Source organism: Pseudomonas sp. P2S-1 (genome assembly GCF_057197725.1).
In genome coordinates this window covers 5,257,538-5,300,000 of sequence record NZ_CM170068.1, presented here as the reverse complement: position 1 = coordinate 5,300,000, position 42,463 = coordinate 5,257,538, and the positions used below count along the sequence as shown (strand labels likewise).

Sequence of the window (42,463 nt, the reverse complement as noted above, 5' to 3'; positions counted from 1 at the left end):
GTCACCCACGCACACCGCCACCGAGATCGCCATGCAACGCTCGCCGCAGGAACCGTAGGCCGCGCCCATCAGTGCGCTGACCGCGTTGTCCAGGTCCGCATCCGGCATCAGTACCGCATGGTTCTTGGCGCCGCCCAGTGCCTGGACGCGCTTGCCGCGCTTGGTGCCTTCGGCATAGATGTATTCGGCGATCGGCGTCGAACCGACGAAGCTCAGCGCCTTCACTTCCGGCGCCTCGATCAGCGCGTCCACCGCTTCCTTGTCACCATGCACCACGTTCAGCACGCCTTTCGGCAGACCGGCTTCCTGCAGCAGTTGGGCGATCAGCAGGGTCGAGCTCGGATCGCGCTCGGACGGCTTGAGGATGAAGCAGTTGCCGCAGGCGATGGCCAGCGGATACATCCACAGCGGCACCATGGCCGGGAAGTTGAACGGAGTGATACCGGCGACCACGCCCAGGGGCTGGAAGTCGGACCAGGCATCGATGTTCGGGCCGACGTTGCGGCTGTATTCGCCCTTCAGCACTTCAGGGGCAGCACAGGCGAACTCGACGTTCTCGATCCCGCGCTTCAGTTCACCGGCAGCATCTTCCAGGGTCTTGCCGTGCTCTTCGCTGATCAGTTGGGAGATGCGCGCTTCGTTCTGCTCCAGCAGTTGCTTGAAACGGAACATCACCTGGGCACGCTTGGCCGGTGGCGTGTTGCGCCAGGCCGGGAATGCGGCCTTGGCCGAATCGATCGCCTGCTGCACGGTGGCGCGGCTGGCCAGGGCCACCTTGTGGATCGCCTGGCCGGTGGACGGGTTGAAAACATCGGCGGTGCGCTCGTTCGGGGAAACCAGCTCGCCATTGATCAGATGTGCAACGGTGCTCATGCATTAACTCCGGTATTCAGGTTCGGGCGGGCCAGGCGGCCCGCCCCGGGAAGAGGAATCGATCAGTCGATGGCGTTCAGCGCTTCGCCCACCGCATCGAACAGGCGGTCCAGTTCCTGCGGCTGGGTATTGAAGGTCGGGCCGAACTGCAGGGTGTCGCCGCCGTAGCGCACATAGAAGCCGGCTTGCCACAGCTTCATCGCTGCTTCGTAAGGACGGACGATCGCATCACCGTCGCGCGCGGCGATCTGGATCGCGCCGGCCAGGCCGTAGTTGCGGATGTCGATGACGTTCCTGGTGCCCTTGATGCCGTGCAGCACGTTCTCGAAGTGCGGCGCCAGTTCGGCGGCGGACTGCACGAGGTTTTCCTTCTGCAGCAGATCCAGCGCCGCGATACCGGCCGCGCACGCCACCGGGTGTGCCGAGTAGGTGTAGCCGTGGGGGAATTCCACCGCGTATTCCGGCGTCGGCTGGTTCATGAAGGTCTGGTAGATCTCGCTGCTGGCGATCACCGCGCCCATCGGGATGGCGCCGTTGGTGACCTGCTTGGCGATGCACATCAAATCCGGGGTCACGCCGAAGGCGTCGGCACCGAACATCGAGCCCATGCGGCCGAAGCCGGTGATGACTTCGTCGAAGATCAGCAAGATATTGTGCTGGTCGCAGATTTCCCGCAGGCGTTTCAGATAACCCTTCGGCGGCGGCAGGACACCGGCGGAACCGGCCAGCGGCTCGACGATCAGCGCGGCGATGTTCGACGCATCGTGCAATTCGATCAGCTTGAGCATTTCATCGGCCAGGGCGATACCGCCCTCTTCCGGCATGCCCTTGGTGAAGGCGTTGCCAGGCAGCACGGTGTGCGGAATGTGGTCGACATCCAGCAACTGGCCGAACAGTTTGCGGTTGCCGTTCACCCCACCCAGGCTGGTGCCGGCGATGTTCACGCCGTGGTAGCCACGGGCACGACCAATCAGCTTGGTCTTGGTGGCCTGGCCTTTCAGGCGCCAGTAGGCACGCACCATCTTCACCGCGGTGTCGCAGCACTCGGAACCGGAGTTGGTATAGAAGACGTGATTCAGATTGCCCGGGGTCAGTTCGGTGATCTTCTCGGCCAACTGGAACGACAGCGGGTGGCCGAACTGGAAGGCCGGCGAGTAATCCAGCACGCCCAGCTGGCGGGCGACGGCTTCCTGGATTTCCTTGCGGGTGTGGCCGGCGCCGCAGGTCCACAGGCCGGACAGGGCGTCGAAGATCTTGCGGCCCTTGTCGTCGACCAGGTAGTTGCCTTCGGCGGCAACGATCAGGCGCGGATCACGCTGGAAATTGCGGTTGGCGGTGTACGGCATCCAGTGCGCATCCAGCTTCAGCTGGCTGGCCAGACCTACAGGAGCGTTTTCAGGCAGGTTCATCGACAGGACCTCGCAAGGCAGGTTGAACAGCATTCGGTGTATTGCCGATAACTTGTCACGGCTATAAAGTCTGGAAAACTCTACTTTTCCAATCTTTGGATTACCGGACACTAAACTATGAGCCGCCGCCCCGAACCGCTTTCCCAGGTCAGCGATTTCGATATCCGCCTGCTGAAGATTTTCCGCAGCGTGGTCGAATGTGGCGGCTTCTCCGCGGCAGAAAACGTGCTGGGCATCGGCCGCTCGGCGATCAGCCAGCAGATGGGCGACCTGGAGCAGCGTCTCGGCCTGCGCCTGTGCCAGCGCGGCCGTGCCGGCTTCTCGCTGACCGAGGAAGGTCGCGAGGTCTACCAGTCGGCGCTGCAACTGCTCAGCGCCCTGGAAAGCTTCCGCACCGAGGTCAACGGCCTGCACCAGCATCTGCGCGGCGAACTGAACATCGGCCTCACCGACAATCTGGTGACCATGCCCCACATGCGCATCACCCACGCCCTGGCCCAGCTCAAGGACCGTGGCCCTGATGTGCGAATTCGTATCAGGATGATTCCACCCAGCCAGGTGGAACAGGGTGTGCTCGACGGCAGCCTGCACGTCGGCGTGGTGCCCCAGGCCAGCCCGCTGTCCGGCCTGGAATACCAGCCGCTGTACAGCGAGCGCTCGCTGCTGTACTGCGCCGTTGGCCATCCGCTGTTCTATGCCGACGACCGACAACTGGATGACCAGCGCCTCAACGCCCAGGACGCCGTCGCCCCGACCTACCGCCTGCCCGCGGAAATCCAGGCCCTGCACCAGGCGCTCAACTGCACCGCCAGCGCGTCGGACCGCGAAGGTATCGCCTTCCTGATCCTCACCGGTCGCTATATCGGCTACCTGCCGGATCACTACGCCACCTTCTGGGTCCAGCAGGGTCGCCTGCGCGTGCTGAAGCCGACCGAGCGCTTCTATGACCTGTCCCTGGCCTGGGTCACGCGCAAGGGCCGGCGGCCGCATCTGGTCCTGGAAAGCTTCCTCGAGAGCCTGGCTGCGACACGTTAGGACGCAATTGCGATATTCTCGCGTTTCGCGCTTGCCCGCCCGCCATGCCTGGGGTATCAACGCATGTGCCTTAATTTCCTTGCTTGCCGGAATTGCCCATGACCCTTGAAGTGCCCGCCCACCGCACCCTCGCCGCCAAGCCCGCCGGGCGAATTCGTCAGAAGAACGAACAGGCGATCATCCAGGCCGCCGAGGACGAGTTCGCCCGTCACGGCTTCAAGGGCACGAGCATGAACACCATCGCCCTCAACGCCGGGCTGCCCAAGGCCAACCTGCACTACTACTTCACCAACAAGCTGGGGCTGTATATCGCGGTTCTGAGCAACATCATCGAATTGTGGGACAGCACCTTCAACGCCCTCAGTGTCGAGGACGACCCGGCCGAAGCCCTCGCCCGCTACATCCGCGCGAAGATGGAGTTCTCCCGACGCAACCCGCAGGCCTCGCGGATCTTCGCCATGGAGATCATCAGCGGCGGCAATTGCCTTACCGATTATTTCAGCCAGGACTACCGCGAGTGGTTCAAGGGCCGCGCCGGCGTGTTCCAGGCCTGGATGGACGCCGGCAAGATGGACCGGCTGGAACCTGTGCACCTGATCTTCCTGCTGTGGAGCAGCACCCAGCACTACGCCGATTTCGCCACGCAGATCTGCCAGGTCACCGGCCGCAGCCGCCTGACCAAGCAGGACATGGAAGAAGCCGGCGACAACCTTATCCACATCATCCTCAAGGGCTGTGGCCTGACGCCGCCGAACTGAACACCCGCTTATGCCTTCTACCCTGCTGGACACCTGCGAATTTCGCGAAGAGATTCGCAAGAGCCGTTTCATCACCCTCGCCGCGCCGATCAGCACGCCTGCCGACGCCCAGGCCTTCCTCGAACAGCACAGCGACCTCGCCGCCACCCACAATTGCTGGGCCTGGAAGATCGGCGCCCAGTACCGCAGCAGTGACGACGGCGAACCCGGCGGCACGGCGGGCCGGCCGATCCTCGCCGCCATCGAGGCGCAGGATTGCGATCAGGTCGTGGTCCTGGTGATCCGCTGGTACGGCGGCATCCAGCTGGGTACCGGCGGCCTGGCCCGGGCCTACGGCGGCGGGGCCAACAAGTGCCTGCAACAGGCGCCGAAGCGCCTGTTGATAAGTCGTACCGAACTGAAATGCAGCTGCTCGTTCAGTGAACTGGCCCTGCTCAAGCTGCGGGTCGCCGAGGCCGAAGGCGTAATCCTCAACGAGGCATTCACCGCCAATGGCGTCGATGTGCAACTCGCCCTCGGCGCCGAACATATCGCTAGCGTCCAGCGCCAACTGGCCGACCTCAGCCGCGGCCGCATTCTCCTTGAAACCTGCTGAGCAATTGCCCACATCCACTGTGGGCCTGGCTGTGGATAACCTCTGGGCAGGCCGCTGCAAGCCTTCTGCGACAAGGCTTGCAGGGAAACGATCATATTTTGATCAAAGTTTGATGACAGCGCCTCATTCACCGAAAAATCAGCAGCTTGACTGCGTTTATCGCCGTTCGAAGGCAGCCAATCCGGGCTTATATCCAGCGAAGCGGCTTGCTCACAGATACTGTGGAGCAAGCTGTGGATAAACCGTGCACGCCTGCGCCAATCGCTTGCCGGGCCGTCACGCCAGGGACTTGATCATTTTTTGATCAGTATTGACCACCGGCCACAACTGCAGGACGCCCCAGGCCAACTCCAGAACCAGGAACCCCCAAAGCAGCTGGGTTGCACCGTGCATCAGCGCGTAGCCCTGCCACGATGCAAACAGCAGGCGCCCCACCGCGTCGTAGCGACCGAACTGTAACTGCGGGTCGCGAATCCGCAGGACTGACCATACGCAGATGATCGACCCCATCAGGTTGCCCATCAGCATGTGCAGCGAACCGAACTCGGGGAGATCACCAGACAACCCCAGGTAAGTGCTCACCTGGCCCAGCAGGCCATGCAGCAGCATGAAGCTCCAGGGGGTGACGAATGCCGCCGCCACCAGTAAATCGTACCAGCCGCTCGCCCTGACCAAACGACGGTAACCGCTCTGGCTCCACATGAAACGCTCCTTCCTGAAAAGTGAAGGCGGCAGGCTAAAGCCTGGAGTATGCTCCAAGGTCAACCCCTTCCCCAGGAATTGCCCGTGCGAATCGGAGAACTGGCGCAAACCTGCAGCGTCAGCCGCGACACCCTGCGTTTCTATGAAGAGCGCGGCCTGATCCGCTCCAGCCGCAGCGCCAACGGCTATCGTAACTACCCGGTGGAAACCGTGCAGTTGGTGCTGCTGATCAAGACCGCGCAGAAGCTCGGTTTCAGCCTCGGCGAAATCAGCCAGAACGTCGCCGAGCTGTGGCAGGCGGCCGACCCCGAAGCACTGGTCACCCGCTTTATCCAGGACAAGCTGGCCCTGGTCGAGACCCGCATCGACGCCCTCGTCGAATTGCGCCAGGCCCTCAGGCAGCGCCTGCAGGACCGCTGCCCTCTCACACTGAAAGGAGTTCCCGCATGACCGAGAAAACCGCCCTGATCATCGGCGCCTCCCGTGGCCTCGGCCTCGGCCTGGTACAACGCCTGAGCAAAGACGGCTGGAAGGTCGTCGCCACCGTGCGCGACAGCGCCAAGGCCGACGCGCTCAAGGGCGTGCCGGGTGTCCAGGTGGAAACCCTGGAAATGAACAGCAGCGCCCAGCTCGACGCCCTGCAACAGCGTCTCGCCGGCCAGAACTTCGACCTGCTGTTCGTCAATGCCGGGGTCAAGGGCCCGGACAACCAGGACGCCGAGGTCGCGCAACTGGCCGATATCGGCGACCTGTTCATGACCAACAGCGTGGCGCCGATCCGCGTTGCCCAACGCTTCGCCGGGCAGTTGAACGCCGACACCGGCGTCATCGCCTTCATGAGTTCGGTGCTGGGCAGCGTCGCCATCCCGGACGCTCCTGACCTGGCGCTGTACAAGGCCAGCAAGGCGGCGCTCAACTCGATGATCAACAGCTTCGTGGTACGCCTCGGTGACAGCCGCCTGAGCGTACTGGCCATGCACCCGGGCTGGGTGAAGACCGACATGGGTGGCGACGGCGCCGATATCGACGTGGCCACCAGCACCCGCGGCATGGTCGAGCAGGTCAAGGCCTACAGCGGCAAGCCGGGCCTGTACTACCTCAACTACAAGGGCGAACCGCTGATCTGGTGATTTTCCGCGCGGTGGGTGTAGACTCGCCCCTCGCCCACCGCGGCGGACCTGGATCAGCAGACAGGGCAACACTGAGCTGGCTTACCTGAACCCACTTTCAGAGGAGCCGGCACCATGCCCGCGAACCGTATCTGGCTGAAAAATCCCCTCGCCATCTTCACCGCCAACGAACTCGACGCCCGTGGCGGGCTGGTCATCGAAGACGGCGCCATCCGTGAAGTCCTTGCCCTGGGCCAGGTGCCCTTCCTGCGCTGCGAGCAGACCTTCGATGCCCGCGAGCACGTGGTCCTGCCGGGCCTGATCAACACCCATCACCATTTCTACCAGACCCTCACCCGCGCCTGGGCACCCGTGGTCAACCAGCCCTTGTTTCCCTGGCTGAAGACCCTGTACCCGGTCTGGGCACGGCTGACCCCGGCACGTCTGGAACTGGCGACCCAGGTAGCCCTCACCGAACTGCTGCTGTCCGGCTGCACCACCGCCGCCGACCATCACTACCTGTTCCCCGAGGGCCTGGAGAACGCCATCGACGTGCAGGTCGAAGCCGTGCGCAAGCTGGGCATGCGGGCCATGCTCACCCGCGGCTCCATGAGCCTGGGCGAAGCCGACGGCGGCCTGCCACCGCAACAGACGGTGCAGCAGGGCGAAATCATCCTGGCCGACAGCCAGCGACTTATCCACAGCTACCACGAGCGTGGCGCAGGGGCGCGGATCCAGATCGCCCTGGCGCCCTGTTCACCCTTCTCGGTCACCCCGGAAATCATGCGCGCCAGCGCCGAACTGGCCGAGGAACTGGACGTGCGCCTGCACACCCACCTCGCCGAGACCCTCGATGAAGAGGACTTCTGCCTGCAGCGCTTCGGCCTGCGCACCGTGGATTACCTCGACAGCGTCGGCTGGCTCGGCCCGCGCACCTGGCTGGCTCACGGCATCCACTTCAATGCCGGTGAAATAGCCCGTCTTGGTGCAGCCGGCACCGGGGTCTGCCACTGCCCGAGCTCGAACATGCGCCTGGCCTCGGGTATCTGCCCCACCGTCGAACTGACCGATGCCGGCGCACCGGTAGGTATCGGCGTGGACGGCTCGGCCTCCAACGATGCCTCCAACATGATCCTCGAAGCGCGCCAGGCCCTGTACCTGCAACGCCTGCGCTACGGCGCCGAGGCCATCACCCCCGAACGCGTGCTGAGCTGGGCCACCCGCGGCTCGGCCAGGCTGCTGGGTCGCAGCGATATCGGCGAACTGGCGGTGGGCAAGCAGGCCGACCTGGCGCTGTTCAAGCTCGACGAGCTGCGCTTCTCCGGCAGCCACGACCCGCTCTCTGCCCTGATCCTGTGCGGCGCCGACCGTGCCGACCGGGTGATGATCGGCGGCCAGTGGCGGGTGGTCGATGGCCAGGTCGAGGGCCTGGACCTTCAGGAACTGATCCACAAGCATCGCAAGGCCGCCGCACAACTGATCACCGGCTGACGGCCTGCGGGGCACGGCGCTTGCAGAGTTGAACTTGCCGGTCAGGTTTCACCGCACCGGCCTGACAACCCCTGTAGAATGTGCTGATTGCACCTGATGAGATTTCCCACATGTACGACTGGCTTAACGCGCTGCCCAAGGCAGAACTGCACCTTCACCTGGAAGGTTCGCTGGAGCCCGAGCTGCTGTTCGCCCTGGCCGAACGCAACAAGATCGCCCTGCCGTGGAACGATGTCGAAACCCTGCGCGGGGCCTATGCGTTCAACAACCTGCAGGAGTTCCTCGACCTGTACTACCAGGGCGCCGACGTGCTGCGCACCGAGCAGGACTTCTACGACCTGACCTGGGCCTACCTGCAACGCTGCAAGGCGCAGAACGTCATCCACACCGAGCCGTTCTTCGACCCGCAGACCCACACCGACCGTGGTATTCCCTTCGAAGTGGTGCTCGACGGCATCACCCGCGCCCTGAAGGATGGCCGCGAGCAACTGGGCATCGGCAGCGGCCTGATCCTCAGCTTCCTGCGTCACCTCAGCGAGGAAGAAGCGCACAAGACCCTCGACCAGGCCCTGCCCTTCCGCGATGCCTTCGTTGCCGTCGGCCTCGACAGCTCGGAAATGGGTCATCCGCCGAGCAAGTTCCAGCGCGTCTTCGATCGCGCCCGCAGCGAAGGCTTCCTGACCGTGGCCCACGCCGGCGAAGAAGGCCCGCCCGAGTACATCTGGGAAGCCCTCGACCTGCTGAAGATCCAGCGTATCGACCATGGCGTGCGCGCCATCGAGGACGAACGCCTGATGCAGCGGATCATCGACGAGCAGATCCCGCTGACGGTGTGCCCGCTGTCCAACACCAAGCTCTGCGTGTTCGACCATATGAGCCAGCACAACATCCTCGACATGCTCGAGCGTGGCGTGAAGGTCACCGTCAACTCGGACGACCCGGCCTACTTCGGTGGCTATGTCACCGAGAACTTCCACGCCCTGCACACCCACCTGGGCATGAGCGAAGACCAGGCCCGCCGTCTGGCACAGAACAGCCTGGACGCCCGTCTGGTCAAGGCCTGAGGCACACTCAGCCTATCCGCAGGGGCGGCGGCATCCGGGCGATCTGCTGGATGCCGCGCAAGCCCACGGCGGTCACCTGGGCGGCCCGGGTTTCGTCCGTGACCCGCACCCAGCCGGACTGCACGAACAACTTGAGCACGCTGCTGCCCAAGGCGCCTCCCAGGTGCGGGCGGCGCTCGTCCACTTCGCTGCAACAACTGCACAGGCTGCACAGCCGGCCATCACGTTGCGCCAGGGCATCGATGAAGATGCCGTGGCTGGCGAACTCCTCGCGTCCGGTCAGGGTGATCTCCAGTTGCTGCTCGGTCTGCTGCAGCCATTGCGCGTCCAGCAGACGCTGAAGCAGGTCCGCTGCCACTTCCCCGCCCAGGTGGTCCCGGCACAAACGCGCCTTGCGCATCGCCAGGGGCACGGCGATGACCGGCTGCCTGGTCGGCAACGACTCGTGTTCACGGATCGTCACGCTGGCCAGGGCCTCGACGGCGGTACCGATTTCCGGGGCCGCCAGGCGGAAATAACGCTTGCGCCCACGGGCTTCGCGCTTGAGCAGACCACTGGCCGACAACCGGGCCAGGTGCGCGCAGGCCGATGAAGGGGTAAGCCCGGCAAGCAGGGCCAACTCCTCCGACGGACGCGCCATTCCATCGATCAGTGCCCAGAGCATGGCGCTGCGTTTCGGGTCGGCCATCAAACTGGCCACCTGGCTGATGCTGGCTATCGGTTGCATGTGTCCACTCCCTGCGTAATCGTCATTGGCGAATTAGGTTCCCCTCTATCCAGGACTGGACAGGAGTTGCTGCGCGACAGGGCATCCAGCCCTGGTCCAGCCGAGGAAACGTTGTCTTGATGGCGCTGATTGCCCGGCCCAGTATAAGCATGCTGACTTTCGAGAATCGCGGCTGTTTTGCGACAGATCGCCGAAGGTTTGCCAACCCTCTGCGTCCACGTGGCAGGGCGCTGCCGGCCACGCAAGTGCCTGGAAATGCCCGCAAGAGCCCATGAATTCACGGATGCGTGGAATGTGGGAAATAGTGCTCGAGAAGTTCGCCCGAGTAGTCGCCCTACATGGGAAGTAATGATGTCTCTCAAGCAAATGCGCAGTGGATGTAAGACCCTGCCAATAATCAAACACGCTGCGTTTAAAGTTCATCGAGCAAGGTACGACAACGCTCCTTGAGCAAAGCGCTCAAGAGTTGTACCGGCTTGCCCAGCTGGGCCCGATGGGTACACAAAAGGTTTAGCGGCGTGGACTCGCCACGGTAGTGCGCAAGCACTACCCGCAAGCGCCCGGCACGCACATCGGCGGCGACGTCCAGCCAGGATTTGTAGGCAATCCCTGCGCCCGCCAGGGCCCAGCGCCTGACCACGTCGGCGTCGTCGCAGAAGCGGTCGCCGCGGACCAGCACGCCCTCCTCCTGCCCATCCAGATGAAAGCGCCAATGGTCATGCACACCGCTGCCCAACTGGTACAGCAGGCAATTGTGCTCGCCCAGTTGCGCCACGCTGCGCGGTTCGCCATGTCGCGCCAGGTAATCCGGCGAAGCGCAGACCACCCGGCGGTTGTCCGGGCACAGCGGCACCGCCACCAGGCTGGAGTCTTCCGGCGCACCGTAGCGCAGGGCGATATCCACCGGCTGGCGGAACAGGTCGGCATTGCGATCGCCGAGCAGCAGACGCACGTTGAGCAGCGGGTGATCCCTCTGCAATTCGTCCAGCCAGGGCAGCAAGACATTGCGTCCGAAGTCCGACGGCGCCGACAACTGCAGGACGCCGCTGATCTCGTCCTGCTCCCGGGCCAGCAGGCGCCGCCCCTCATCGAGGCTGGCCAGGGCCACCCGCGCATGGGCAAGAAAGCCCTCGCCCTCGGCGGTCAGGCGCAGGCTGCGGGTGGAGCGGGCCAGTAAACGCGCGCCCAGTTGCGCCTCCAGACGCTTGAGCGCCGCGCTGGCTACTGCCGGCGACAGGTCCAGCAGGCGCGCCGCCGCCGACAGGCTGCCCTGCTCGGCAGCGCGGACAAAGAGTTGCAGGTCATCGAAACGCAGCACGGGCGCCGCCTCCATTTTCAAAATAATTTTGAAAGTTTCTGCGGTTTTAGCGGCTTTTAACCGGAAACGAAAGGATCAATCATGGCCGCCATCCACTTCTTCACAAGGACTCCCACAATGAAAGCCATTGCCTACTACCAGTCGCTGCCGATCGAAGACGCCGCCGCGCTGCAGGACATCGAACTGCCCGCGCCCCAGCCAGGCCCGCGCGACCTGCTGGTGGACGTCCGGGCGATCTCGGTCAACCCGGTGGACACCAAGGTGCGCCGCAATGTCCAGCCGGAGAACGGCGCCGCCAAGGTGCTGGGCTGGGACGTCGCCGGTGTGGTCACGGCCGTGGGCAGCGAGGTCAGCCTGTTCCAGCCGGGTGACAAGGTCTACTACGCCGGCTCCATCGCCCGTGCCGGCGGCAACAGTGAACTGCATGTGGTGGACGAGCGCATCGTCGGCCATATGCCGAAGACCCTCGGCTTCGCCGAAGCCGCCGCCCTGCCGCTGACCGCGATCACCGCCTGGGAGCTGCTGTTCGAGCGCCTGCAGATCGCCGAAGGCCAGGATGACCTGGGCCAGAGCCTGCTGATCGTCGGCGCCGCCGGCGGTGTCGGTTCGATCCTCACCCAACTGGCCAGCCAGTTGACCGGGCTGAAGGTGATCGGTACTGCATCCCGTCCTGAAACCCAGGCCTGGGCCCGCGAGCTGGGCGCCGACCTGGTGATCGACCACCGCCAGCCGCTGGCCGAGGCCCTGCGTGCAGAAGGCGTGGCGCAGGTAACCCATGTCGCCAGCCTGACCCAGACCGACCTGCACCTCGATCAACTGGTCGAAGCCCTGGCCCCGCAAGGCAAGCTGGCCCTGATCGACGATCCGAAGCAGCTCGACGTGGTCAAGCTCAAGCGCAAGAGCCTGTCGCTGCACTGGGAGTTCATGTACACCCGCTCGCTGTTCGAAACCCCGGACATGCTGGAACAGCACAAGCTGCTCAACCGGGTCGCCGAGCTGATCGACGCCGGCACGCTGAAGACCACCCTGGGCGAGCATTTCGGCACCATCAACGCGGAAAACCTGCGTCGCGCCCATCAACTGCTGGAAAGCGGCGCGGCCAAGGGCAAGATCGTCCTCGAAGGCTTCTGATCACCCGACGCACGGCATGACCGCCAGTCCGTGATTTGCTCCAGGTCATGTCGCGCGCAAGAGGCTCGCGCCTACAATCCAGCGACCTTTGCCAACCGGAGGTATGCCGCGATGAAAGTAGTGCTCGATGCGTCAGGCAAAAAACCGGACCGCCCATGGGAAGTCCGGCTTGATCAGCATGTCGTGAGTTTTCGCAGCGAGGCCGAAGCCCGGGCCTTCATCAGTACCTTGCAGGCGCGGATCCGCGCCCCGCATCCGTTGTTCAGGCAGGCCGGCTGAGCTGCAGGCGGCGGGTCAGCGTAGCCGCTGTCACCGCCGCCACGCCGCACAGGGTGATGACCATGGCCATGGGCATCGCGCTGCCATCGTGCAACACCCCCACCAATGCCGCCGCACCCGCGGCGACGCTGAACTGCAGGCAACCCAGCAATGCCGAAGCACTGCCCGCCCGTGCGCCCTGGCCATTCATGGCGCAGGCCGAAGCATTGGGGATGATGCAGCCGAGGCTGGCGATACAGACGAACAGCGGAATCAGCAACGGCCACAGCGCTTCGGTATGCAGGGCGCTGACGCCGAGCAGCACCAGGCCCGCCACCAGGTACAGCCAGACCATCCGCGCCAGCAGGAAGGCCGGGCCACGCTTGGCCAGCAGGCGTGCATTGATCTGTGCAACCAGGATGAAGCCCGCCGCATTGGCGCCGAACAGCCAGCCATAGTGCTCGGCCGGCACGCCGTAGAGCTTGATGAAGACGAAGGGTGAGCCGGCAATATAGGCGAACATCCCGGCCATGGAGATCCCGCCGGTGATGGCATGACCGAGGAAACGCGGGTCCTTGAGCAGGCGCCAGTACTGGCCCAGGGCGCCGGACAGTGGCGGACGCGGCTGGTTGGCCGGCAGGCTTTCCGGCAGGCCGAGGGCCACGGCCAGGGTGCACAGGGCGCTGAACAGGGTCAGGGCGATGAAGATCGACTGCCAGCCATACACATTGACCAGCACCCCGCCGAGCATCGGCGCAAGGATTGGCGCCAGGCCCATGACCAGCATCAGTTGCGAGAAGACCTTGGCCGAGCCGACTGCATCGCACTTGTCGCTGACGATGGCCCGGGACAGGACCATCCCGGCGCAACCGCCAAGGGCCTGGACGAAGCGGGCGGCGATCAAGGCGTCGAGGGTGGGCGCGTAGGCACAGGCCAGGGAGGCGACGGTGAACAGCACCACGCCGCCAAGCAGCGGGATACGCCGGCCGAAGCGGTCGGCAATCGGTCCGTAGGCGAGCTGGCCGATGGACAGGCCGAGGAAATAGGCGGCCAGGGTGCTCTGGATATGTTTTTCGTCGGTGCCGAAAGCCAGTGCCATGGCCGGGAAGCCGGGCAGATAGAAGTCGATCGCCAACGGCCCGAACGCACTCAGGGCGCCGAGGATCAGGATGGTTCGCAGGTTCATGGGAATCCGTAGCTAGCTAAGCAAGTTGGCTAGTCTACCGGGGCACTGCTGGAGAGTTGTGAAAATTTGAGGGCCTCATCGCTGGCAAGCCAGCTCCCACAGGTTTTGCGGTGCACGCGACACCTGTGGGAGCTGGCTTGCCAGCGATGAGACCCGAAAGATTGATGAAGCTCCCGGATCAGATCACCCGAGCGTCATACCCCTCATCCCGGATCAACCCGAGAATCTGCTCGGTCGGCAGTTCACTCTTCACCGACACCTGCTTCTGCGCCAGGTCCACCTTGACCTCGGCACCCGCGTCCTCGCGCTGCACTGCGTTGGTCACCGCCTTGACGCAGTGGCCGCAGGTCATCCCTTCCACGTTGAATACTTGCATCGTTGCTGACTCCTGGTTGGATTTGTCCGCAGTCTCAAGCTTGCCACCGGGGCAAGGTCAAGTTTGCCGTGATGCTGCCGGGCTGGAAATCCTTGCCCGGGTCGGCCAAGCTGCGTGCTTGTCGATTTATCAGCAGGAGTTTCAGCCATGGGCAAGGCAGCACTCGGCCTTCTCGGTCTGCTCGGACTGTTCAGCCAGATCCCCCTGGCCAGCGCCGCAGGCCCGTCGGATTACAGCGTGATGATCATTTCCCGCGAACGCCTGGAAGTGGCCACGTCCTGCGAGATCGGGATCTACCTCAACGACCAGCTCGCCGGACGCCTGTTCCAGGAGCAATCCACCTCCTTCAACCTGCCTGCAGGCAATGTCGCGGTGCGCCTGCGCCTGTTGCCGGGCCAGGCCCCGGGCTGCCTCAATGGCGTCGAGAACCAGCAAAGCCAGACGTTCACCCTGAAAGCCGGGCAGATCACCAAGTACCGCATCGCTACGGGCCAAACCGGCCTCTACCTGAAACAGGCCAGCCTGGGCTATTGACCTTGCCAGCGTGGCAAGGTTGATGCTGGAGGCCAGTCCACGGAGGAGAGCCCCATGCCCGAGTCAATCACCTTCGACCTGCCGATCAGCGGCATGACCTGCGCCAGTTGCGCAGGTCGGGTCGAACGCGCGCTGAACAAGGTCCCCGGCGTGCAGTCGGTCAGCGTCAACCTGGCCAACGAACGCGCCCACGTCGAAACCAGCGCCGGCCTCGACGGCGCCATCCTGGTCGCTGCGGTGGAACGCGCTGGCTACAGTGCCAGCCTGCAGCAGGATGAACAGACCACCCAGGACGACAGCGAACGCCGCCTGCGCAACGAGCGCTGGGCCGTGGCCCTTGCCGTACTCCTGGCCCTGCCGCTGGTGCTGCCGATGCTCCTGCAACCCTTCGGCATCAGCTGGATGCTGCCGGCCTGGGCGCAGTTCGCCCTGGCTACCCCGGTGCAGTTCATCCTCGGAGCACGCTTCTATGTCGCCGCCTGGAAAGCCGTACGCGCCGGGGCCGGCAACATGGACCTGCTGGTCGCCCTCGGCACCAGCGCCGGCTACGGCCTGAGCCTCTACGAGTGGTCCCAGGCCATGCCCGGCATGATGCCGCACCTGTATTTCGAAGCCTCGGCGGTGGTGATCGCCCTGGTCCTGCTCGGCAAGTATCTGGAAAGCCGCGCCAAGCGCCAGACCGCCAGCGCCATCCGTGCCCTCGAAGCATTGCGCCCCGAGCGCGCCTTGCAAGTGGTGGACGGGGTCGAGCGCGATGTGCCGATCAGTGCCCTGCGCCTGGACGACCTGGTGCTGGTCAAGCCTGGCGAGCGCTTCCCGGTGGACGGTGAAGTGGTCGAAGGCCAGAGCCATGCCGACGAAGCCCTGATCAGCGGCGAGAGCCTGCCCGTGCCGAAACAGCCCGGCGACCGCGTCACTGGTGGCGCCATCAACGGCGAAGGCCGGCTGCTGGTGCGCACCCTGGCCTTGGGTACGGAAACCGTGCTGGCGCGGATCATCCGCCTGGTGGAAGACGCCCAGGCCGCCAAGGCACCGATCCAGAAGCTGGTGGACCGGGTCAGCCAGGTGTTCGTCCCGGCAGTGCTGGTCCTGGCCCTGGTCACCCTGACCGGCTGGTGGCTGGCCGGTGCGCCCATGGAAGTGGCGCTGATCAACGCCGTCGCCGTGCTGGTCATCGCCTGCCCTTGTGCCCTCGGCCTGGCGACCCCGACCGCGATCATGGCCGGCACCGGCGTCGCCGCGCGCCACGGCATCCTGATCAAGGACGCCGAGGCCCTGGAGCGCGCCCATGCGGTGAACCGCGTGGTCTTCGACAAGACCGGCACGCTGACCTCCGGCAGCCCGCGCATCGTGCATCAGCACGCGCTGGACGGCGACGAGGCGCACCTGCTGCAACTGGCCGGTGCCCTGCAGCGCGGCAGCGAGCACCCATTGGCGAAAGCCGTGCTGGACGCCTGTGCCGAACGGAACCTGAACGTCCCGGATATCCGCGACAGCCAGTCCCTGACCGGTCGCGGGATCGCCGGTAGCCTCGACGGTCGCACCCTGGCCCTGGGCAACCGTCGCCTGCTTGACGAAAGCGGCCTGCAACCCGGTGCACTGGCGGACGATGCCAAGGCCTGGGAAGCCGAGGGTCGCACCCTGTCCTGGCTGATCGAGACCGGCTCGCAGCCCCGGGTCCTGGGCCTGTTCGCCTTCGGCGACAGCCTCAAGCCCGGCGCAGAGCAAGCGGTGAAGCAACTGGCCGAACAGAACATCAGCAGCCACCTGCTGACCGGCGACAACCGTGGCAGCGCCGCCGTGGTCGCCAGGACCCTGGGCATCGAAGACGTGCACGCTGAAGTACTGCCGGCGGACAAGGCGGCGGAAGTGGCCTCGCTGAAGAAATCCGGGGTGGTGGCAATGGTCGGCGACGGTATCAATGACGCCCCGGCGCTGGCGGCTGCGGATATCGGCATCGCCATGGGTGGCGGCACCGACGTGGCCATGCAGGCGGCCGGTATTACCCTGATGCGTGGCGATCCGCGCCTGGTTCCGGCGGCCCTGGAGATCAGCCGCAAGACCTACGCGAAGATCCGCCAGAACCTGTTCTGGGCCTTCATCTACAACCTGATCGGCATTCCCCTGGCGGCGTTCGGCCTGCTCAACCCGGTACTGGCCGGCGCCGCCATGGCCCTGTCCAGCGTCAGCGTGGTGAGCAACGCCCTGCTGCTGAAAACCTGGAAACCGGAAACCCCTGCGGAGGAACACAAGGCATGAACATCGGTCAGGCAGCCAAGCGCACCGGCCTGAGCGCGAAGATGATCCGTTACTACGAATCCATCGGCCTGCTCAAACCCGCCTCGCGTACCGACAGCGGCTACCGCCTCTATGGCCCGGACGACCTGCACAGCCTGACCTTCATCAAGCGCTCGCGGGACCTGGGGTTCTCCTTGGAGGAAGTGGCGAAGCTGCTGACCCTGTGGCAGGACCGCCAGCGCGCCAGTGCCGATGTGAAGGCACTGGCCAACGAGCATATCGCCGACCTGAACCGGCGCATCGAGGAGCTGGTGAGCCTGCGCGACACCCTCGGCGAGCTGGTTGCCCACTGCCACGGCGATGACAGGCCGGATTGCCCGATCCTCAAGGATCTGGCGGCCGGGTGCTGTCACTGAGGGCCAGCGATTACGATGGTGGACTCACCGCCGCCATCGCTGGCAAGCCAGCTCCCACAGGGTCTTGTGTCGTTCGCAAAAATCCGGCTCGGCTCGATCACTGTGGGAGCTGGCTTGCCAGCGATAGCGATGGTGAGCACACCGCCGTAATCACCAGTAGCTTAGAGGGTCACTGCGCCCACGGCGGCGGAGGCTCTTCGCCTTTGACCGGCCCGCGCTCGGCCTCTTCACGGCCAGCACGGCGCCGGGCATCCTCGAACTTCGCCGCTTCGATCTCGCGCATCACGCCGCCTACATCGGCGATGTGCTCGTCGTCTTTCCAGGTCCCGCTCAACACACTGTCCGGCAGCAATTTGCCTTCCTGGAACAACGCCCACATTTCCTTGGCATACCGAGTCTGCTTCAACTCTGGAGCAAACCGCCCGAAGTAATGCGCCATGTTCGCCACATCCCGCTCCAGCATGCTGAAGGCGTGGTTGTTGGCCGCCGCGTCCACCGCCTGGGGCAGGTCGATGATCACCGGACCGTCCGGCCCGAGCAGCACGTTGAATTCGGACAAGTCACCATGCACCAGCCCGGCGCACAGCATCAGCACGATCTGGCGGATGATGAAGGCGTGGTATTCCCGGGCCTGCTCGGCCTCCAGATGCACATCATTGAGGCGCGGCGCGGCCTGGCCGTCTTCGTCGGTGACCAGCTCCATCAACAGCACGCCATCGAGGAAATCATAAGGCTTGGGCACCCGCACCCCGGCGCTGGCCAGGCGGAACAGCGCCGCCACCTCGGCGTTCTGCCAGGCTTCCTCGGCTTCCTTGCGCCCGTATTTCGAGCCCTTGGCCATGGCCCGGGCCTGGCGGCTGTTACGCACCTTGCGCCCTTCCTGGTACTCGGCGGCCTGGCGGAAGCTGCGCTTGTCGGCTTCCTTGTAGACCTTGGCGCAGCGCAACTGGCGACCGCAGCGCACCACGTAGACCGCTGCTTCCTTGCCGCTCATCAGCGGGCGCAGCACTTCATCGACCATCCCGTCTTCGATCAGCGGTTCTATCCGTTTGGGAGTCTTCATCGGCTTTTGTTCTTGCTCCTGTCTGCCACTGTCTTTGGAGGTGCCTCGTCGGCGAGGCGCACACGATATATCAAGCGCCCTGCCGGTGACGGTCCCGAGGCAAAGGCGACATGGTTTCAATTTACGTCAGCTCATTCCCGGAACAGTTCCCCAGGCGTCGCGCCGAACAGCCCCTTGAAGGCGGCAATGTAGGCCGAGGTGGAATCGTAACCGCATCCCAGTGCCGCCTGTGTGACGCTCTCCCCCTGCTCCAGGGCATCCAGCGACGACAACAGGCGCATGCGCTGGCGCCAGGCACGGAAGCTCAGGCCGGTCTCGCGCTGGAACAAGCGCATCAGGGTCTTTTCCGAACGCCCCAGGCGCTGTGCCCAATGCTCGAGGTTGTGGGTCTGCTCCGGGTTTTTCAGCAGTTCGTTGCACACCCCGAGCAAACCCGGGTGTTGCGGCAACGGCAGGGAAAAACCCACCTCGGGCAAGGTCCGCAACTGATCGAGCAAAACCCGGACCAGATGGGCCTCGTCGCTGTCGCCTTCCGGGTAGTCCACCGGATACTGGCAAAACTGCTTGATCAGCTCCCGGGCCAGCGGCGTCACTTCCAGCACCCGGCAATGCCTCGGCGCCCAGCTAGAGTCGCTGCGGCGCACGTACAGGCTGCGCATCTCCGCCCGGGTCGAGGTGATCACCTCGTGCTCGACCCCGGCCGGCACCCACACGCCCCACTGTGGCGGGGCGAAGTAGCTGCCCTCGGCGGTGTACACGCCGAGCACGCCACTGATGGCGTAGGAAAACTGCACCCAGTCATGCCGGTGCCGGGTCGTCCACGAGCCGGCACCGAGGCTTTCCGCCCGTGCATACAGCGGCCGCGGCAAGGCGCTGAGGTCGGGAATCCGCCGCGGCGAGGTGTTCTGTCCGTTGGTCGGCATCGCTGGGCCTTGTGTCGCAAGACGGAAATGCCTTGCAGGTTAACGCGCCGACTGATTATTACAAGGTGATTCGAGATCAGCGCTCGATGATCGCCGTCACCCCCTGGCCGCCGGCAGCGCAAATGGAAATCAGGCCACGGCCCTGGCCGGCGTGGTCGAGCAACTTGGCCATGTTGGCGAGAATACGCCCGCCCGTCGCGGCGAAGGGATGACCGGCAGCCAGGGAACTGCCCTTCACGTTCAGCTTCGCACGGTCGATGGAACCCAGCGGCTGTTCGAGACCAAGGCGGTCGCGGCAGTACTCCGGGTCTTCCCAGGCCTTCAGGGTGCACAGCACCTGGGCGGCGAAGGCCTCGTGGATTTCGTAGTAGTCGAAGTCCTGCAGGCTCAGGCCGTGGCGGGCCAGCAGGCGCGGCACGGCGTAGACCGGCGCCATCAGCAAGCCTTCATGGCCTTTGACGAAGTCCACTGCGGCGGTCTCGCCATCCAGCAGATAGGCCAGCACCGGCAGGCCGCGTTCTTTCGCCCATTCCTCGCTCGCCAGCAGCACCACCGAGGCGCCATCGGTCAGCGGTGTCGAGTTGCCGGGGGTCAGGGTGCCGTTGCCGTTGCGCTCGAACACCGGCTTGAGGGCGGCGAGCTTTTCCGCCGTCAGGTCGGGGCGCAGGTTGTTGTCGCGGGTCAGGCCCTGGAACGGGGTGAGTAGGTCATCCTGCCAGCCTTCGTTGAAGGCCGCCGCCAGATGCTGGTGGCTGAGCAAGGCCAGGGCGTCCTGTTCTTCCCGGGGGATGCCCCAGTGCTGGGCCATCTGCTCGCAGTGCTGGCCCATGGACAAGCCGGTGCGCGGCTCGCCGTTGCGCGGAAATTCCGGCTTGAGATACGACGGGCGAAGCTTTAGCAGGGCCTTGAGCTTGTCGGCCGTGGTCTTGCCGCGATTGGCCTCCAGCAGCACCCGGCGCAGGCCCTCGCCGACCGCGATGGGCGCATCGGAGGTGGTATCGACGCCGCCCGCGATGCCGCAGTCGATCTGCCCGAGGGCGATCTTGTTGGCCACCAGCAGCGCCGCCTCCAGGCCGGTGCCGCAAGCCATCTGGATGTCATAGGCCGGGGTCTGCGGCGACAGGCGCGAACCGAGCACGCATTCGCGGGTCAGGTTGAGGTCCCGGGAATGCTTGAGCACCGCCCCGGCCACCACCTCGCCCAAGCGCAGGCCATGCAGGCCGAAGCGCTCGATCAGCCCTTCGAGGGCGGCGGTCAGCATGCTCTGGTTGCTGGCCGTGGCATAGGCACCATTGGAGCGCGCAAAAGGGATTCGATTGCCGCCGATGATCGCGACCCGACGCAGACTTCGCATGAGAGACATTCCTTTTATTCCCGAAATAGACGCATAGAGCGTAGGAGTTTTTTCCCGGTTCGAACGACCAACGGCCGATCATGGTCCACACTCTGATGCTTATTTCAGGGAGACGTGCCATGACCGACCGCTATATCAACTTCGCCAACTCCGATCTCGGCCGGCGCGTGGTAGGGGCTGTCGGCCTGCCGCAGCCTGCCCGCCTGGAGCGCTGGCAAGCGGGCCGGCTGCGGCCCGTGGAGGGCGCGCTGTTGCTCGGCGGCGGGCCGTTGGCGGTGAAGGTGGCGGCGTTCGGCCAGCGCCTGACCGGCGAGCTGTTCAGCTTCGCCGATGAAGACCTCGGCCTGCCGGCCTGGGTTGCGGGGCTCGGCAGCAAGCTCAAGGCGGTAGTCTTCGATGCCAGCCACCTCAGCGATATCGACCAGCTCAAGCAGTTGCGCGAGTTCTTCCAGCCGCTGCTGCGCAGCCTCGATCGCAGCGCCAAGGTAGTGATTCTCGGTCGTGCACCGGAGCAGCTTGACGAGGTGCTGGCCCGGGTCGCCCAGCGTGCCCTGGAGGGTTTCGCTCGTTCCCTGGCCAAGGAACTGCGCAGCGGCGGCACCCTGCAATTGCTCTATGTGGCAAAGGAGGCCGAGGATCAGTTGGAGGGTGCGTTGCGCTTCTTCCTCTCGCCGAAAAGCGCCTTTGTCAGCGGCCAGGTCCTGCGCCTGGAAGCCTGCGCCAGCCAGGTGCAGGACTGGACCCGCCCGCTGGCCGGGCGCAAGGCGCTGGTCACCGGGGCCGCGCGGGGCATCGGCGCGTCCATCGCCGAAACCCTGGCCCGGGATGGCGCCGAGGTGGTGCTGCTGGACGTGCCCCAGGCCGCCGATGATCTCAAGGCCCTGGCCGAACGCCTGGGCGGACGGGCGCTGGACCTGGATATCTGCGCCAGCGATGCTTCGGCCAGATTGCTCGAAGGGCTGCCGGACGGTATCGATATCGTCGTGCACAACGCGGGCATCACCCGCGACAAGACCCTCGCCAACATGACCCCGGAGTATTGGGACTCGGTCATGGCGGTCAATCTCAAGGCCCCGGCGATCCTGACCCAGGCGCTGATCGATGGCGGTGCCCTGCACGAGCACGGGCGCATCGTGGTCATGGCCTCGATCAGCGGCATCGCCGGCAATCGCGGCCAGTCCAACTATGCCGCCAGCAAGGCCGGCTTGATCGGTCTGGCCCAGGCCTGGGCGCCGCTGCTGGCCGAGCGCGGGATCAGCATCAATGCCATCGCCCCGGGCTTTATCGAAACCCGCATGACCGCGGCGATTCCCTTCACCCTGCGCGAGGCCGGGCGGCGCATGAGCTCGCTGGGCCAGGGCGGCTTGCCCCAGGATGTCGCCGAGGCGGTCGCCTGGCTGGCCCAGCCGGGCAGCGGCGCGGTCAGTGGCCAGGTGCTGCGTGTCTGCGGCCAGGCGGTGATGGGAGCCTGACCATGACCCAGACCTGGCACGACCTCGGCAGTACCGCCAGCCTCTCCGGGCTGTACCTGAAGGCGGCGAGCAAACGCAAGATCAGCGGCGACACCCTGCCCCGCTATGGGCTGCGCTGCGGGATCAATGTCGATGAGCGCAACCTGGAGGCTTATCGCAAGCTATGCCTGTTCATCCAGGACGGGCGCCTGCCGCCGACTTATCCCCATGTGATGGCGTTTGCCTTGCAGATGCAGTTGCTCACGGCCAAGGATTTTCCCGCACCGTTGCTGGGGATGGTCCACCTGAGCAACCGGATTCGCGTGCTGCGGCCGCTGGGCGGGATCTCGCGGCTGCGTTTCTCGGTGTCTGTGGATAACCTCCAGCCCCACGAAAAGGGCGCCACCCTCGATATGCGCACCGATGCCGAGGATGGCATCGGGCTGATCTGGTCCGAGACCAGTCGCATGCTGTGTCGGGGAATGAAGGTGGCGGGTGAGGTGCCGGTGGTGGAAGCGCCGGAGCCACTGGCGATGACCGAGCTGACGCGGTGGTATGCGGACAGTGATATCGGGCGGCATTACGCCAGGGTGTGTGGTGACTACAACCCGATTCACCTGAGTGCGGCCAGTGCCAGACTGTTCGGTTTTCCCCAGGCCATTGCCCATGGGATGTGGAGCAAGGCCATGGCGATGGCGCATCTGCGCGGGCATTTGCCGCGTAGCGGGTATGAGGTGATGGTTGATTTCCACAAGCCGGTCAGGTTGCCGAGCGAGGTGATTCTGGATGGGAGCGAGGTGGCACCAAGTGGGCAGTTTCGCTTGAGCGGGCATGCTGGAATCATCCACATGACCGGCACCTGGCAACCGGCCTGACAACCCTTCTGCTGCCAACACAAAACCCTGTGGGAGCTGGCTTGCCAGCGATTTGGCCCGACCTGACAACATCATTGTTCAAACCGGCCTCATCGCTGGCAAGCCAGCTCCCACAGGTCACCGGCCAGCCTTACGGGCGCTTCCAGCCCTCCTGCTCTATTCCTTCCAGCAGCGCATCGACCAACCCCTTGGCCGCCTCCACTGCATGCATCGTCAACCACGGAAAGCTGCTGCTCGCCGGGTCCGGCAGTACCGAGTGCTGGGCGGATTCATAGGCACAGCGCAAGAACATCGAGGCATGCACGAGAGCACTGTGGGGGTCGATCCCGGCATTGACCGAGAACAAGGGCGGGTGGCTGCCGGGGCATTCACCGAAGTGGCGGGAACAGGTTGAAGCGAGGGGTGGATCGGGAACGATTTTCTTCATTTGGCTTTCTCTGTCGGGTTACGCCGACACCCTCAGTTTCCACACTGAAGGGTGGCAACTGCGCACGGGGTGGAAAACCGAGCGACAGAGAGACCCGGCAGGCCAAGGGCCTCCCGTGCACAGCTGCCATAAAGCAGTCTCTGTCGAGCGTTGCCGAGGTTTCCACACCCCGATCACCGGACCTCCGGCGACCGCGAAAGACTAGAAGGAGTAGTTTCCATGAGCAAGGAAGCCAACGCCGACAGATCGCGTAGGTTACGTCCTAGGATTTTCAGCTTCCAGAAACTTTGTGTTTAAGCATGCTGAAGAACTCCGGCGCAGAGCTCTTCAAGAACAAGCATGAATGGGTGGCAGCTGAGTGCAGAGTGGAAAACCGGGTGAAAAGGTAAACCCGGCAGGCCCAAGGACCTCCTGCAAGCAGGGTGGAAAACCGGATGAGTAGGAATCCAGTAGATCCTTGGCCCTCCTGCACACAGCCGCCATGAAGAGGGGGCTGGACAGATTAAGGACCAACTTTCCATCGCTCCAGCAAACATGTGTTTAAGAATGCTGCCCGCAAGGCCACCTCAGGGTTCTCCCCCAGCCATACGATCCCTCTTGCCAGCCCGGCCCTTCCCCCTGAAGCTATACCGCCTCAGGAGACCCGAAATGAATCTGCAAGAACTCACCCAACGCCTGCACACCATCCGCGACAACAACGACTGGCGCGGTTTCCATAGCCCGAAGAACCTGGCCATGGCCGCCAGCGTGGAGATGGCCGAGCTGGTGGAGATCTTCCAGTGGCTGAGCGAAGACCAGTCCCGCCAGCTGCCCGCCGATCAGCTCGCCCACGCCGGCCAGGAAGTCGGCGATATCGTGCTTTATCTGCTCTTGCTGTGCAGCGAACTCGGCCTGGACATGGAACAGGTCGTCAAGGCCAAGCTGGCCGATAGCGAGAGGCGCTTCGCCAAATGAACGACCGCCATTTCGATGCCCTGGCGACCCGCTTCGCCGAGAAGATCTACGGCGGCGCCAAGGGCGCGATCCGCCTGGCCGTGCTCCAGGCCGACCTCGCCGAGTGCCTGCCCGACCGCCCGCTGCGCATCCTCGATATCGGCGCCGGCCTCGGCCATATGGCCCTGTGGCTGGCCGAGCGCGGCCACCAGCTGACCCTGGCCGAACCCGCCGCGCCCATGCTCGACGGCGCCCGCGAACGCTTCGCCGCCGCCAGCCAGCCCGCGACCTTCATCCAGGCGCCCTGGCAGGACCTGCTCGGCGAACTGACCGAACCCTACGACCTGGTCCTGTGCCACGCCGTGCTGGAATGGCTGGCAGAACCCGAGGCGATCCTCCCGGTGCTGCACCAGCTGACCCGCGCCGACGGCCTGCTGTCCCTGGCCTTCTACAACCGCGATGCGCTGGTCTACCGCAACCTGCTCAAGGGCCATTTCCGCAAGATGCGGCGCAACGACATGGCCGGCGAGAAACAGAGCCTGACCCCGCAGAAGCCTCTCGATCCACGCGAACTCCGCACCCAGCTCGAAGGTCTATGGGAAGTGGAGACCGAGAGCGGCGTGCGGGTGTTCCATGACTACATGCCCAGCGAGTTCCAGGGCCGCGCCGAGCTGATCGACCTGCTGGAAATGGAACTGGCCCACCGTCGCCATCCGGCCTTCGCCGGCCTTGGCCGCTACCTGCACTGGATCTGCCGTCCCCGCTAGGGAGAATCCCATGCGCTACCTGCTCGTCCTGTCCTGCCTGACCCTGGCCGCGTGCCAGGGCAGCAATCCCTATGTCGCCAGTTCCAACCCGCTGCCGCCGGCACCGGCGCAGGCAACGAACACCTTCGACCGCAGCGCCTATCCTGCCCCGGCCCGTGACTACGGGCGCTACCGCAGCTGGACCTGGCGCAATAACCAGTTGCCCGCCGGCAGCGCGTCCATCGATCCGGCGCAACTGGCCGAGGCCGTCAGCAACGCCCTCGATCAGCGCGGCCTGCGCCCGGCCCGGGACGGCCACAGCGACTTGCTGGTCAGCGCCAACATGCATCTGGAACGGCGCCTGCGCCAGTACCGCGACGATGACTACTATCCCTATGGCGGCTACGGCGGCATGGGCTACGGCCGCGGCCCCTACGGCAACAGCTACGGCGTGTATGGCAGCGTGCCGGTGGTGCGCACCTACGAGGTCGAGGTGATGGTGGTGCGGGTCGACCTGTTCGATGCCGGCAGCGGCCAGCCGGTCTGGAGCGCCAGCGCCGAGACCGCCAGCCAGGGCTCCCTGGCCGAGCGCGCCGACGCCGTGCGCGAGGCCGTCGATAAAGCCATGAGCGGCTATCCTCCCAGCTAGGCCTTTGGAGAATCATCATGTTCCGACGTCTCGCTTTACTGTCCCTGCTGGCATTGCTTGCAGCCTGCCAGAGCAACAACGTGTCCCAGGACTTCGACGCCAGCCGCGATTTCGCCGGCTATCGCAGCTGGACCTGGCAGGAGCCGGCGCTGCAATACCGCCCGGATGATCCGCGGATCAAGAGCGACCTGACCGAACAACGCATCCGCCAGGCAGTCAGCAGCGAGCTTGACCAGCGCGGCCTGCGCCCGGCCCAGGCCGGCACCCGCGACGACCTCAAGGTGCAGACCTACCTGATCGTGGAAAACCGTCACCAGCAGGTCACCACCCAGTACGGCGGCGGTTGGGGAGGCTACTACGGCGGCTACTGGGGCGGCCCGATGTTCAACGAGACGCGCACCGTGGAATACAAGGTGGCGACTATCCAGGTCGATATGTTCGACGGGCGCGACGGCAAGCTGGTCTGGCGCGGCAGTGCCGAGCAGGTAATGAACCACTACCCGCCGACGCCGGAAGAGCGCAACACGGCGATCCAGAAGACGGTGGCGCAGGTGCTTTCCAACTATCCGCCACGTTGAGGCGACGTTCCACCGACCCTGTGGGAGCTGGCCTGCCAGCGATTACGATGGTGAGTTCACTACCGCTATCGCTGGCAAGCCAGCTCCCACAGGGTACCAAGTCGCTCTCTCGGGCCAGTACAGGCGACTGGCCATAACCTTGACTACACTCCTTGAACGCACGCGACGTGCACGGCATGTGCCGGCAAAGGAGTGCTCGTGTCTCCCCGATTCGCGAAACGCCAGCGCGGCGCCATTGGCCTGGCGGCCGTCCTGACCCTGGCCATGGCCCTGGTGTTCGGCCTGCTGGCGGTAGATGGCGGGCGCCTGTACATGGAGCAGCGCAAGCTGCAGCGGGTGGTGGATATGGCCGCCCTCGAAGCCGCCGGCCAGAGTGCTACCTGCAATGGCGTCGGTCCACAGGCGGCGACCCTTGCCACGGTCAGCGCCAACCGCAACGGTTTCAGCGTCGGCAATGGCAATACCCTGCTGACGACCTGTGGCAGCGTTGCTACCGGGGCCGCGAGCCGACGCGCCTTCACGCCGGACGCAACCCGAGCCGAAGCCATTCGTGTCCAGGCTCAACTTCAGACCGCCAATAGCTTCGCCGCCGGTATATGGAGCCTTGTCAGGGGCACCGCATCCCCCAGCAACACTACCCTGCACGCATCAGCCGTCGCGACGCCGCCCCTGCCTCCATTGGCTGCGTTGGCCATTCGCAGCAACTTACTGAATGTCGACACGAGTCGCGCGGCAGCCTTGAACGGCATTTTCTCGCAACTGCTGGGCGGCCAGCTTTCGATCAACGCAGCTGGCTGGAATGGTCTGCTCGCTACCCAGCTCAATCTCCTGGACTACCTCCAGGAACTGGCCGTGGACCTCAACCTGAGTGCCGGCAACTACGAAAGCCTTCTCGATACCAATGTCTCGGCGACCAAGCTGGTCGACGCGATGATCAAGGCCGCCACCCGCGCAGGAAACACCGCAGATGTAGTCACCAGCCTGAATGCCCTCAGGCAAGCGTCATTGCATGTTCCCACTCTCGTGCTCGGGGACATCCTGAACGTGCAAAGCGGCACACCCGATGCGGGCCTGAATACCGATGTGCAACTGTTCCAACTGGTGCAGTCGTTCATCCAGCTGGCAGGCAAAAAGAACGCTGCCGTAGTCGATGCCAGCGCGCTATCCATTCCCGGGCTACTGAACATCACCGCGAAAGTCAGCATCATCGAACCCGCCCAGTTCTCCAGTATCGGCAATCCGGCACTCGCCCAAGCCAATCCCCAGGGCCCCAATCAGATTTTCGTGCGTACCGCGCAAGTCCGGACCTATTTGTCCATCCAGCTTCCGGTCCTCAACAGCATCAGCGGGGTAACCACGGCCCTGACAGATCTGGTCGGCCCCTTGGTGACCACGCTCAATAGCCTGCTGCGCCTCGATCTGGTCAGCACCCTGAACTCTGCGCTATGCCTCCTCGGTGCCGGTTGCGAGCAGATTGACCTGCTCCCACTGCCGACACCGAGGATCGACATCAACCTGGAAGTCGGCAGCGGTAACAGCCGGGTAACCGGATACACCTGCACGCCGAACAAGACCCTCACCGCCGAAACCAAAACCGCAGCCGTATCCCTGCGGCTGGGCACAATCGATCCGGCGCATGTCTTCGACTCCGCCAACCTGCCAGATACCCGCCCGCTGGCGCTGATCGACATCGGTACCAAGACATGCCGGAAAGTCCTCGGTATCGGAACTTGCGAAGCGAGAAAGCCATTCACGGGAGGCGGACTTGGCATAAAGATCGATACCACTGTCGGCAGCAATGGCAGCGTCCTGACCGGCAGCACGCAGAACCTCGTGTTCACGACACCGCCCAATCTCGACCAGCCGCCTTCATGGATGAGCGTCGCCAACCCGAACATCGTCCAAAGCCTCAGAGGCACACTCAATGGGGTCAAGGTCGAGGCCTTCAAGGCCACTACGCCCAATGTGCTTGGCGACTTGCTGGGTGTAGCAGCCTCAGTGCTGGCAGGACTCAACTCGACGCTCGGTGCCTTCATCACCAACACCTTGAGCCCGTTGCTGGATCCGCTGCTGCAAAACCTGCTGAGCAACCTTGGAGTCACCGTGAACCAGGTCGATGTCGGCGCTAATCTGCAATGCAGCGGCAGGCCGAACCTGGTGATCTAGCGCTCGCTCTGAATCGGTAACGCAATCACGAAGCGCGCGCCTTGCTCACCATTATCCACACTCAGGCTGCCGCCCATGCTTTCCACGATGCGGTAGCTCACCGACAGCCCCAGGCCGGTACCGACCCCGGCCGGCTTGGTGGTGAAGAAGGGCTCGAAGATGCGCTCCAGCAGGCGCGGTTCGATGCCGCCGCCGCTGTCTTCGACGATCAACCGCAACCACTGCTCGTCACGCTCGCCCAGCAGCGATATCCACAACTGCGCCGGCCGCTTTTCCAGCAGCACATCCCGGGCATTGACCATCAGGTTGATCAGCACCTGCTCAAGCTGGTCCTGATGCCCGTAGACCGCGCCCTCCAGCGGATCGCCCAGGCGAATGTCGATGCCCTTGCCAGCCAGGCCGTCGGCCAGCAGCGAGAGCGCGCCTTCCACGGCCAGCCAGGGCTCGAACAGCGAGCCCTCGACCTCCGAACGCCGACCGAACACGCGCATGTGATCGACCACCTTCGACGCCCGCACCACCTGGGCGTCGATGCGCCTGAGTTTTTCCTGCAGGTAGTCCACGTCCAGATCACCGTTCTCCAGGCGCTTGAGGGCGTTGACCACGGCCATGCGCATGACGTTGAGCGGCTGGTTGATCTCATGGGCCAGGCCCGTGGACATTTCGCCCAGGGTGGCCATTTTCGCGCTCTGCAACACCAGTTGCCGGGCACGCCGGACCTCGGTGTTGTCGCGCCCGACAGCCTGGATTTCCACCAGCCGGCCCTCGCCGTCGAACAGCCCGCGGTCGGACCAGACCCACCAGGCATGCTGGCGCCCCGGCAGTTGCAGGCAGACCTCGTCGCTGCTCATCGGCGCCTGCGGACTGAGCGCGGCGATGCGCTGCACGAACAACTCGCGCTGCTCCGCCGACATCCAGGCGCCGAGGTTCATGCCCGACAGTTGCGCAGGCGTGCACTCCAGATAATCGGCGAGGGGCTGGTTGCCGTAGAGCAACTCCAGGCCCGGGCGATAGCGGCAGATCATCGCCGGTGAGTCTTCCACCAGCACGCGGTAGCGCTCCTCGCTCTGGCGCACCCGCTCGGCGGCCTGGGTTGCCTCGGTGACATCCAGCCACAGGCCCACCGCTTCCACCGGCATGCCGAGGTCATTACGCAGCAGGCGGGCCTCGTCGAGTATCCAGTGCCAGCCACCGTCATGGTCGCGCAGGCGGTAACGGCTGCGCACCTGGCCCTCGCGCAGCAAGGTGCGGGTGCGCTCCAGCCATAGCGGCAGGTCGTCCGGGTGCACCCAGTGGCCCGGCTGCAGGCGCTCGCCCGGCACGCTGCGCCAACCCAGCAGGGGCTGCAGGCTGGCACTGAAGAATTCCGCGTGCAGGGCGCCGTCCTCGTAGCGCTGGATGTAGATCACTGCCGGCGAGCTGGCGATCAGGTTGTCGAGCCGCGCATGGGCGGCGCTGGCCTGCTGTTCCTGTTGCTTGATATCGCTGATGTCGAGCATGAAACCGTGCAGGCGCCGGGCATCGCCCTGACCACTGATTTCGCCGCACAGGCGATACCAGCGCGGCGCCTCACCGAGCAGGCGCAGGCACAGTTGCAGGCTGTCACCCTGGCGCTGCAGGGCAGTGAAGGCCAGGAGCGTCGCCTCGCGATCGGCCGGGTGCACCAGGGTCAGCCAGTCCGCCAGGCTGACCCGTGCCGGTACGCCGAAGCTGGCCGCCAGGCCGGGGGCCAGGTGCAAGGTCGAGTCGTGTGGCATCCACTCCCACCAGCCGGCGCCGAGCAGGCCCTGGACGTTGTCCAGGCGCTGCTGGCTGGCTTGCAGGCGATCACCGGCAAGACGGGCGAGCAAGGGTTCGAGCAGGGCATCGGCGAGCAACAGCGCCTCGTCGCCCAGGCGCTGGCCGCCTGTGTCCTCGCACAGCAGCCAGGCGCGCACTTCATGCTGTTGGCGGTGCGGCATCAGGTAGAACGGCAACTGCAGCGCCTGCAAGGCCGGCTGGCTGGAGCTGTGGGACAGCTGGGTGGCGGGCAGACTGTCGAGCAGCAGGCTGAGGCGCGCTTCGCTGAGAGGCAGGCTGTCGCCGCTGTGGGCAAAGCAGGTCCAGGCATGGCCCGCCGGCAGCAGGATCGCCGCCCAGGTCGCTCGCCAGTGCCAGGCCAGGCGCTGCAATTGCTCGCCGGCTTCGTCGCTCAGGTGTTGCAGGCTGCAATCGCGCAAGGCGGCGGCGATGGTGCCGGCCAGCAGTTGCTGCTGGCGGGCCTCGGTGCCCTGGCGCTGCTGCTGGATCAGGTCGCCGATATCGAACAGTTGCAGCAGCCAGCCCTCGGCCTGGGGCAACAACCAGCCACGGGTATGCAGGCTGTGTCCGGCGGCGGCGCGGAAATCCAGGTCCAGCGGGTGCGCCTGCCAGTCCGCCGGAGTGCCTTCCAGGGTCAGCAGGCTGTGCGGCAACACGTAGTCGCGCAGGTGCGCCGACATCTGCGCCGGCAGCACCAGCGCAGTCCGCAGCGGGCCGCCCAGGCGCAATACGCGGCCTTGCGCATCGAGCCACAATTGCAGGCCCACCGCCGGCGGCGCCGAAGCCTCGGGCCAGTTCCCGGTTTCGCCGGCGCGGGTCCGCCAGCGGTCGAACAGCCCCGAACCGCCGTTCAAAGCTGCAGGCTCGTCTGGGTGGTCAGGGTCGCCGGCAAGCGCGGGACCTCGCCGATACCCGGCAGCACCAGCACCGGCAAGGTCGAGGTGATCTTGGCCTTGCTGTAGTGGACGCTCACAGTGAGCAAGCGGGTGCCGCTCAGGGTCACGGTCGCGTCCGTGGCGAACTGGAAGCCCAGCGACCCCGGCAGCCACGCCAGTTGCTGCTCCAGTGTCTGCCTGGCCAGATTGTTGACGTCGGCCGCGTAGGTGCCGCTCGCCGGGTCCAGGGCCACGCAGCGACGCACCGCCTCGCTGCTGGCCTGGTTGAACGATTGCACCATCAGCATCGGCAGGCTGTAGCTGAGCAGCCCGTAGAACACTGCGAAGAACATCAGGAACACGATGGCGAACTCGATGGCCACCGCACCTTTTTGCCGTCCAGCAAGGCTTGCTTTCATGATCGCGTCTACCCTGACAAAGACCTCTCCTGACAAATATAGAATCAATCAGACCAAGGGATGGCGTTTCGCCAATGCAAAGTCTCGTCCTGCTGTTGTGGCTTGCCCTCTGTGCCGAACAGGATGTCCGTGAACGGCAGATCGCCAACACCCTGACCCTCGGTGCAGCCGCCTTCGCCCTCGCCTATCTGTTCTTCACCGGTCACACCTGGATCGGCGCCGAACCCGCCGATGCGGCACTGGCCCTGGCCCTGGTGATGTTGTTAACCCTTCCGGGCTATATCCTTGGTCGGCTGGGTGCCGGGGATGTGAAATTGCTCGGCGCCCTGGCCCTGGCAACCGACCAGTGGTATCTGCTGGGCACCTTCATCGGTGCCGGGGTAGTGGTGCTGGCCTGGCTGCTGGGGCGGCGCTGGTTCTGGTCCCTGCTGAATCAGAAGCTTAAGAAGCGCCTGCGCGAACTGCAGGAGGAGATGTCAAAAAAACAGCCCTTCGCGCCGTTCCTGTTCGCCGGCTTCCTGCTCGCAATCTTATGGATCCATTAGTCGCCTGGGGGCTCTAACCTGGGTGTCACTCCTTGTAAATAATCGCAAGGAGCGACTACTTTCTAGTTAGTGCCCCACCGTGACCGGGACCGCTCCTTGGCAGCATTCAGGGAGGGCACGTCAGCATGGAGTCGCGATTCAAATGCCAGCCAGCAAAGTGAAAGTCCTGGTCGTCGATGACCAGCCCCTGATCGTCGAAGAGCTTTGCGAATTCCTCGAAAGCAGTGGTTACCGTTGCGTGCCTTGTGAGTCCAGCAGCCATGCCGTCGAATGCTTCATCGCCGACCCGGCCATCGGCCTGGTGGTCTGTGACCTGAACATGCCCGGCCTCGATGGCATCGAACTGGTGAAGAAACTCAAGAGCGAGACCGGGCCGGATCGCATCTTCGAAGCCATCATGCTCACCGGCCGCGCCGACAAGCAGGACGTGATCAAGGCCCTGCGCGAGGGTTTTGCGGACTACTACCAGAAACCCGTGGATCTGGAAGAGTTGCTGGACGGCCTCAAGCGCCAGGAAGAAGCCCTGCAGGCCCGGCAGAAGGATTACCAGCAGTTGGGTCACCTGAACCAGAAGCTGCAATGCCTGGCCAGTTCCATCGAAGAGCTGTACCAGGATCTCGACAAGGCGCGGCCCCAGGCGCACTCGCGTAGCGACAGCAGTGAGGAAAGCGATGCGCAGAGCGACGTCATCCCCACCATCTTCGCCCCGCTATCGCCGCGCCAGCTCGACGTGGCGCGGCTGGTGGGCCAGGGCAAGACCAACTACCAGATCGCCTGCGAACTGGGCATCACCGAGAACACGGTGAAGCTGTATGTCTCCCAGGTGCTGCGCCTGACCCATATGCACAACCGCACCCAACTGGCCCTGGCGTTGTCGCCGAGCGGGTCGGCGTTGCGGCAGAGGGTTACCGAACACTGAGTTGTCGTGTGTTTGATGGCCTCATCGCTGGCAAGCCAGCTCCCACAGGTTCAGCGGCGCCGCAGACACTGTGGGAGCTGGCTTGCCAGCGATGAGGCCATCACAAGCAACACAAGGCTAATTGTCTCCTCCGCCTTTCGCCCCGCCACTGTCCATCTTCTCCCACTTGAAGACCTCCGGAATCTTGTACTTATACACATTCAACCAGCGCTCCATGCTCTTGTCGTACTCCCGCGCCGTCTGCGTCTGCGGCTTGTCCGAGGCATGCAGTCCGCTCGGTTGCAACTGCAGCCAGGTTTCCGTGGCGAGCTGGGATTTCGACGACGGCCCCGGCGGCATGGCGCTGGCGACCAGGGGCAGGCTGGCAAGCAAGGTCAAGGTGAGGATACGAGCCTTCATGACGGACTCCTCGGCGGCTGCGCGCCGCCAGGTTTGAGTTGCTCGGCACGGGCCTGGGCTTCGCTGAACTGCGCGGCGCTCAGCCCCAGGCGGCTGACCAGGTCGGCGGCCTGCTGCCACTTGTCCTGGTACAGCAACAGGGTCACCAGGTTGACCGCCGCCAGGCGGTCATCCTTGAGTTCGATGGCGGTGAGGAATTCGAAGCGCGCCTTCTCCAGCTCGCCCTGCTCCAGATAGACCACTCCGAGGTCATTGCGGATCTTCTCGTCGGTCGGCGCCAGCCGCGCGGCGCGCATCAGGTGCTGGCGGGCCTGGACCTTGTCGCCACGGTCCGCCGCCAGTTGCCCCAGGCCATGCTCCGCCTCGGCGCCCATGCAGGTGCCAAGCAACCCGCGATACAGCGGCTCGGCCTCGCTGCTGCCAAGCAGGCGCAAGACCTTGGCCTTGCGCACCCGCACCTGGATCAGGCTGTCCGGCATCTCTTCCAGATGCGCCAGGCTGGCGTGGGGGCGGCCGTCGGCCAGCAGCTCATCCGCCATGTTCAGGCCCAGCTCCTGCGAGGAGTCGGGCCGCGCGCAGGCGCCCGGTGTCGATTGCGCCAGCCAGGGCACGCCATTCTGCCCGGCACAACCGCTCAACAGCAGCACACCGATGATCAATCCCGCGACTTTCATCCCGCACTCCCCCACTTCAGGAACTGAAGGCCCGCGCCAGGGCAGTGAGCCCGGGGCCGGCCAGAACGATCAACAAGGCGGGAAACAGAAACACCATCATGACGATGGACATTTTCCCGGACATCTTCGAAATCCTTTCCTGCAGCCGGGTCAGGCGCCGGTCATCGAGCAACTGCTTCAACGCCAGCAGCGACTTCATCGCGCCACCGCCCTGCACCAGCAGTTGCTGGAGAATCACACAGGTGTCGCTGAACTCGTCCACCGACAGCAGCTTCGCCGTCTGCTCCAGCTCGGGGGCCAGGGCCAGGCCGGAATCGACCCGGATCAGAACCAGGCGCAGCTCTTCGCTGAGCACCGGCAACAACTCCCGGCCTTCGCTGCTGAGAATGCGCAGGCTTTGCTCCACCGCCAGGCCGGAGTCGAAGAGGATGCGCAGCAGCGGAATGAAACTGGAGACTTCCTCGGCGATCAGCCGCTGCCGCCTCGCCGCCGCCCAGGCGAGGACGCGCTTGGGCAGCAGGTAACCGATCCCGAGGCCGAACATCGGCAGCAGCCACGGCGTATGGCTGGCCGGGTAAGCGACCTGCTGCACCAGCACCGCCGCCAGCGCCATCAGCAGCGGCACACCGACCTGCAACGCGGCATACAGCGAGCGCTGGCGCGAACGGCGCCAGCCAATCCGGTCGAGCAGCATGCGCGTCTCACCGTCCAGGTTCAGCGAGCGCTGGGCCAGGGCGCTGTTGCCCAGGCGATGCAACCAGCCGTCCTCGCGGACTTCTTCCAGCGGTTTGCCTTGCAGGCGCAGGGCGATCAGGCGCTCGCGGCGGTGCTGTCTGGCGAGGGTCGTCACCAGCAGCAGGAAGGTCAGGAAGAACAGCACGGCGCTGATCAGCAAGGCCATCTCAGATACTCCGCAACATGCGCCACAGCGCGACGCAGCCCAGCACCTGCAGGATGAACGCGGCCAGCAACATCATCTGGCCGCTGTGATTGTTCCACATCGACAGCAGGTAGCCGGGGTTGGCCACCATGAAATAACCGACCATGCAGATCGGCAGCAGGGCCAGGACCATCGCGGTCATCCGCGTTTCGCCAGTCATCGCGCGCAACTGGCGGGCGCCCTGCTCGCGCTCGCGGATCAGCTTGATCAGGTTCTCCAGCAACTCGCTGGCGTTGCCGCCATAGCGGTGGTTGATGCGCAGCCCCAGGGCAAACACGCGGAACTCGTCCTGGGCGTACAGCTCGGCCAGATCGTGCAGCGCCTCGTCGAGGCTGGCGCCCATCTGCACATTGCGCTGCACGCGCTGCATCGCGCTTTTCAGCGGGTCCTCGGCAATCTCCACTGCACCAAGCACCGCATCGTTCAGGGTGCGCCCGGCCTTGAGGCTGCGCACCGCATGGTCCAGCAGGGTCGGCAATTGCTCGATCATCCGCCGCAGCCGGCGGTGATAGCGCCAGCTCATGTACCCACGCCACAGCAGCGGCCCGAGCACCAGCACGGCTCCCGCCCCCGGCCAGCCCGCCAGGCTGCCGGCCAGGGCGATCAGCAGCAACCAGCCCGCGCCCCAGAACATGAAACGGTCGGTGCGATAGTCGAAGCCCGCGCGCAACAGCAGCAACTCCAGCGAACTGCGGACCGGCGCCTGCAGCGCCACCGGCTCGGGCAGTTGCCCCAGGCGTTGCAAGGTGCGCTCCGCCGCCGACTTGCGCACGCCGTGATAGAACAGCCCGACCGAGGTCGCCAGCAGGATCAGCCCGAACAGGCCGAGGATCACCGCGATCATGACAACGGCTCCTGGGGGTCGCGGCGCAGCTTGTCGCCGGCCGGGTTGACCGCCTCGCGCACGAAACCGCCGCCGCCACGGCGATCGAAACGGAACAGGGTGTTGGTGACGTAGACGTCGTCACGCAGCCCGACCACCTCCAGCACTTCGCTGATGCAACGGCGCCCGTCGGGCAGACGGGTCAGCTGGATGACCACGTCGAGGGCGGCGCAGATCATCTGCCGCAGGGTCTTCTCCGCGACCTGACGCCCAGTCAGGCCGACCAGGGTTTCCAGGCGCAGCAGCGCGTCCTGGGCGGTGTTGGCGTGCACCGTGCTCATGGAACCGTCGTGGCCGGTGTTCATCGCGGTCAGCACGTCGATCACTTCGACGCCGCGGATCTCGCCGAGGATGATGCGGTCGGGGCGCATGCGCAGGGCGTTGCGGATCAGTTCGCTGGCCTTGATCTCGCCATGGCCCTCGGCATTCGGCGGGCGGGTTTCCAGGCGCACCACGTGTGGGTGATCCAGTTGCAGCTCGGCCACGTCCTCGATGGTCACCAGGCGCTCGCGGGGGCTGATCAACTGGCTGAGGATATTGAGCAAGGTGGTCTTGCCGGTACCGGTACCGCCGCTGACCAGGATATTGCAGCGCTTGCCCACGGCGGTCTGGAAAAACTCGAGGATCGCCGGATCGATCGCCCGGGTCGCCAGCAGGTCGGCGCTCTTGAGCATGTCCTTGCGGAATTTGCGGATCGACAGGCAGGGCCCGTCCAGCGCCACCGGCGGGATGATCGCGTTGACCCGGCTGCCGTCGGGCATGCGCGCATCGACCATCGGCGACGACTCGTCCAGGCGCCGGCCCAGGGGGGCGAGGATGCGCTGCATGACCCGCTCGACATGGTGCGAATCGATAAAGCGCAGGTCGGTCTGGTGCAGCACCCCGGCCCGCTCGACGAACACCCGGAACGGACCGTTGACCAGGATCTCGGTGACACTGCTGTCGCGCAGCAGCACCTCGAGCGGACCGAAGCCGGTGAGCTCGTCCACCAGCTCCTCGGCCATGCGTTCCATTTCATACCGGGACAGCGCCAGGTGCAGGCGGGCGATGTACTCGCCGACCTGCTCGACGACGAACTGCGCCAGCGCCGGCCGCGAGCCCTCCAGCAGATTGCGCCCGGAGTCTTCGATGGCGTCGATGATGTAGCGGTGCAGGGCACGCTTGAGCGCCTGCGGATCGGAACCGAGGTTGTGCCGGGGGCCACCGAACAGTTCGTCGCTACTCATGGCCGTCACTAATCATGCTTGGCACCCCACAACCGGCTGAGCCAGCTGTCGGGCTTCGGCTTGATGTTTTCCGAGCGCCGCGCCAGGCGCTCGCCGAGGGTCTTCAGGCCGTGGGTGAGGTTGTCCCGCGGGGCCAGCTCGAACAGGCTCAGGCCCTGGTTGCGCGCGTTCAGGCGCACCTCGGCGCTGGCCGGCAGTTCGCTCAGCACCGGCAGGGCGAAACGCTTGCCGAGGGCCTCGGCATCCGGGATCACACTGCGCAGGTAGCGGTCGACCAGCAGCTTGGCGTGCTCCAGGTTCATGCCCTTTTCCCGCCAGCTGTTCAGCACTTCCAGGTTGCGCCGGCATTCGATGACATTCTGGTCGGTGTACCAGATCAGTTTGTCGCAGTGGCTGACGAAGGTCCGCAGCGCTTCGCAATCGACCTGCCCGGTGAGGTTGACGATGATGTGCTGGAAATGCTGGCGCAGGGCGCTGAGGAGCATGTACAGCTCGGCCGCACTGGTGCGTTCCAGGGGCTCGTCGCCGGGGGCATAGGCGAGCAGGCGCAGGCCGCTGTTTTCCCGGGGGAAGGCACTGTCGATCAGGGTACTGTCGAGCCGGCGCAAATGGCGCAGGGCGTCGCCGAAGTGGAACGAGGCTTCCAGGCCGAGCAGCGCCAGGCTGTCGGCGCGGGGCAGGCCGAGGTCGAGCAGCAGGGTCTGCTGGCCGCTCTTCTGCACCACCTGCCCGAGGTGCACGCTGAGCAGCGCGCCGTCCGAACCACACTCGGTGCCATAGAGCACGGTGAGGCCGCCCAGGTGCGGATTGGTGGTCACCGGCGGCAGGCGCTTGCCCAGGCGCCGGACCAGGCCGGCCACTTCGCTGGCCCGCGAACCATAGGCGACGAAATCCCGTGCCCCGGCGCGCATGGCGTTGAGCACCAGCTGATTGTCCATGCCGTCGCCGAGGGCAACGATGGCCAGCATCGGCTTGGCTTCCAGCACCCCTTCGATCAACGCGCACTGGTTGACCACATGTTCGCGGTCAAGGCCGACGAACAGCAGGTTGGCGAAGGTCACGTCGACCAGCGCCAGCAGCTCGTCGAGGCTGCCGCTGCCGGCGCCGACCACTTGCCCCAGCGGCGTCAGGGCCGATTGCAACCACTGCAGGTCACCCTCGTTGCGGGTGAGCGCCAGGAAGGTCTGGCTCAGGCTCTCGCTCATCGGGATAACCCACTCTTGCGATCGAAGTCGCCGTTTTCCAGGAAGAACAGCCGGCCCCAGCTCGGGTCATAGGTGCGCAGGCGCTCGCCCGGTAGTTCGGGCAATTGCGCGTTGGCCGCCAGCGGCCGGACCAGATGCGGGGTGACCACCATCAGCAGTTCGGTTTCTTCGCGCTGCACCGACGACTGGCGGAACAGCGCGCCAAGCACCGGGATGTCGCCAAGACCGGGGAATTTGTCCACGGCGGAGCGGTTGCTGGTATTGATCAGGCCGCTGATCACGAAGCTCTCACCATCGGCCAGGGAGATGCTGGTATCGGTACGTCGCACCTTCAGTGCCGGCACCGTGACACCGGCGATCTGCACGGCATTGGTGAAGTCCAGCTCGCTGACCTCCGGGGCCACCTTGAGGCTGATGCGATCACGGCTGACCACCGTAGGCGACAGGGCCAGGCGGATGCCGAACTCCTTGTACTCGATCGACAGGCTGTCGCTACCGCTGCTGGGCACCGGGATGGGGATTTCGCCACCGGCGAGGAAGCTCGCGGTCATGCCGCTGAGCACGGTCAGGCTGGGACGCGCCAGGGTGTAGGCGAAGCCGGTGTTCTCCAGGGCATTGATCGCGGCGAGGAAGCGGCTGCTGCCCCCACCCCAGACGATATTGAAGGCACCGTTGTCGAGCGGGATCAGTGGCGTGGTCACTGGCACGTTGCCCGGCGACACCAGGGTCCCCGGCACGGTGCCCGGAGAGCCGATCAGCGAACTGTTGGAGCCTTTGAAGAACAGCCTGGCCCCGGCCTCCTTGAGTTTGCTCCGGCTGACCTCGACAAAGCGGATATCAGCCTGGATCTGCATCGGCAGGTCGGCTTCCTGGGCCACGGCCATGTCGGCGCTGGCCTGGCCGCGCACGAAGATCATGGTCTGGCGTGGCGTGCTCGAGCAGGACGTCCACAGGCTCAGGCTGGTGGCGCCTGGGCCCATGGCGGTGAGCAGCACGGCGTCGTTGCCCACCGCATGCACATCGGCAACCTTGGGATCGCCTACCGCCGCGCGGCTGATGCTCACCGGCAGGCGCAGTTCCTGTTGCAGGCCCTGGTCGATCTCGAGGGTGGCCGGCACCCGCGGCAGCGCCGCACAACCGCTGACCGCTGCCTGGGCCTGGGCCGGCGGCAACAGGGCCAGCAACGAGGCGACCAGGGTGCAGGTGGAAATCCGCGAGGAACGATGGCTCATCGAAGGGGCATCCTTGCTGAATTCAGTGAAGTGTCTCGGGCGCCTGCGCGCCCCGAATGATCTCGATTCCACGCCTGGCCACCGGCGCCGCAGCCGGGCCAGGCGCCGGGGCGGTCATGGCCAGTTGGTTGAAGCGATAGAGCTGGCGGGTGGCATCCTCGACGGCGCGGGTGGCGGTCTTCGGATCGGCCCAGTACGTGGCCAGCAGCTTTTCTTCGGCGCTGCGCACCGCCAGGTCCACCTTGCCGCCCTGGGCAGCGAGGGTCAGGCGGCTGGCCAGGGCCTGGGGCACCGCGACCACGACGGTGCGGGCCGGGGTGCGGCGCTTTTCCTCGCGGGCCTTGGGATCGGGGTCGAGGGGTTCGGCAGTGCGCCCGTCGCGAGCCACGCCGATCTGCTGGCCGACGCTGAGCACGCGCAGGGCCGGCACCACCACCTGGGCGCTGGCCAGCGGATTGGCCTGTTCTTCCCGCAGGTAGACCAGCACATCCACATAGTCGCCAGGGCGCAGGTAACCGGCGGCGCCGCTGACCTCATCGACCGCCAGGGTCAGGGCGCGCTCGCCGGGCCCGATCATCCGCGCCAGCGGACCACCGGCCTCGAAGCTGCTCTCCTCCAGCCAGGTGCCGGCCGGCAGGTCGCGCCAGGGGGTGCGTCCGGCAACCTGTTCAAGGGTCTGGAAACTGCCGGCCGGCGCCACCAGCAGGCGCTCCACGGCAAGGTCTTCGGTATTCAACGGCTGGTTGGCGGCAACATCGCGGCGCAGCACCACCACCGGTTTGCGCAATTCGTCCTGGGCCGTGTTGACCGCCTGGGTCACTGGCGGAACGGCGGGTTGCGCGACAGGGGCGGAAGGTTCAGGCCGCTTGCTGAGGACCAGGCCCCAGTAGCCGGCGAAGATCGCCCCTAAAAGGAACAGTCCGGCAAGAATCAAGGTGATGCGACTGCTCATGGCTGGCCCCTCCCTGCCTCATTCCGCAGCCCGTGACTTCTTGTTAACAGGCTTGAACCCACACGTTGGAAGTAACTATTTCGCTATTTCACGGTAGTTGAGCTAGGACAAAACGCCATTACGCTTGTGCAAATTTTTCCCTGTGACGTGCATCACGTTTTGAAAACAACGGGTTATTGGCGGCGGCTTTCCGCTATCACTTTGGGATTAATGCTTTCTTACATTTGCTCAGGTGTTAACTCTTGACGATGCTCTGATGGCGAAGGGGAATCACCCAAGCCCCCGTGTTACAGGCCTTTCTGGCGCAAGGAGCTACATCATGTCGGTCACTAAAAAAGTCATTCAATCCATTCGGAAGTTCTGCCAGCGCACGGACGGCGCATCGGGTATCGAGTACGCACTGGTCGCGGCCATGGTTGCCGTAGCACTGGTGGCGTTCGTGCCGACCATCTCCGAAGGCGTAACCACCATCTTCACGAGTATCCAGGGCGCGCTGAACCCGGCCTGAGTCTTTCGAGCTGTCCAGCGGGGTCATCACGCCGTGCCCCGCTGGTCTATCGCCACCGCATGACAGGACAGCGCCATGCCAGCTTCCCGCCCACGAGAACAACTGCTGTTGGTGGATGATGAAGAGGACGCGTTGCTGGAACTGGCCGAACTGCTGGAAAACGAGGGCTTCCGTTGCCATGTGGCGACGTCGGTGAAAAACGCCCTTCAGCAGTTGACCCGGCATCCGGATATCGCCCTGGTCATCACCGACCTGAACATGCCGGAAGAATCCGGTATTTCCCTGATCAAACGCCTGCGCGAGCACACCGCGCGCCAGCACCTGCCGGTGATCGTCACCACCGGGCATGCCAACCTCGATGCGGTGACCGAGCTGCGCCAACTGGAAGTGCTGGACCTGTTCCGCAAGCCCATCTATCACATCCGGTTGCTGGAGACCCTGGGGAACCTGTTTCCGCCGGAGGTTGCGCAGGGGCGGCGGGTGGCTCACTGAAATACCTATTGGCCTCATCGCTGGCAAGCCAGCTCCCACAGGTTCGGCGGCGCCGCAGACACTGTGGGAGCTGGCTTGCCAGCGATGAGGCCATTAGCAACACCCGCACTCCTCAGAGTTGATAGCTGAAACTCACGGTAAACCGCGGCCGCCGGTTGAAGCTGTCCAGGGCGATGTCGGACATCGGCTTGGCCACCTCCAGCGAGATGTTGTAGTAGTGCGCATCACCAAAGCGCAGGCCCAGGGCCGCCGAGGACATTTTCGAGTCCTGAACCTGCAATTCATTGAACCAGGTCTTCGCCGCATCCAGCACCACATAGGGCTGAAGCAACTTTACCCACTCACCCTCACGTCGAAAGCTGTAGTTGAGCTCGTAGGCCGCCCCCCAGCCCTTGTCGCCGGAGGCCTGGTCGACCGGGTACCCCCGACCGAAGTTCTGCCCCCCAAACACCGCGCGCTCGCTGTCGGGCAGACTGTCGTCGGTCCAGTACAAAGCCGCAGAAACCACCCCTTGCCAGTTGTCGGCGAAACGATCGCTCTGGACGCCGGAAAGGCGCAGGCGGAAGAAATCCAGGTCATAGTCGGCGTCGGTGTTGGCACCAAAGCGGTCGAAGCCCTGGTACACCCCGGCGCTGAGGATGCGCAGTTGCCGGTCCGTGGCCTTGCGCCAGTCGCCCTCGAAGGCCAGCGCACGGATATCGGTCTCGATACTGACTTTCTGCGAGCCGCGCAGCACCCGGTAATCCGTAGTGTCGTCCACCGCGTAAAAACGCGCCGACACACCTAGCCATTCGTTGGGCGACGCGATCAGGGGATGGTTGAGACCTACTGAATAACGGTCGTTTTCCCGGTGCTGCTTGAGATCGACGCCGTTGTCCAGGCGGATCACCGCGCTGGGATCGCTGCGATAGCGCGAGGCCGACAGCGCCAGTTGCGTCCCTTCGCTGTTAAGGTACTGCGAATAGTCAGCACGGAAATAGTGCTCCTTGTCTTGCCCGGGTGGTGCCAA

Annotated in this window: 45 protein-coding genes (2 of these 45 cut by a window edge); 23 read left to right on the top strand and 22 right to left on the bottom strand. The window is 64.9% G+C overall.

The genetic code is table 11. From position 1 onward, the window contains the following. Together AC2CQI_RS23740 and aptA are read right to left on the bottom strand one after the other, a co-directional pair. Positions 1–873 carry the 5' portion of a CoA-acylating methylmalonate-semialdehyde dehydrogenase gene (locus AC2CQI_RS23740; RefSeq protein WP_484578062.1) on the bottom strand. 621 nt of this gene lie to the left of the window's left edge, so the window shows 873 of its 1,494 coding nt (coding positions 1–873); it begins with the start codon at positions 871–873; the stop codon falls past the left edge of the window. 62 nt (positions 874–935) lie between these two features. Beyond that, a complete protein-coding gene (gene aptA, locus AC2CQI_RS23735) occupies positions 936–2,282 on the bottom strand; it encodes an omega-aminotransferase AptA (RefSeq protein ID WP_484578061.1) in 1,347 nt (448 codons plus the stop codon). A 117-nt stretch (positions 2,283–2,399) separates the two neighbouring features. On the opposite strand from aptA, the gene AC2CQI_RS23730 reads away from it, so the two are divergent. The 3 genes from AC2CQI_RS23730 to AC2CQI_RS23720 all read left to right on the top strand — a co-directional run bounded on the left by AC2CQI_RS23730 (position 2,400) and on the right by AC2CQI_RS23720 (position 4,670). Continuing rightward, on the top strand, positions 2,400–3,317 hold the full coding sequence (locus tag AC2CQI_RS23730; RefSeq protein ID WP_075804632.1) for a LysR family transcriptional regulator: 918 nt from the start codon (positions 2,400–2,402) through the stop codon (positions 3,315–3,317). A gap of 98 nt (positions 3,318–3,415) precedes the next feature. Then, positions 3,416–4,075 carry a TetR/AcrR family transcriptional regulator gene (locus tag AC2CQI_RS23725; RefSeq protein ID WP_075804633.1) on the top strand — a complete coding sequence of 220 codons (660 nt, stop codon included), beginning with the start codon at positions 3,416–3,418 and terminating at the stop codon, positions 4,073–4,075. A 10-nt stretch (positions 4,076–4,085) separates the two neighbouring features. Continuing rightward, positions 4,086–4,670, top strand: a complete 585-nt coding sequence (locus AC2CQI_RS23720) for an IMPACT family protein (protein WP_075804634.1) — start codon at positions 4,086–4,088, stop codon at positions 4,668–4,670. Positions 4,671–4,946: 276 nt separating this feature from the next. On the opposite strand, the gene AC2CQI_RS23715 is transcribed toward AC2CQI_RS23720, so the two are convergent. Continuing rightward, positions 4,947–5,372 (bottom strand): hypothetical protein, encoded by a 426-nt coding sequence (locus AC2CQI_RS23715; protein ID WP_484578060.1) that lies wholly within the window; start codon positions 5,370–5,372, stop codon positions 4,947–4,949. Between the two features lie 84 nt (positions 5,373–5,456). Here AC2CQI_RS23715 and AC2CQI_RS23710 point away from each other — a divergent pair, with 84 nt between their 5' ends. The 4 genes from AC2CQI_RS23710 to AC2CQI_RS23695 all read left to right on the top strand — a co-directional run bounded on the left by AC2CQI_RS23710 (position 5,457) and on the right by AC2CQI_RS23695 (position 9,036). Next, positions 5,457–5,822: a MerR family transcriptional regulator gene (locus tag AC2CQI_RS23710; RefSeq protein WP_075804636.1), complete on the top strand. Its 366-nt coding sequence runs from the start codon at positions 5,457–5,459 to the stop codon at positions 5,820–5,822. Continuing rightward, positions 5,819–6,502, top strand: a complete 684-nt coding sequence (locus AC2CQI_RS23705; RefSeq protein ID WP_484578059.1) for an SDR family oxidoreductase — start codon at positions 5,819–5,821, stop codon at positions 6,500–6,502. The genes AC2CQI_RS23710 and AC2CQI_RS23705 overlap by 4 nt, the downstream gene beginning before the upstream one ends. Before the next feature lie 114 nt (positions 6,503–6,616). Beyond that, complete coding sequence (locus tag AC2CQI_RS23700; protein WP_484578058.1) at positions 6,617–7,972, top strand: 8-oxoguanine deaminase; 1,356 nt, start codon at positions 6,617–6,619, stop codon at positions 7,970–7,972. 110 nt (positions 7,973–8,082) lie between these two features. Continuing rightward, positions 8,083–9,036, top strand: coding sequence for an adenosine deaminase (locus AC2CQI_RS23695; protein WP_075804639.1), 954 nt, complete (start codon positions 8,083–8,085; stop codon positions 9,034–9,036). 7 nt (positions 9,037–9,043) lie between these two features. Here the strand turns inward: AC2CQI_RS23695 and AC2CQI_RS23690 are convergent, their stop codons facing one another. Next, entirely contained in the window at positions 9,044–9,763 is a 720-nt protein-coding gene (locus AC2CQI_RS23690; RefSeq protein ID WP_484578057.1) for an ArsR/SmtB family transcription factor, read from the bottom strand. A 412-nt stretch (positions 9,764–10,175) separates the two neighbouring features. Then, on the bottom strand, positions 10,176–11,081 hold the full coding sequence (locus AC2CQI_RS23685; RefSeq protein ID WP_075804980.1) for a LysR family transcriptional regulator: 906 nt from the start codon (positions 11,079–11,081) through the stop codon (positions 10,176–10,178). Between the two features lie 117 nt (positions 11,082–11,198). Here AC2CQI_RS23685 and AC2CQI_RS23680 point away from each other — a divergent pair, with 117 nt between their 5' ends. After that, a complete protein-coding gene (locus tag AC2CQI_RS23680; protein ID WP_484578056.1) occupies positions 11,199–12,212 on the top strand; it encodes a zinc-binding alcohol dehydrogenase family protein in 1,014 nt (337 codons plus the stop codon). 111 nt (positions 12,213–12,323) lie between these two features. Further along, entirely contained in the window at positions 12,324–12,491 is a 168-nt protein-coding gene (locus tag AC2CQI_RS23675) for a hypothetical protein (RefSeq protein WP_178392027.1), read from the top strand. On the opposite strand, the gene AC2CQI_RS23670 is transcribed toward AC2CQI_RS23675, so the two are convergent. Both AC2CQI_RS23670 and AC2CQI_RS23665 read right to left on the bottom strand, forming a co-directional pair. Beyond that, positions 12,475–13,656 (bottom strand): multidrug effflux MFS transporter, encoded by a 1,182-nt coding sequence (locus tag AC2CQI_RS23670; protein ID WP_484578055.1) that lies wholly within the window; start codon positions 13,654–13,656, stop codon positions 12,475–12,477. The genes AC2CQI_RS23675 and AC2CQI_RS23670 overlap by 17 nt on opposite strands. A gap of 178 nt (positions 13,657–13,834) precedes the next feature. Continuing rightward, positions 13,835–14,032, bottom strand: coding sequence for a heavy-metal-associated domain-containing protein (locus tag AC2CQI_RS23665; RefSeq protein WP_484578054.1), 198 nt, complete (start codon positions 14,030–14,032; stop codon positions 13,835–13,837). A 147-nt stretch (positions 14,033–14,179) separates the two neighbouring features. Between AC2CQI_RS23665 and AC2CQI_RS23660 the strand changes: the two genes are divergently transcribed. From AC2CQI_RS23660 to cueR, 3 genes are read left to right on the top strand one after another with little or no spacing between them, the layout of a single operon-like run. Then, positions 14,180–14,566 (top strand): hypothetical protein, encoded by a 387-nt coding sequence (locus AC2CQI_RS23660; protein WP_075804644.1) that lies wholly within the window; start codon positions 14,180–14,182, stop codon positions 14,564–14,566. A 54-nt stretch (positions 14,567–14,620) separates the two neighbouring features. Further along, a complete protein-coding gene (locus AC2CQI_RS23655) occupies positions 14,621–16,825 on the top strand; it encodes a heavy metal translocating P-type ATPase (protein WP_484578053.1) in 2,205 nt (734 codons plus the stop codon). After that, positions 16,822–17,220, top strand: coding sequence for a Cu(I)-responsive transcriptional regulator (cueR, locus tag AC2CQI_RS23650; RefSeq protein ID WP_484578052.1), 399 nt, complete (start codon positions 16,822–16,824; stop codon positions 17,218–17,220). The genes AC2CQI_RS23655 and cueR overlap by 4 nt, the downstream gene beginning before the upstream one ends. Positions 17,221–17,389: 169 nt before the next feature. Here the strand turns inward: cueR and AC2CQI_RS23645 are convergent, their stop codons facing one another. The 3 genes from AC2CQI_RS23645 to AC2CQI_RS23635 form a co-directional block, all read right to left on the bottom strand. After that, the gene (locus tag AC2CQI_RS23645; protein WP_484578051.1) at positions 17,390–18,283 is read right to left on the bottom strand and encodes a PA4780 family RIO1-like protein kinase; all 894 of its coding nucleotides are present in this window, start codon (positions 18,281–18,283) and stop codon (positions 17,390–17,392) included. Positions 18,284–18,414: 131 nt separating this feature from the next. After that, positions 18,415–19,206: an AraC family transcriptional regulator gene (locus tag AC2CQI_RS23640; protein WP_075804648.1), complete on the bottom strand. Its 792-nt coding sequence runs from the start codon at positions 19,204–19,206 to the stop codon at positions 18,415–18,417. Between the two features lie 76 nt (positions 19,207–19,282). Continuing rightward, entirely contained in the window at positions 19,283–20,560 is a 1,278-nt protein-coding gene (locus tag AC2CQI_RS23635; RefSeq protein WP_484578050.1) for an acetyl-CoA C-acetyltransferase, read from the bottom strand. Between the two features lie 119 nt (positions 20,561–20,679). Here AC2CQI_RS23635 and AC2CQI_RS23630 point away from each other — a divergent pair, with 119 nt between their 5' ends. After that, entirely contained in the window at positions 20,680–22,032 is a 1,353-nt protein-coding gene (locus tag AC2CQI_RS23630; protein ID WP_484578049.1) for a 3-oxoacyl-ACP reductase, read from the top strand. Between the two features lie 2 nt (positions 22,033–22,034). Next, entirely contained in the window at positions 22,035–22,886 is an 852-nt protein-coding gene (locus AC2CQI_RS23625) for a MaoC family dehydratase (protein WP_484578048.1), read from the top strand. A gap of 130 nt (positions 22,887–23,016) precedes the next feature. On the opposite strand, the gene AC2CQI_RS23620 is transcribed toward AC2CQI_RS23625, so the two are convergent. Beyond that, positions 23,017–23,313, bottom strand: coding sequence for a DUF3077 domain-containing protein (locus AC2CQI_RS23620; protein ID WP_075804652.1), 297 nt, complete (start codon positions 23,311–23,313; stop codon positions 23,017–23,019). A gap of 648 nt (positions 23,314–23,961) precedes the next feature. Between AC2CQI_RS23620 and AC2CQI_RS23615 the strand changes: the two genes are divergently transcribed. The 5 genes from AC2CQI_RS23615 (at position 23,962) to AC2CQI_RS23595 (ending at position 28,385) form a co-directional block, all read left to right on the top strand. Next, positions 23,962–24,267 carry a MazG-like family protein gene (locus tag AC2CQI_RS23615; RefSeq protein ID WP_075804653.1) on the top strand — a complete coding sequence of 102 codons (306 nt, stop codon included), beginning with the start codon at positions 23,962–23,964 and terminating at the stop codon, positions 24,265–24,267. Further along, on the top strand, positions 24,264–25,013 hold the full coding sequence (locus AC2CQI_RS23610; protein WP_484578047.1) for a methyltransferase: 750 nt from the start codon (positions 24,264–24,266) through the stop codon (positions 25,011–25,013). Before AC2CQI_RS23615 ends, AC2CQI_RS23610 begins: the two co-directional genes overlap by 4 nt. 10 nt (positions 25,014–25,023) lie before the next feature. Beyond that, on the top strand, positions 25,024–25,641 hold the full coding sequence (locus AC2CQI_RS23605; protein ID WP_484578046.1) for a DUF4136 domain-containing protein: 618 nt from the start codon (positions 25,024–25,026) through the stop codon (positions 25,639–25,641). Between the two features lie 17 nt (positions 25,642–25,658). After that, on the top strand, positions 25,659–26,219 hold the full coding sequence (locus AC2CQI_RS23600) for a DUF4136 domain-containing protein (protein ID WP_484578045.1): 561 nt from the start codon (positions 25,659–25,661) through the stop codon (positions 26,217–26,219). Between the two features lie 198 nt (positions 26,220–26,417). Beyond that, a complete protein-coding gene (locus AC2CQI_RS23595; protein WP_484578044.1) occupies positions 26,418–28,385 on the top strand; it encodes a pilus assembly protein TadG-related protein in 1,968 nt (655 codons plus the stop codon). Here AC2CQI_RS23595 and AC2CQI_RS23590 read toward each other — a convergent pair. Together AC2CQI_RS23590 and AC2CQI_RS23585 are read right to left on the bottom strand one after the other, a co-directional pair. After that, positions 28,382–31,039 carry a PAS domain-containing sensor histidine kinase gene (locus tag AC2CQI_RS23590; RefSeq protein ID WP_484578043.1) on the bottom strand — a complete coding sequence of 886 codons (2,658 nt, stop codon included), beginning with the start codon at positions 31,037–31,039 and terminating at the stop codon, positions 28,382–28,384. The two genes, AC2CQI_RS23595 and AC2CQI_RS23590, sit on opposite strands and share 4 nt — an antisense overlap. Beyond that, on the bottom strand, positions 31,036–31,479 hold the full coding sequence (locus AC2CQI_RS23585; RefSeq protein ID WP_484578042.1) for a TadE/TadG family type IV pilus assembly protein: 444 nt from the start codon (positions 31,477–31,479) through the stop codon (positions 31,036–31,038). The genes AC2CQI_RS23590 and AC2CQI_RS23585 overlap by 4 nt, the downstream gene beginning before the upstream one ends. A gap of 74 nt (positions 31,480–31,553) precedes the next feature. On the opposite strand from AC2CQI_RS23585, the gene AC2CQI_RS23580 reads away from it, so the two are divergent. Further along, positions 31,554–32,024: a prepilin peptidase gene (locus AC2CQI_RS23580; protein ID WP_075804660.1), complete on the top strand. Its 471-nt coding sequence runs from the start codon at positions 31,554–31,556 to the stop codon at positions 32,022–32,024. Positions 32,025–32,166: 142 nt separating this feature from the next. Further along, positions 32,167–32,943: a response regulator transcription factor gene (locus AC2CQI_RS23575; protein ID WP_075804661.1), complete on the top strand. Its 777-nt coding sequence runs from the start codon at positions 32,167–32,169 to the stop codon at positions 32,941–32,943. A gap of 117 nt (positions 32,944–33,060) precedes the next feature. Here AC2CQI_RS23575 and AC2CQI_RS23570 read toward each other — a convergent pair whose 3' ends face one another. From AC2CQI_RS23570 to cpaB, 8 genes are read right to left on the bottom strand one after another with little or no spacing between them, the layout of a single operon-like run. After that, positions 33,061–33,342, bottom strand: a complete 282-nt coding sequence (locus AC2CQI_RS23570) for a DUF3613 domain-containing protein (RefSeq protein WP_484578041.1) — start codon at positions 33,340–33,342, stop codon at positions 33,061–33,063. Then, complete coding sequence (locus tag AC2CQI_RS23565) at positions 33,339–34,016, bottom strand: tetratricopeptide repeat protein (RefSeq protein ID WP_484578040.1); 678 nt, start codon at positions 34,014–34,016, stop codon at positions 33,339–33,341. The genes AC2CQI_RS23570 and AC2CQI_RS23565 overlap by 4 nt, the downstream gene beginning before the upstream one ends. 16 nt (positions 34,017–34,032) lie before the next feature. Beyond that, positions 34,033–34,917, bottom strand: coding sequence for a type II secretion system F family protein (locus AC2CQI_RS23560; RefSeq protein ID WP_484578039.1), 885 nt, complete (start codon positions 34,915–34,917; stop codon positions 34,033–34,035). Position 34,918: 1 nt separating this feature from the next. Continuing rightward, positions 34,919–35,800, bottom strand: a complete 882-nt coding sequence (locus tag AC2CQI_RS23555) for a type II secretion system F family protein (RefSeq protein ID WP_484578038.1) — start codon at positions 35,798–35,800, stop codon at positions 34,919–34,921. After that, on the bottom strand, positions 35,797–37,065 hold the full coding sequence (locus AC2CQI_RS23550) for a TadA family conjugal transfer-associated ATPase (protein ID WP_484578037.1): 1,269 nt from the start codon (positions 37,063–37,065) through the stop codon (positions 35,797–35,799). Before AC2CQI_RS23550 ends, AC2CQI_RS23555 begins: the two co-directional genes overlap by 4 nt. Positions 37,066–37,073: 8 nt before the next feature. Next, on the bottom strand, positions 37,074–38,270 hold the full coding sequence (locus AC2CQI_RS23545) for a CpaE/TadZ family protein (RefSeq protein WP_484578036.1): 1,197 nt from the start codon (positions 38,268–38,270) through the stop codon (positions 37,074–37,076). After that, on the bottom strand, positions 38,267–39,502 hold the full coding sequence (locus AC2CQI_RS23540) for a type II and III secretion system protein family protein (RefSeq protein WP_484578035.1): 1,236 nt from the start codon (positions 39,500–39,502) through the stop codon (positions 38,267–38,269). Before AC2CQI_RS23540 ends, AC2CQI_RS23545 begins: the two co-directional genes overlap by 4 nt. A 22-nt stretch (positions 39,503–39,524) precedes the next feature. Continuing rightward, on the bottom strand, positions 39,525–40,454 hold the full coding sequence (gene cpaB, locus AC2CQI_RS23535) for a Flp pilus assembly protein CpaB (protein WP_075804662.1): 930 nt from the start codon (positions 40,452–40,454) through the stop codon (positions 39,525–39,527). A gap of 319 nt (positions 40,455–40,773) precedes the next feature. On the opposite strand from cpaB, the gene AC2CQI_RS23530 reads away from it, so the two are divergent. Both AC2CQI_RS23530 and AC2CQI_RS23525 read left to right on the top strand, forming a co-directional pair. After that, positions 40,774–40,962 (top strand): Flp family type IVb pilin, encoded by a 189-nt coding sequence (locus tag AC2CQI_RS23530; RefSeq protein WP_075804663.1) that lies wholly within the window; start codon positions 40,774–40,776, stop codon positions 40,960–40,962. Between the two features lie 75 nt (positions 40,963–41,037). Further along, complete coding sequence (locus tag AC2CQI_RS23525; protein ID WP_075804664.1) at positions 41,038–41,454, top strand: response regulator; 417 nt, start codon at positions 41,038–41,040, stop codon at positions 41,452–41,454. A gap of 112 nt (positions 41,455–41,566) precedes the next feature. On the opposite strand, the gene AC2CQI_RS23520 is transcribed toward AC2CQI_RS23525, so the two are convergent. Further along, a protein-coding gene (locus tag AC2CQI_RS23520; protein WP_075804665.1) for a ShlB/FhaC/HecB family hemolysin secretion/activation protein crosses the window boundary here: on the bottom strand, positions 41,567–42,463 show its 3' portion. The gene runs 774 nt beyond the window's last position; the window shows 897 of its 1,671 coding nt (coding positions 775–1,671); its start codon lies beyond the right edge, outside the window — the gene reads right to left on this strand; it ends in the stop codon at positions 41,567–41,569.

Coding starts and splice junctions, on each gene's coding strand:
- aptA (WP_484578061.1), bottom strand. CDS start 2,282: ATGAACCTGCCTGAAAACGCTCCTGTAGGTCTGGCCAGCCAGCTGAAG.
- AC2CQI_RS23730 (WP_075804632.1), top strand. CDS start 2,400: ATGAGCCGCCGCCCCGAACCGCTTTCCCAGGTCAGCGATTTCGATATC.
- AC2CQI_RS23725 (WP_075804633.1), top strand. CDS start 3,416: ATGACCCTTGAAGTGCCCGCCCACCGCACCCTCGCCGCCAAGCCCGCC.
- AC2CQI_RS23720 (WP_075804634.1), top strand. CDS start 4,086: ATGCCTTCTACCCTGCTGGACACCTGCGAATTTCGCGAAGAGATTCGC.
- AC2CQI_RS23715 (WP_484578060.1), bottom strand. CDS start 5,372: ATGTGGAGCCAGAGCGGTTACCGTCGTTTGGTCAGGGCGAGCGGCTGG.
- AC2CQI_RS23705 (WP_484578059.1), top strand. CDS start 5,819: ATGACCGAGAAAACCGCCCTGATCATCGGCGCCTCCCGTGGCCTCGGC.
- AC2CQI_RS23700 (WP_484578058.1), top strand. CDS start 6,617: ATGCCCGCGAACCGTATCTGGCTGAAAAATCCCCTCGCCATCTTCACC.
- AC2CQI_RS23695 (WP_075804639.1), top strand. CDS start 8,083: ATGTACGACTGGCTTAACGCGCTGCCCAAGGCAGAACTGCACCTTCAC.
- AC2CQI_RS23690 (WP_484578057.1), bottom strand. CDS start 9,763: ATGCAACCGATAGCCAGCATCAGCCAGGTGGCCAGTTTGATGGCCGAC.
- AC2CQI_RS23680 (WP_484578056.1), top strand. CDS start 11,199: ATGAAAGCCATTGCCTACTACCAGTCGCTGCCGATCGAAGACGCCGCC.
- AC2CQI_RS23675 (WP_178392027.1), top strand. CDS start 12,324: ATGAAAGTAGTGCTCGATGCGTCAGGCAAAAAACCGGACCGCCCATGG.
- AC2CQI_RS23670 (WP_484578055.1), bottom strand. CDS start 13,656: ATGAACCTGCGAACCATCCTGATCCTCGGCGCCCTGAGTGCGTTCGGG.
- AC2CQI_RS23665 (WP_484578054.1), bottom strand. CDS start 14,032: ATGCAAGTATTCAACGTGGAAGGGATGACCTGCGGCCACTGCGTCAAG.
- AC2CQI_RS23660 (WP_075804644.1), top strand. CDS start 14,180: ATGGGCAAGGCAGCACTCGGCCTTCTCGGTCTGCTCGGACTGTTCAGC.
- AC2CQI_RS23655 (WP_484578053.1), top strand. CDS start 14,621: ATGCCCGAGTCAATCACCTTCGACCTGCCGATCAGCGGCATGACCTGC.
- cueR (WP_484578052.1), top strand. CDS start 16,822: ATGAACATCGGTCAGGCAGCCAAGCGCACCGGCCTGAGCGCGAAGATG.
- AC2CQI_RS23645 (WP_484578051.1), bottom strand. CDS start 18,283: ATGAAGACTCCCAAACGGATAGAACCGCTGATCGAAGACGGGATGGTC.
- AC2CQI_RS23640 (WP_075804648.1), bottom strand. CDS start 19,206: ATGCCGACCAACGGACAGAACACCTCGCCGCGGCGGATTCCCGACCTC.
- AC2CQI_RS23635 (WP_484578050.1), bottom strand. CDS start 20,560: ATGCGAAGTCTGCGTCGGGTCGCGATCATCGGCGGCAATCGAATCCCT.
- AC2CQI_RS23630 (WP_484578049.1), top strand. CDS start 20,680: ATGACCGACCGCTATATCAACTTCGCCAACTCCGATCTCGGCCGGCGC.
- AC2CQI_RS23625 (WP_484578048.1), top strand. CDS start 22,035: ATGACCCAGACCTGGCACGACCTCGGCAGTACCGCCAGCCTCTCCGGG.
- AC2CQI_RS23620 (WP_075804652.1), bottom strand. CDS start 23,313: ATGAAGAAAATCGTTCCCGATCCACCCCTCGCTTCAACCTGTTCCCGC.
- AC2CQI_RS23615 (WP_075804653.1), top strand. CDS start 23,962: ATGAATCTGCAAGAACTCACCCAACGCCTGCACACCATCCGCGACAAC.
- AC2CQI_RS23610 (WP_484578047.1), top strand. CDS start 24,264: ATGAACGACCGCCATTTCGATGCCCTGGCGACCCGCTTCGCCGAGAAG.
- AC2CQI_RS23605 (WP_484578046.1), top strand. CDS start 25,024: ATGCGCTACCTGCTCGTCCTGTCCTGCCTGACCCTGGCCGCGTGCCAG.
- AC2CQI_RS23600 (WP_484578045.1), top strand. CDS start 25,659: ATGTTCCGACGTCTCGCTTTACTGTCCCTGCTGGCATTGCTTGCAGCC.
- AC2CQI_RS23585 (WP_484578042.1), bottom strand. CDS start 31,479: ATGAAAGCAAGCCTTGCTGGACGGCAAAAAGGTGCGGTGGCCATCGAG.
- AC2CQI_RS23580 (WP_075804660.1), top strand. CDS start 31,554: ATGCAAAGTCTCGTCCTGCTGTTGTGGCTTGCCCTCTGTGCCGAACAG.
- AC2CQI_RS23575 (WP_075804661.1), top strand. CDS start 32,167: ATGCCAGCCAGCAAAGTGAAAGTCCTGGTCGTCGATGACCAGCCCCTG.
- AC2CQI_RS23570 (WP_484578041.1), bottom strand. CDS start 33,342: ATGAAGGCTCGTATCCTCACCTTGACCTTGCTTGCCAGCCTGCCCCTG.
- AC2CQI_RS23565 (WP_484578040.1), bottom strand. CDS start 34,016: ATGAAAGTCGCGGGATTGATCATCGGTGTGCTGCTGTTGAGCGGTTGT.
- AC2CQI_RS23560 (WP_484578039.1), bottom strand. CDS start 34,917: ATGGCCTTGCTGATCAGCGCCGTGCTGTTCTTCCTGACCTTCCTGCTG.
- AC2CQI_RS23555 (WP_484578038.1), bottom strand. CDS start 35,800: ATGATCGCGGTGATCCTCGGCCTGTTCGGGCTGATCCTGCTGGCGACC.
- AC2CQI_RS23550 (WP_484578037.1), bottom strand. CDS start 37,065: ATGAGTAGCGACGAACTGTTCGGTGGCCCCCGGCACAACCTCGGTTCC.
- AC2CQI_RS23545 (WP_484578036.1), bottom strand. CDS start 38,270: ATGAGCGAGAGCCTGAGCCAGACCTTCCTGGCGCTCACCCGCAACGAG.
- AC2CQI_RS23540 (WP_484578035.1), bottom strand. CDS start 39,502: ATGAGCCATCGTTCCTCGCGGATTTCCACCTGCACCCTGGTCGCCTCG.
- cpaB (WP_075804662.1), bottom strand. CDS start 40,454: ATGAGCAGTCGCATCACCTTGATTCTTGCCGGACTGTTCCTTTTAGGG.
- AC2CQI_RS23530 (WP_075804663.1), top strand. CDS start 40,774: ATGTCGGTCACTAAAAAAGTCATTCAATCCATTCGGAAGTTCTGCCAG.
- AC2CQI_RS23525 (WP_075804664.1), top strand. CDS start 41,038: ATGCCAGCTTCCCGCCCACGAGAACAACTGCTGTTGGTGGATGATGAA.